The sequence below is a fragment of the Sapientia aquatica genome (assembly GCF_004358105.1).
GTDB classification, from domain to species: Bacteria; Pseudomonadota; Gammaproteobacteria; order Burkholderiales; family Burkholderiaceae_D; genus Solimicrobium; species Solimicrobium aquaticum.
Genome location: NZ_SMYL01000002.1, coordinates 789,642 through 839,783 on the forward strand (window position 1 = coordinate 789,642; position 50,142 = coordinate 839,783).

The 50,142-nt window shown below is 49.0% G+C and carries 44 protein-coding genes; 29 read left to right on the forward strand and 15 right to left on the reverse strand.

Annotated features, from left to right (window positions below; all coding sequences use genetic code 11):
• Nucleotides 1-456 precede the first annotated feature (456 nt).
• Nucleotides 457-1,476 (reverse strand): CDP-6-deoxy-delta-3,4-glucoseen reductase, encoded by a 1,020-nt coding sequence (locus tag E2I14_RS07505; protein WP_133326974.1) that lies wholly within the window; start codon nucleotides 1,474-1,476, stop codon nucleotides 457-459.
• Nucleotides 1,477-1,488: 12 nt separating this feature from the next.
• On the opposite strand from E2I14_RS07505, the gene E2I14_RS07510 reads away from it, so the two are divergent.
• The 7 genes from E2I14_RS07510 (at nucleotide 1,489) to E2I14_RS07540 (ending at nucleotide 8,646) form a co-directional block, all read left to right on the forward strand.
• Nucleotides 1,489-2,409, forward strand: coding sequence for an SDR family oxidoreductase (locus tag E2I14_RS07510; protein ID WP_133326976.1), 921 nt, complete (start codon nucleotides 1,489-1,491; stop codon nucleotides 2,407-2,409).
• Nucleotides 2,410-2,545: 136 nt separating this feature from the next.
• Nucleotides 2,546-3,307 carry a hypothetical protein gene (locus E2I14_RS07515; RefSeq protein ID WP_133326978.1) on the forward strand — a complete coding sequence of 254 codons (762 nt, stop codon included), beginning with the start codon at nucleotides 2,546-2,548 and terminating at the stop codon, nucleotides 3,305-3,307.
• A gap of 342 nt (nucleotides 3,308-3,649) precedes the next feature.
• Nucleotides 3,650-5,665 carry a heme lyase CcmF/NrfE family subunit gene (locus tag E2I14_RS07520; RefSeq protein ID WP_133326980.1) on the forward strand — a complete coding sequence of 672 codons (2,016 nt, stop codon included), beginning with the start codon at nucleotides 3,650-3,652 and terminating at the stop codon, nucleotides 5,663-5,665.
• Nucleotides 5,666-5,668: 3 nt separating this feature from the next.
• Nucleotides 5,669-6,208, forward strand: a complete 540-nt coding sequence (locus tag E2I14_RS07525) for a DsbE family thiol:disulfide interchange protein (RefSeq protein WP_133326982.1) — start codon at nucleotides 5,669-5,671, stop codon at nucleotides 6,206-6,208.
• Entirely contained in the window at nucleotides 6,201-6,668 is a 468-nt protein-coding gene (locus E2I14_RS07530) for a cytochrome c-type biogenesis protein (RefSeq protein WP_133326984.1), read from the forward strand. Before E2I14_RS07525 ends, E2I14_RS07530 begins: the two co-directional genes overlap by 8 nt.
• Nucleotides 6,665-7,927: a c-type cytochrome biogenesis protein CcmI gene (gene ccmI / locus E2I14_RS07535; RefSeq protein ID WP_133326986.1), complete on the forward strand. Its 1,263-nt coding sequence runs from the start codon at nucleotides 6,665-6,667 to the stop codon at nucleotides 7,925-7,927. Before E2I14_RS07530 ends, ccmI begins: the two co-directional genes overlap by 4 nt.
• An 83-nt stretch (nucleotides 7,928-8,010) precedes the next feature.
• Nucleotides 8,011-8,646, forward strand: a complete 636-nt coding sequence (locus E2I14_RS07540; RefSeq protein WP_133326988.1) for a tetratricopeptide repeat protein — start codon at nucleotides 8,011-8,013, stop codon at nucleotides 8,644-8,646.
• A 9-nt stretch (nucleotides 8,647-8,655) separates the two neighbouring features.
• On the opposite strand, the gene E2I14_RS07545 is transcribed toward E2I14_RS07540, so the two are convergent.
• The gene (locus E2I14_RS07545; protein ID WP_133326990.1) at nucleotides 8,656-9,546 is read right to left on the reverse strand and encodes a LysR family transcriptional regulator; all 891 of its coding nucleotides are present in this window, start codon (nucleotides 9,544-9,546) and stop codon (nucleotides 8,656-8,658) included.
• A gap of 138 nt (nucleotides 9,547-9,684) precedes the next feature.
• On the opposite strand from E2I14_RS07545, the gene E2I14_RS07550 reads away from it, so the two are divergent.
• Nucleotides 9,685-10,443, forward strand: coding sequence for an SDR family oxidoreductase (locus E2I14_RS07550; protein ID WP_133326992.1), 759 nt, complete (start codon nucleotides 9,685-9,687; stop codon nucleotides 10,441-10,443).
• A gap of 33 nt (nucleotides 10,444-10,476) precedes the next feature.
• Here E2I14_RS07550 and E2I14_RS07555 read toward each other — a convergent pair whose 3' ends face one another.
• Together E2I14_RS07555 and E2I14_RS07560 are read right to left on the reverse strand one after the other, a co-directional pair.
• Nucleotides 10,477-11,265 carry a substrate-binding periplasmic protein gene (locus E2I14_RS07555; RefSeq protein ID WP_133326994.1) on the reverse strand — a complete coding sequence of 263 codons (789 nt, stop codon included), beginning with the start codon at nucleotides 11,263-11,265 and terminating at the stop codon, nucleotides 10,477-10,479.
• 156 nt (nucleotides 11,266-11,421) lie between these two features.
• Nucleotides 11,422-11,907 (reverse strand): YajQ family cyclic di-GMP-binding protein, encoded by a 486-nt coding sequence (locus tag E2I14_RS07560; RefSeq protein WP_133326996.1) that lies wholly within the window; start codon nucleotides 11,905-11,907, stop codon nucleotides 11,422-11,424.
• Nucleotides 11,908-12,010: 103 nt separating this feature from the next.
• On the opposite strand from E2I14_RS07560, the gene murB reads away from it, so the two are divergent.
• The 5 genes from murB to E2I14_RS07585 all read left to right on the forward strand — a co-directional run bounded on the left by murB (nucleotide 12,011) and on the right by E2I14_RS07585 (nucleotide 16,496).
• Nucleotides 12,011-13,042, forward strand: coding sequence for a UDP-N-acetylmuramate dehydrogenase (gene murB / locus E2I14_RS07565; RefSeq protein WP_133326998.1), 1,032 nt, complete (start codon nucleotides 12,011-12,013; stop codon nucleotides 13,040-13,042).
• A 38-nt stretch (nucleotides 13,043-13,080) separates the two neighbouring features.
• Nucleotides 13,081-14,364 (forward strand): NAD(P)/FAD-dependent oxidoreductase, encoded by a 1,284-nt coding sequence (locus tag E2I14_RS07570; protein WP_133327000.1) that lies wholly within the window; start codon nucleotides 13,081-13,083, stop codon nucleotides 14,362-14,364.
• A gap of 137 nt (nucleotides 14,365-14,501) precedes the next feature.
• Nucleotides 14,502-15,737: a molybdopterin molybdotransferase MoeA gene (locus E2I14_RS07575; RefSeq protein ID WP_133327002.1), complete on the forward strand. Its 1,236-nt coding sequence runs from the start codon at nucleotides 14,502-14,504 to the stop codon at nucleotides 15,735-15,737.
• A gap of 14 nt (nucleotides 15,738-15,751) precedes the next feature.
• Nucleotides 15,752-16,009 carry a molybdopterin converting factor subunit 1 gene (gene moaD, locus E2I14_RS07580; protein WP_133327004.1) on the forward strand — a complete coding sequence of 86 codons (258 nt, stop codon included), beginning with the start codon at nucleotides 15,752-15,754 and terminating at the stop codon, nucleotides 16,007-16,009.
• A gap of 25 nt (nucleotides 16,010-16,034) precedes the next feature.
• Complete coding sequence (locus tag E2I14_RS07585) at nucleotides 16,035-16,496, forward strand: molybdenum cofactor biosynthesis protein MoaE (RefSeq protein ID WP_133327006.1); 462 nt, start codon at nucleotides 16,035-16,037, stop codon at nucleotides 16,494-16,496.
• A gap of 23 nt (nucleotides 16,497-16,519) precedes the next feature.
• Here the strand turns inward: E2I14_RS07585 and E2I14_RS07590 are convergent, their stop codons facing one another.
• Nucleotides 16,520-17,386: an amidohydrolase family protein gene (locus E2I14_RS07590; RefSeq protein ID WP_133327008.1), complete on the reverse strand. Its 867-nt coding sequence runs from the start codon at nucleotides 17,384-17,386 to the stop codon at nucleotides 16,520-16,522.
• Nucleotides 17,387-17,811: 425 nt separating this feature from the next.
• Nucleotides 17,812-19,137: a voltage-gated chloride channel family protein gene (locus tag E2I14_RS07595; protein WP_133327010.1), complete on the reverse strand. Its 1,326-nt coding sequence runs from the start codon at nucleotides 19,135-19,137 to the stop codon at nucleotides 17,812-17,814.
• A gap of 320 nt (nucleotides 19,138-19,457) precedes the next feature.
• On the opposite strand from E2I14_RS07595, the gene pip reads away from it, so the two are divergent.
• The gene (gene pip / locus E2I14_RS07600) at nucleotides 19,458-20,423 is read left to right on the forward strand and encodes a prolyl aminopeptidase (protein ID WP_133327012.1); all 966 of its coding nucleotides are present in this window, start codon (nucleotides 19,458-19,460) and stop codon (nucleotides 20,421-20,423) included.
• 59 nt (nucleotides 20,424-20,482) lie between these two features.
• Here the strand turns inward: pip and E2I14_RS07605 are convergent, their stop codons facing one another.
• The 4 genes from E2I14_RS07605 to E2I14_RS07620 all read right to left on the reverse strand — a co-directional run bounded on the left by E2I14_RS07605 (nucleotide 20,483) and on the right by E2I14_RS07620 (nucleotide 24,949).
• Nucleotides 20,483-22,765 carry a RelA/SpoT family protein gene (locus tag E2I14_RS07605; RefSeq protein ID WP_133327014.1) on the reverse strand — a complete coding sequence of 761 codons (2,283 nt, stop codon included), beginning with the start codon at nucleotides 22,763-22,765 and terminating at the stop codon, nucleotides 20,483-20,485.
• 191 nt (nucleotides 22,766-22,956) lie between these two features.
• Nucleotides 22,957-23,160 (reverse strand): DNA-directed RNA polymerase subunit omega, encoded by a 204-nt coding sequence (gene rpoZ / locus E2I14_RS07610; RefSeq protein WP_133327016.1) that lies wholly within the window; start codon nucleotides 23,158-23,160, stop codon nucleotides 22,957-22,959.
• A 43-nt stretch (nucleotides 23,161-23,203) separates the two neighbouring features.
• Entirely contained in the window at nucleotides 23,204-23,848 is a 645-nt protein-coding gene (gene gmk, locus E2I14_RS07615; protein ID WP_133327018.1) for a guanylate kinase, read from the reverse strand.
• Nucleotides 23,849-24,043: 195 nt separating this feature from the next.
• On the reverse strand, nucleotides 24,044-24,949 hold the full coding sequence (locus E2I14_RS07620; RefSeq protein WP_227544635.1) for a YicC/YloC family endoribonuclease: 906 nt from the start codon (nucleotides 24,947-24,949) through the stop codon (nucleotides 24,044-24,046).
• A 136-nt stretch (nucleotides 24,950-25,085) separates the two neighbouring features.
• Here E2I14_RS07620 and E2I14_RS07625 point away from each other — a divergent pair, with 136 nt between their 5' ends.
• From E2I14_RS07625 to nadC, 14 genes are all read left to right on the forward strand, one after another.
• Nucleotides 25,086-26,099: a serine/threonine protein kinase gene (locus tag E2I14_RS07625; protein ID WP_133327020.1), complete on the forward strand. Its 1,014-nt coding sequence runs from the start codon at nucleotides 25,086-25,088 to the stop codon at nucleotides 26,097-26,099.
• A 96-nt stretch (nucleotides 26,100-26,195) separates the two neighbouring features.
• The gene (locus E2I14_RS07630; RefSeq protein WP_133327022.1) at nucleotides 26,196-27,143 is read left to right on the forward strand and encodes a PP2C family protein-serine/threonine phosphatase; all 948 of its coding nucleotides are present in this window, start codon (nucleotides 26,196-26,198) and stop codon (nucleotides 27,141-27,143) included.
• 92 nt (nucleotides 27,144-27,235) lie between these two features.
• Complete coding sequence (gene rph, locus E2I14_RS07635) at nucleotides 27,236-27,970, forward strand: ribonuclease PH (RefSeq protein WP_133327024.1); 735 nt, start codon at nucleotides 27,236-27,238, stop codon at nucleotides 27,968-27,970.
• 5 nt (nucleotides 27,971-27,975) lie between these two features.
• A complete protein-coding gene (rdgB, locus tag E2I14_RS07640; protein ID WP_133327026.1) occupies nucleotides 27,976-28,578 on the forward strand; it encodes an RdgB/HAM1 family non-canonical purine NTP pyrophosphatase in 603 nt (200 codons plus the stop codon).
• Entirely contained in the window at nucleotides 28,578-29,840 is a 1,263-nt protein-coding gene (hemW, locus tag E2I14_RS07645) for a radical SAM family heme chaperone HemW (protein ID WP_406675700.1), read from the forward strand. Before rdgB ends, hemW begins: the two co-directional genes overlap by 1 nt.
• A gap of 199 nt (nucleotides 29,841-30,039) precedes the next feature.
• Complete coding sequence (locus tag E2I14_RS07650; protein WP_133327030.1) at nucleotides 30,040-31,671, forward strand: CTP synthase; 1,632 nt, start codon at nucleotides 30,040-30,042, stop codon at nucleotides 31,669-31,671.
• Nucleotides 31,668-32,519 (forward strand): 3-deoxy-8-phosphooctulonate synthase, encoded by an 852-nt coding sequence (kdsA, locus tag E2I14_RS07655; protein ID WP_133327032.1) that lies wholly within the window; start codon nucleotides 31,668-31,670, stop codon nucleotides 32,517-32,519. Before E2I14_RS07650 ends, kdsA begins: the two co-directional genes overlap by 4 nt.
• Before the next feature lie 94 nt (nucleotides 32,520-32,613).
• Nucleotides 32,614-33,897, forward strand: coding sequence for a phosphopyruvate hydratase (gene eno, locus E2I14_RS07660; RefSeq protein WP_133327034.1), 1,284 nt, complete (start codon nucleotides 32,614-32,616; stop codon nucleotides 33,895-33,897).
• A 30-nt stretch (nucleotides 33,898-33,927) separates the two neighbouring features.
• Nucleotides 33,928-34,215: a cell division protein FtsB gene (ftsB, locus tag E2I14_RS07665; protein WP_133327036.1), complete on the forward strand. Its 288-nt coding sequence runs from the start codon at nucleotides 33,928-33,930 to the stop codon at nucleotides 34,213-34,215.
• Between the two features lie 103 nt (nucleotides 34,216-34,318).
• The gene (locus E2I14_RS07670) at nucleotides 34,319-35,728 is read left to right on the forward strand and encodes a tetratricopeptide repeat protein (protein WP_133327038.1); all 1,410 of its coding nucleotides are present in this window, start codon (nucleotides 34,319-34,321) and stop codon (nucleotides 35,726-35,728) included.
• Nucleotides 35,729-35,920: 192 nt separating this feature from the next.
• Nucleotides 35,921-36,802 (forward strand): creatininase family protein, encoded by an 882-nt coding sequence (locus E2I14_RS07675; RefSeq protein WP_227544636.1) that lies wholly within the window; start codon nucleotides 35,921-35,923, stop codon nucleotides 36,800-36,802.
• 72 nt (nucleotides 36,803-36,874) lie between these two features.
• A complete protein-coding gene (locus E2I14_RS07680; RefSeq protein WP_206105593.1) occupies nucleotides 36,875-38,131 on the forward strand; it encodes a YVTN family beta-propeller repeat protein in 1,257 nt (418 codons plus the stop codon).
• A gap of 123 nt (nucleotides 38,132-38,254) precedes the next feature.
• Entirely contained in the window at nucleotides 38,255-39,388 is a 1,134-nt protein-coding gene (nadA, locus tag E2I14_RS07685) for a quinolinate synthase NadA (protein ID WP_133327042.1), read from the forward strand.
• Complete coding sequence (gene nadC / locus E2I14_RS07690) at nucleotides 39,388-40,251, forward strand: carboxylating nicotinate-nucleotide diphosphorylase (protein WP_206105594.1); 864 nt, start codon at nucleotides 39,388-39,390, stop codon at nucleotides 40,249-40,251. Before nadA ends, nadC begins: the two co-directional genes overlap by 1 nt.
• A gap of 75 nt (nucleotides 40,252-40,326) precedes the next feature.
• Here the strand turns inward: nadC and rarD are convergent, their stop codons facing one another.
• From rarD to E2I14_RS07705, 3 genes are all read right to left on the reverse strand, one after another.
• Nucleotides 40,327-41,220 (reverse strand): EamA family transporter RarD, encoded by an 894-nt coding sequence (rarD, locus tag E2I14_RS07695; RefSeq protein WP_133327046.1) that lies wholly within the window; start codon nucleotides 41,218-41,220, stop codon nucleotides 40,327-40,329.
• Between the two features lie 209 nt (nucleotides 41,221-41,429).
• A complete protein-coding gene (locus E2I14_RS19635) occupies nucleotides 41,430-41,669 on the reverse strand; it encodes a hypothetical protein (RefSeq protein ID WP_133327048.1) in 240 nt (79 codons plus the stop codon).
• A 345-nt stretch (nucleotides 41,670-42,014) separates the two neighbouring features.
• On the reverse strand, nucleotides 42,015-43,145 hold the full coding sequence (locus tag E2I14_RS07705) for a ribosomal protein uL16 3-hydroxylase (protein WP_133327051.1): 1,131 nt from the start codon (nucleotides 43,143-43,145) through the stop codon (nucleotides 42,015-42,017).
• A gap of 87 nt (nucleotides 43,146-43,232) precedes the next feature.
• Here E2I14_RS07705 and E2I14_RS07710 point away from each other — a divergent pair, with 87 nt between their 5' ends.
• Nucleotides 43,233-43,775 (forward strand): FKBP-type peptidyl-prolyl cis-trans isomerase, encoded by a 543-nt coding sequence (locus E2I14_RS07710; RefSeq protein WP_133327053.1) that lies wholly within the window; start codon nucleotides 43,233-43,235, stop codon nucleotides 43,773-43,775.
• Between the two features lie 68 nt (nucleotides 43,776-43,843).
• Here the strand turns inward: E2I14_RS07710 and mutS are convergent, their stop codons facing one another.
• Nucleotides 43,844-46,477 (reverse strand): DNA mismatch repair protein MutS, encoded by a 2,634-nt coding sequence (gene mutS / locus E2I14_RS07715; protein WP_227544638.1) that lies wholly within the window; start codon nucleotides 46,475-46,477, stop codon nucleotides 43,844-43,846.
• A 193-nt stretch (nucleotides 46,478-46,670) separates the two neighbouring features.
• A partial coding sequence (locus tag E2I14_RS07720) for a beta strand repeat-containing protein (RefSeq protein ID WP_133327055.1) occupies nucleotides 46,671-50,142 on the reverse strand: 3,472 nt, incomplete at its 5' end.

Sequence of the window (50,142 nt, forward strand, 5' to 3'; positions counted from 1 at the left end):
AGCTAGTCACCTTTTTTGTCTCGCCAAAAAAGGTAACCCAAAAAAGGCGACCACGGTATTTCGGAAACCCCGATTATTTTTCCAAAAAATGGGAAAGTAGCGAAACTCGCTGCGCTCAGACAACGCTACTTCCTGATCCATTATTTGGAAAAATAACCGGCCGAAATACAGTGGGTTAATGTCAAAAAATTCCTGTGATTACAGGATTTTGGGTTGGTTAAATTAGATAATTTTGATTTACCCACCCATCTGTCGTTGCCGACTTTTTGGGTGCCAAAATGGAGCAGAAAGTATCGCTGTTTCAGGTGCAGTGTGGGTTTCGATTGGCATGCCAATCGCGCGCTCAACGGTGTTCGCATGCAGGCGAGCACTCCTCCTCTATTGGGCCACAGGGGCAATCCCCAACTTACTACCCTTCAAATAGTCGCCGGTTCAGTAAAGACCGGCGCTATCTTCTTATGCCAAATCTGCTTCCGAAATAAACGAATCTGCATAAAACTCATCGGCTGGCAATTTAGAGAGCGCCACAAAATCACGCTTGGCTGAATCGACGACTATCGGTGCTCCGCAGGCATACACTTGGTAGCCGGATAAATCGCTTAGGTCATCCAATACCGCTTGATGCACAAAGCCGGTGCGGCCGGTCCAATTGTCTTCTGGGGTGGCGTTGGAGACGACTGGGATGTAGGTGAAGTTAGGTAGTTGCGCTGCCCAATCTAAACATAGCTGATTTAGGTACAAATCTTCTGGACGGCGGCCGCCCCAGTACAGGTTGATTGGGCGAGTGATGCCTTGTTCGATGACGTGTTCCATGATCGCTTTGATGGGGGCAAATCCGGTACCGGAGGCGAGCATGACGATCGGTTTTTCGCTACCTTCGCGCAGATAAAACGTACCTTGCGGTCCTTCGATGCGCAAAATGTCGCGTTCTTTTAGCGTTGAGAAAACTTGGTCGGTAAATAAGCCGCCCGGCATATGGCGAATGTGCAGGCTGACTTGGTCGCTGCTGTGTGCGGCGTTGGCCATGCTGTAGCTGCGGCGTTTGCCGTCGCGTAGCAAAAAGTCGATATATTGGCCAGCGCGGTAGTTGAATTTTTCGGTGGCGGGTAATTGCAAATTGATGAGCATTACATCGTGCGACAGCTTTTCAATTTTGGCGATGCGGGTTGGCAGTTTTTTGCTGGCGAATTCACCGGCTTCGATTTCACGCGCTTCGATATGGACGTCGGATTGCGGTGTGGCGCAGCAGAATAGTGAAAAACCTTGTGCTTGTTCTTCAGCAGGAAGCGTTTTTTCTTGATGTTTGCCCAGAACAGTTTGGCCAGATAGAATCCGTCCCTTGCATGCGCCGCATGCGCCGTTTTTGCAACCGTGTGGCAGTCCAACGCCAGCGCGGGTTGCGGCGGCTAAAATTGTTTCGTCGGCGCCGCAGTCAAATTGGCGTCCACTTGGGCTAACAGTTACTTGAAAAGTCATATCATCCTGCACATGAAAAAAGATAAAAATAGCAAAAAAATAGGTCTGCCACGGGTCTTAATTATTGGCTGTGGCGACGTAGGGATGCGTATTCTACCGCTTTTGGGGGCGCAATTACAGGGCAATTCCTGTCTGCCAGCTCGTGCGCAGTTCAAAGTTTTTGCGCTCACCAGCCAGCCTGAACGGTGCCAAGAATTGCGTAATGCTGGGGCGATTCCGGTGGTGGCAAATTTGGATGATCCGGCCAGTTTGGCGCGTTTGGCGGGTTTAGCTAGTCATATTATTTATTTGGCACCGCCACCTTCCGAAGGACAAAAAGACACGCGCAGCCGACATTTGGCTGCCGTGATATCGCGCCGTTGTCGCCTCGTTTATATTTCCACATCGGGCGTGTACGGTGATTGCGAAGGCGACTTTATCGACGAAACTCGCACTGTCGCGCCACGCAACGCGCGTGCGATTCGCCGCGTTGATGCCGAACAAGTTTGGCGACGTTGGGCGCGCCGTACCGGGTCAGCGCTGAGTATTTTGCGTGTCCCAGGAATTTATGCTGCCGATCGCCTGCCGATTGAACGCTTAAAAAAACGCACGCCTGCCTTGCTGCCGATTGAAGATGTGTACACCAATCACATCCATGCCGACGACTTGGCGCGCATGACGCTTAAAGCCTTATTTCATGCCAGTTCATCGCGCATTTATCACTCGTCCGACGACAGCAATTTATTGATGGGCGACTACTTCGATTTGGTCGCTGAAAAGTTCAATCTCCCCAAAGCGCCGCGCTTGCCGCGCTATGAGTTGGTCAAGCAAGTCAACCCGATGCTGCTGTCATTTATGTCGGAATCACGCCGTTTGAGTAACGAGCGTATTAAGGCTGAATTGGGTGTGCGCTTGTTATATCCATCGGTGCGGGAAGGGTTGGCGGTGATTTGATTATTCGCCGCTACTCGTTGAATATAGTTGTGTTAATTTGCTCATTTCCGCTGGCTACCAAGTTGGAAGTGGCGGCCTGCGGCGCGATTCAAACTCCATTACAATCCAGAAAAATTTTTTCTTTCTGGAGCTTCACTTGAAACCAACACTGTGTTCTATCGCCTTGCTGAGTGTTCTGTGCTCACCGGTTTGCTGCTTGGCAGCGCCAGAGGAAATACAAGTCTATATGGACGATCTCAGTGCTCCGGGTAAGTTTGGTCTGGACGTGCACAACAACTACGTCGTGTCCGGCGACTCCAATCCGGCCTATCCGGGCGCTTTGCCTGCTGCGCATCAATACCGGCTTACCCCGGAGTTTTATTACGGTTTGACCGACAATGTTGAACTCGGAATGTATGTATTAAGCGCGTTTGAAAGTGACGGCACCAGCCATATCGAAGGCGGTAAGTTCAGGATCAAGTACATCGCGCCGCATGATGCTGAAAAAGGGATGTTTTGGGGCGTTAATTTGGAAGCCGGTCGAACCAATCTGGCCGCGTCCGAGTTGCCTTGGAATGCCGAGCTAAAAGGAATTTGGGGCTTCCGAACGGGCGAGTGGACTTTTGCGCTGAATCCGAATATTGATTGGAGTTTGTCGTCCGGCGGCGGTCCTGTAACTTTGGATGTGGACGGCAAGCTCGCTTACAGCGTTAGCGAAAAAACTCAAATCGGCGTTGAGCTGTACAGCGAATTTGGCCCACTGCGCCAGCTTCAAGCCTTGAATCAAAATAGTAAAACCTTGTACGCCGCGTTGGATCACGAATTTGGCGGCATTGATTTGAATGCTGGCATTGGGCGAGGATTGACTAGCGAATCGGATAAATGGGTAATCAAGTTTATTATTGGGACCCATTTTTAACGCTGTCAGCGTTATGTTTGAAGCAAATAACGTTAGGCGAAAAGTGAGAAAAAGGAGCTTGTAGGGCTCGTTTTTTAATTTGCCGGCCGTTGTCCAACTAAGGCGCCCACAAAAAAGCGGCCCCACCGACGAAAATCAGGTCAGCAAGCGCGCATGTCACAGATTGCAACCATTTTTTTTCTTAACAGCAATTAATATCAGCTAAACTAGCGCTCAATAACAAATCGGCACGACAGGCAAAATGGCTCGGTTTGGCGCGTTCCCATTCTAAATTTTCGGCTCGAGCAACTTGCTTGTTTGGCTGGATTGGTACTGAATTCCAAATTTATCAAGGTGTGACTAATGATTCCAGAAATCGGTAATTTTTCGCTAATGTTGGCGCTGGCATTGGCGCTGTTGCAAGGGGTAATTCCTATTGCGGGTTCATTTCGCGGTAACGCGAATTGGATGGCCTTAGCCAGAACAGCGGCGGCGGGGCAATGTACTTTTGTGACGATTGCGTTTGCCTGCTTGGTCTACAGTTTTGCCAATAACGATTTTTCGGTGCTGTATGTGGCCTCGAATTCCAACTCGACGTTGCCGCTGTATTACCGCATTGCGGCGACGTGGGGCGGTCATGAAGGGTCGTTGTTGTTGTGGAGCGAAATGCTGGTGTTGTGGACGTTTGCGGTCGCGACCTTTAGCCGCGGATTGCCGCAAGTTACGGTGGCGCGCGTATTGGGTGTGATGGGTTTGATTAGCGTTGGATTTTTGTGCTTTATGTTGTTCACTTCGAATCCCTTCGAACGCATGCTGCCTGCTGCACTGGATGGTCGTGATCTCAATCCGCTATTGCAAGATTTCGGCATGATTATTCATCCGCCTATGTTGTATATGGGCTATGTCGGTTTTTCGGTGGCGTTTGCGTTTGCGATTGCTGCGCTGATGGGCGGGCAATTGGATGCGGCTTGGGCGCGCTGGTCACGTCCTTGGACTTTGGTTGCGTGGATGTTTTTGACGCTCGGTATTTTTATGGGCAGCTTTTGGGCTTACTACGAATTAGGTTGGGGCGGTTGGTGGTTTTGGGATGCGGTAGAAAACGCCTCCTTTATGCCTTGGCTGGTCGGCACGGCGTTAATCCATTCACTGGCGGTGACCGAAAAGCGCGGCAGCTTTAAAAACTGGACAGTGTTGCTGGCAATTATTGCGTTTTCTTTGTCACTACTCGGAACTTTTTTAGTCCGTTCTGGCGTGCTCACTTCGGTACATGCTTTTGCGACCGATCCGCGTCGGGGCTTGTTTATTTTGATTTTCTTGGCAATTGTCATCGGCGGCTCGTTGCTGTTGTATGCCTTCCGTGCGCCGAAAGTTGGATTGGGTGGCAGCTTTCAGTTGGTCTCGCGTGAATCGATGTTGTTGGTCAATAACGTGCTGCTCTTGGCTGCAGCGGCAGCGGTCTTTTTGGGAACACTCTATCCCTTATTTTTAGATGCGCTTAATCTGGGCAAAATTTCAGTCGGGCCGCCGTACTTTGAAGCGGTGTTCGTGCCATTGATGCTTCCAGTATTGCTGCTTATGGCGGTTGCGCCATTCATGAATTGGAAAAAAGCAGTGCTGCAAAAAGTCGCACTTCGTCTGCGTTGGGTGGCTTTGGCGGCGTTAATTTTTGCCATCATCGCAGCAATTACCTTCGCCCATTCGGTCATGGTTGTATTCGGTGTGACGATTGCTTTGTGGATCGGTTTGGCGACCTTAACGCATTTGATCGAACGCTTGAAACATGCTCCTGCGGGTACTTCGGTGTGGCGTCGAATCGCAAGCCAACCGCGCAGCTATTGGGGCATGATCATCGCGCATGCTGGTGTGGCGGTGTTTGTCGTGGGCGTGACTTTGGTGAAAGGCAATGAGACTGCCACCGATGTCAGTATGCGCGTGGGCGAATCCACTACCGCGGCCGACTATAGCTTTCACTTTACTGACCTAAAAGAAGTCAAAGGCCCTAACTATATCGCGGCGCAAGGAACCTTTGAAGTGATGCGCGACGGTAAATTGGTAACGACTTTACGTCCAGAGAAACGCTTCTTTTTAGTCCAGCAAATGCCGATGACCGAGGCGGCAATTGATCGTGGTTTTACCCGTGATTTGTATGTGTCGCTGGGCGAAGAATCTAGCCCGAATGTGTGGGTCGTGCGGGTGCAGCATAAGCCGTTTGTTAGCTGGATTTGGAGTGGCGCATTGATTATTGCGTTTGGTGGATTTTTGGCCGCCTCTGACCGTCGTTATCGTTTAGCGCGCCGCCGTTCGGATGCACCGATTTCGGGCATGAGCTCTGGTTCTGGCACTGATCTTCCGATTAATCCCATCAAAGTACCTGTGTAAATCATGAGACGTTTCTTATTGCCGTTTGGCGTATTTATCGCGTTAGTGCTGTTTTTAGGTGTGGGCTTACGACTTAATCCGAGTGAAATTCCCTCGCCATTTATTGGTAAGCCAGCGCCTAAATTTAGTCTCACCCAGCTAGGTGATCCAAGCAAAACGATTGCGCCGTCCGATATGCTCGGTCAAGTGTGGATGTTTAACGTCTGGGCATCGTGGTGTGTGTCGTGTCGCCAAGAGCATCCGGTGTTAATGGATTTTTCGCGCCAAAATGCGATTCCGATGATAGGTTTAAATTACAAAGATAGTCGTCCTGAGGGCATGGCATGGTTGGCGCAGTTTGGCAATCCTTATCAGTTGTCCGCCTTTGATGACAGTGGTCGGGTTGGAATTGATTATGGCGTTTATGGTGTGCCGGAGACATTTATCATTGATAAAAAGGGCGTAATTCGCAAGAAGTTTATCGGTCCGATCACACCAGAAATTATCTCGACTCAACTTTTGCCCTTAATTAAAGAATTAAATAGCGAGGATAAACGTGCGTAAATTATTGTTAGGCTTTTGTGCATTGTTATTGGCTTCGGTATGTGCCGCACAGTCACCTCAGAACGAAGCATTAGAAAAGCATGTAATGGCCGTCTCTGAACAATTGCGATGCCTTGTTTGTAAAAGCCAAACAATCGCTGATTCACACGCAGATTTAGCTGTTGATCTTCGTAATCAAGTTCGGGAAAAAATTCAGGCTGGAATGACGGATCAACAAATTTTTGATTATATGGTTGAGCGTTACGGTGATTTTGTGATGTATCGTCCGCCATTAAAAAGCACGACTTGGTTGCTGTGGTTTGGTCCCTTTTTGCTTCTCATTTTGGGACTAGGTTTTCTGGTGGCGAGAGTGCGACAGCCAGTCGTGGTTGAGGAGATCAGCGAGGCCGATCAGCAACGCTCACAGCAATTACTAAGCTCGAAATTAACTAGCGAATTAGATCGTAAGGAATCGTTATGACGATGTTTTTATTGGTGGCAGCATTGCTGCTGATTGCGGCGCTGCTATTTGTTATGCCGGCTTTATTAAGCGCGCCGAATACGGCAAAAACTGTTGTGCGTAACGAGTTAAATTTAGATGTCTTGCGCGATCAATTGCGCGAGCTCGATACCGATTTTGCCAATGGCATCATTGATCAAGAAAGCTATGACAATGCCCGCAAAGAATTAGAAAAGCGCGTGGCAACGGACGTGCTCGCCGACGACGCCGCGCCAAGTACCACGAGCGCTAAACCCGTCATTGCGATGGCGATTGGCTTGGTGGTGCCGATAGTGGCAATTTCGCTGTATTTCTACATGGGCAATCCATCGGGTTTAGATCCAGCGCAGGCTAAAGCAAACGCGGGACAAGCTGCCGAAATCACCCAAGAGCAAATCATTGCGATGGTGGCGACCTTGGAGCAAAAGCTGAAGGCCAATCCTAATGATGTGCAAGGTTGGGAAATGCTAGCGCGGTCTTATCATATTCAGGGGCGCTACCGCGAATCGGCTGGCGCGTATGAGCAATTGATTAAGCTCGTTCCTGATAACGCTGAAATCTTGGCCGATTACGCCGATGTGTTAGGCATGGCGCAGAACAAGAGCTTGCAAGGCGAGCCAGAAAAAATCATTGCTCGGGCCTTGCAGATCGATCCCAAAAACGTGAAGGCCTTGGCATTAGCGGGCAGCGCTGCATTTGATGAACGTGATTATCAAAACGCGGTCATGCTGTGGAAAAAAATCTTGGATGAAGTCGATCCGCAATCTGACATGGGCCGCTCAATTGCCTCGAGCATCGCTGAAGCGCAAGCGATGGCCGGCGGCGTTACCGCGCCAGCCATCGGAGCTACTCCTGCTGCGGCACCAACCCAGGCTGCCAGTGCGCCCCAGATTCTAGGTAAGGCTGTGGAGGGCGATGTCAGCATTGACCCTAGCTTCAAGAATCAGGTTGATGGCGAGACCACCGTATTTATCTTTGCTCGCGCAGAACAAGGCCCGCGCTTTCCATTGGCTGTGTTGAAAAAACAGGTAAAAGATTTGCCTTTGCATTTCAAACTCGACGACAGCATGGGCATGATGCCAAATGTCAAACTGTCTGATTTCTCATCGGTTGTGGTCGGGGCGCGGGTTTCAAGCACCGGCAGCGCCACACCTCAGGCGGGGGATTTGGAAGGAACAGGTAATCCGGTTGCACCTGGCGCTACGGGTTTAAAAATTGTAATAAATACGCGCCATCAATAAAACGGCTTTAGGCTACGCCAAGTGCACAGCTTGGCGTCAAGTCGAAAACAATTAAGTGCAACTCAACCCGAATATTGCCCATCTTGCCTTGGATTGTGGCGTTGCTTGCCGTGGCGGGAGCGATGATTGTGGTTGCGACCAAATCGACTTCCAATCCTGCCAGTGCTGAACTCAGCCTGGCACCGAATACTTCCTCCCGTGTGACCATTTCCCCTACAGTATCCGCGCCGCCCACCGCTGGAGTTGGAACCAGCGCCCCGGCTTCCAATGCGGGCGGTGATATGGCAACGGCGGTCAAACGTTTAGAAGCAAAATTAGAAAAGAATCCGCAAAACGGCGATGGCTGGTTGTTGCTAGCGCGCTCGTACAATGAATTAGGACGCCGTCAAGATGCTGCCAACGCGTTCGGCAAAGCTGCTGCTTTATTGCCAACCAGCGCCGATTTGTTGGCCGACTGGGTTGATGCTCGCGTGGTAAGTAATAATCGGAAATGGGACGATGAATCACGCGTGATTTTAAAACGCGCTTTGGCCGCAGACACCAAACACATTAAGTCGCTTGAGCTGGCCGCCAGTGAAGCCTTTGATCGTGCTGCTTATCCACAAGCGATAGAATTTTGGAAACAAGTCTTAGCGGTCGCGCCCGCCAACTCTCCCGACGCAAAGTTAGCGCAGCAGGGCATTAACGACGCTAACAGCACCTCTACCGCTAAGAAGTAATTCAACCCGCTACTCACGTACCACTTCCGCCACCCAATTCATCAGCAACTGGGTGCGCTTAGGCACATGGCGGCGATTAGCGTACAAAATTGAAGCTGGCATTGGAGCCGCGTTATAAGCGGGCAATAACTGCACCAAACGGCCTTGCGCTAACAGTTCACGCATGCCAAATTCGGGCGCTTGGATAATTCCCAATCCAGCTAGACAAGCCGCTTGATAGGCGTCGGCGTTGTTGACCGCTATCGATGCAGGTACATTTTTTTGAAATGTTTGTCCGTCCAACACGTACTCAAAATTGCTATTGCTAACTAGGAACGAGGGCGAATAATGCACCATGCGATGTGCCTCTAAATCTTCCAATGACTGCGGCATTCCGTATTGCGCGATATAGGCCGGGCTAGCGCAATTAATCAGTTTAATCGAACCTAAATAGCGCGCCACTAAATTAGAATCGGCCAGCGTCCCGACGCGAATCACGCAATCAAAACCTTCTCGAATCAAATCGACTCGCCTATCCGTGCAACTGACTTCCACTGTTAGTTTGGGATGGGCTTTTAAGAACTCAGGTAGGCGCGGAATGATCTTCATGCGCGCAATTCCTACCGGCATGTCGATGCGTAATCGACCGCTAATTTCGACTTCGCTTTGGCGAAACATGGTTTGTAGTTCTTCCATGTCGATCAACATATCTTTGCAGCGCTCGTAATACAGCAATCCGTCTGGCGTCATTTGCACGGTGCGGGTGGTGCGCTGTAGCAGGCGGGTGCCGAGATTGTTTTCCAACTGTTTAATCGTGCTCGATACGGTGGCTTTGGGTAAGCCCAAACTGTCGGCGGCTTGGGTAAAGCTGGCTAGCTCTGCCACGCGTTCAAAAATCCGCATTGCTTCGAATTGATTCATATTTTTCCCTGATGATGTTTGTGATTGTTCGTTATTGCTGAACAGTGTAATCAATTTTTAGGTCTTTGTTTGACTTAGGAAGCTCAATACACTACCGTCATCCCCAAATGGTGGGATGAACAGTTCAAAAGGAAAATCATGACGAATAAAATCGCAATCATTACTGGTGGCAGCCGTGGCTTGGGAAAAAGTGCGGCATTAAAATTAGCGCAACAAGGCGTGGATGTGGTGGTGACCTACCACAGCAAAGAAGCCGAAGCGGCATCGGTGGTGGCCGAGATCGAAGCGTTAGGGGGCAAAGCCGCCGCGCTGCAATTGGACGTCGGTGTTAGTTCCAGCTTTGATCATTTTGCCCAGCGTCTGCGCGCCGTATTAGCGCAAAAATGGCAACGCAGCAGTTTTGATTTCTTGGTCAATAATGCTGGCGTTGGTATCTACAACCCGATTGCTCAAACCACTGAAGAACAATTCGATCAACTGGTTAATATTCATCTCAAGGGTGTATTCTTTTTGACCCAAAAACTGCTGCCACTAATCGCTGATAATGGTCGCATAGTTAACGTTTCAACCGGTTTGACGCGCTTTGCTTTGCCCGGATACGCGGCCTATGCGTCGATGAAAGGCGCGATCGAAGTATTTACCAAGTACCTCGCTAAAGAACTCGGCCCACGCAAGATAGCAGTCAACGTAGTGGCTCCCGGCGCCATTGAGACCGATTTCGGCCACGGTGCGGTGCGTGATAATAAAGACTTGAACAATTTCGTCGCATCTCAAACAGCCTTGGGTCGCGTAGGCTTGCCAGACGATATTGGCGGTGTGATTGCGTCGCTGTTAAATCAAGATAGCGGTTGGATTAACGCGCAGCGCATTGAGGCTTCTGGTGGGATGTTTTTGTGATGTGTGTTGAATAAAAATTGAAGCCATTGTGCATCAGTTTGAATTCAACGGCAGTTTCTTAATGTATTCATTGAGCTTATCGAGGATTTTGTCGTCGACCGATTTGCTGCAATAAATATAGCTAGGTTCTGGTGGCGGTGAGTCGGTGAAGCGCATCATGATGAGCGCTTTGCCTTCATCGCCAAATTGCTTGATTTGATATTCTGCTTCAATCGGCGTAAAAATTGCTCCGTCCGTTGTTCCTTCTAAAATCAAGCGGACTCGCTCACGGCTTTCGGCTGGCAGTCGTTTCACGCGGGCTTTGGCGCGCGCGAGCATGGCGTCAAGCTTCTCACCGTACGAGTAGCCATTGCGCATGACCACGCTTACCAGCGGATTTTCTAGGACTTCTGACCAAGATCGGAACGAATTAATTTTCCGATTATCGGCTCGCACAACCAAAATTTTGGATTGCTTAGTGTAGATCGGCAGCGTAAATTTACCCAGTTTTTCACGTTCCGCGGTGCGATAAATTCCGACCGCACAAGAGGGGTCGATATTTCGGCCTATCCACTCAATTTGGCGCGCCCCGGGTGCTTCTGATAGGGTAAATTCGTAACCCGCCGCTTTAAAAACGTCTGCTGCCGACTTACCTTCAACCCCTAGCAATTCACCTGATTGAATATAGGTAAACGGAGCACGATTCTCGTAAAACAACGTGATCGGTTCGGCCAACGCCGTGGCCATGGTTGGGAGGGTCAAACTCACCAATAGCAGCAACGCCGCAACCGTCGATGTTGGTTGAGAGCGCTGGCAGCTAATGGGTGAGTTTGTCAATCTCATTGGTGATCTATGTAATGTAGTTTTTTAATGTGCTGCAGCCGTTGATGATAGAAACTTGTACCAATTTGTGATGCATAGATCGGGGATGTTAAATCTCACCAGTTGCTTTGCTAGCTGTTCGTATCAACAGCGACTGGCGTATTGATTGGCAACAGCTCAATCCCTAAAATTATTAAATTCCAACGGCAAATCTTTAATATCTTTTTTCAACATCGCCATCGCCGCTTGCAAATCGTCGCGCTTAGCACCAGTCACGCGCACCGCGTCGCCTTGAATGCTGGCTTGAACTTTTAATTTGCTGTCTTTGATGACGCGCACGATTTTTTTGGCGTCTTCGGTTTCGATGCCGTTTTTGATTTTGATGACTTGTTTAATCTTGTCGCCACCGATTTTTTCGATTTTGCCGTTATCCAAAAAACGCACATCGACGCCGCGTTTGCTCAGTTTGGTGAGCATTACTTCACGCAGTTGTTCTAATTGAAATTCTGCATCGGCGAATGCGGTTAATTCACGATCCTTTTGTTCGATGCGCGCGTCGGAACCTTTGAAGTCAAAACGGTTGCTGATGTCTTTGTTGGCCTGATCGATGGCGTTTTTTACTTCAACCATATTGGCTTCAGAGACGGTATCAAATGAGGGCATGTGGAATTCCTTAATGAATAGCTATCAATAAAGGCATTATTTTAACTTATCCCCTTGTAGCCGCGCCAGAATATGTGGTTTATCCAGTTTATAATTCTGCGCTATGAATTCAAATACCATTCCTTTCGATATCCAATCCAACGTTTCCTTGCAATCTAAGACCACTTTTGGGATTGATGCATCGGCATGCCAATTTGTGGACATCACTAACGTTCACCAATTAGTGCAAATTAAGCAAAATTCTGCCTTGTCGTCTTTGCCACGTTTAGTCTTGGGCGGCGGTAGTAATTTAGTATTGACCGGCGACTTTGATGGGCTAGTGCTGCACATGGCATTAGCGGGGCGCGAGTTGGTGGCGGAAGACGATCAAGCGTTTTATGTGCGCGCGGCGGCAGGTGAAGGGTGGCACGAGTTTGTCCAATGGAGTTTGTCCAAAGGGTGGGGCGGCTTAGAAAATTTATCACTCATCCCTGGCAGTGTCGGTGCGGCACCAATTCAAAATATTGGCGCCTATGGCGTTGAGATCAAAGACGTTTTTCATTCATTGAACTGGTTTGAGTTTGCTACTGAAACGGTACACACCATGTACCGACAAGACTGCCGTTTTGCTTATCGCGATAGCGTTTTTAAAAACGAATTACGTGACTTGGGCGTGATTCTCGATGTCACCTTTGCTCTGCCTAAACACTGGCAAGCCAAGCTTGGTTATGGCGATGTGGCGCAATCTTTGGCGGGGATTGAGGCACCAAGCGCGCAGCAAGTTAGCGACGCGATTTGTGCGATTCGGCAGAGTAAATTACCTGATCCAAAGGTGATCGGAAACGCGGGCAGTTTCTTTAAAAATCCCTTAGTCAGCGCCGAGTTGCGCGATTCGTTATTAGCGGCTTTTCCACAATTAGTCAGCTATCCGCAAGCCGATGGCCGTTTCAAACTCGCTGCTGGTTGGTTGATTGAACAAGCAGGCTGGAAAGGGCGTGCGTTAGGGCGCGCTGGCGTGTATGCCAAACAAGCGCTGGTGTTGGTTAATTTGGGCGGTGCAACGGGCGCCGATGTGGTTGCTTTATCGCAGGCGGTACAAGCCGATGTGTTGCACAAATTTGGCGTGCAGTTGGAGCCTGAGCCAGTATTTGTCTAGCCGACGTTTTACTCAAATCAATAATAAAAAAGGCCACTATGTTTTTGCGCGATTCTCAGCATGTTCCGAGCTACTACGCCAGCAACGTCGAGGCGCAACCTAGAGCGGCTCAAACTCACGATCTACAAACGGAAGTACTCATTATCGGCGCTGGTTTTTCGGGCTTGCATACCGGTTTGCGTTTAGCTTTAGCTGGTAAAAAAGTGACGATGATCGATGCCAGTCGCATTGCTTGGGCGGCGTCGGGTCGCAACGGTGGGATGGCAATTTTAGGCTGGTCGAGTGACATGGGACCGATCGAACAGGCCTTAGGATTGAATGACGCCAAAGTGCTGTGGGGTTTGATGCGCGAAGCAGCCAGTGAATTAAAACAGTTACCGCAGCGCTTTGGCTTTGATTGCGATTATCGCCCTGGGCATTTATGGGCTTCGGTGTTAGCGCGCCGAGTGGCTGGTCTACGTGAATGGCAAGAACACGCGGCGCAGAAATGGAATTACGATAGCCTACAACTGATCGAGAAAAAAGAGGTACCCAATTGGGTCAACAGTGGCCGTTATCAAGCCGCTTTGTACGATCCCGAGGCAGGGCACATTCATCCGTTAAAACTTGCCTTGGGTTTGGCGCGCGCGTTTGAGCAGGCGGGTGGGCAGATTTTTGAACAGACGCGAGCTGTTGCGTATCAAGAAGTTGGCAATCAACTTCACGTCACCACCGAACGCGGGCAGATCAAGTGCGATCAATTGGTGTTGGCCTGCAATTCCTATATCGATCAACTCGATGCGGGTTTAAGTCGCAAGATTCTGCCGGTGGGGACGTTCATGGTCACCACCGAAGTATTGGGCCAAGAACGCGCCAAGGCGCTCATTCCTAGCAATGCCTGTGTCACTGACAATCAATTTATTCTGGATTACTTCCGCCTCACGGCTGACCACCGTTTGCTATTTGGTGGTGGCTGCACCTATTTGGGCGGCATTCCGGCGGATATTCCGGCTGCTATGCGCCCTAACTTGGAACGTGTTTTTCCAACGTTAAAGGGCGTGAAAATCGATTACGCGTGGGGCGGTCATATCGACATCAGCATGCACCGCACGCCAGAAATTGGCTGTCGCGGCAATGTGTATTGGATGCAGGGTTATTCTGGACACGGCGTTTTACCGACTTGCGTATCTGGGCGCGTCGTGGCTGAGGCGATTTTGGGGCAGCGCGATCATTTGGCGCTGTTTATGCGTTTATCGCATCCACCGTTCCCGGGCGGCGCTATCTTGGCTCCTTGGCTCGAAGCGGCGGGTAAATGTTGGTATCGGCTGAGAGATTTTTTTTAAAAGTTAGATCAGTTATAGCCAGTATCGTGATGTAATCAGGAAACATTGTCTGAATCATTGCGGTAATATATGCAATTCATTTTTTAATAAATTAGCCGCAACCGTTCGGCTAATTCCCACTAAAACAAACAGACATCATGAAAAATTCCTCACCGTTATTGAGCGTCAATGAGGCCTTGAGCATTATGCTAGAGGCAGCAACCCACGCTCCGATGACGCATACGGCGCAACTGCCAACCTTGTTGGCCAATAACCGCATTTTGGCGAGCTCGATTTCCGCGCCGATGAATGTGCCCAGTATTGAAAATTCACAAATGGATGGTTACGCGCTCAATGCGCTCGATGCGCAAAACAGCATCGAAACCAATCAGCCCTTGCCCGTCAGTCAGCGCATCGCCGCGGGTCATCCCGGCAAACCATTGCAAGCTGGTACCGCAGCGCGCATCTTTACCGGTGCGCCTATGCCGCACGGCGCGGACTGCGTGGTAATGCAAGAGCAATGCGAGTTAATTGAAAATGCTGACGGTAAATTCATCAAGCTCAATCACTTACCCAAAGCGGGTGAATGGGTGCGTCATATTGGTGAAGATATTCGCCGTGGGAGCGTGATTTTAAAAGCAGGCACACGCTTGCGCGCGCAGGAATTAGGCTTGGCAGCATCGGTCGGTTTAGCCACCTTACCGATTAAGCGCCCATTAAAAGTGGCGATATTTTTTACCGGCGATGAATTAGCCATGCCGGGCGATCCGTTGCCACCGGGTGCTATTTACAATTCCAATCGATTTTTGATTAATTCCTTGCTAGAAAATTTGGGCTGCGAAGTGCACGATTTTGGAATTGTTCCCGATTCATTGGGCGCGACCCGCAGCACCTTAAAACAAGCCGCGTTTGAAAATGATGTAGTCATCACCTCAGGCGGTGCTTCGGTTGGGGAAGAAGATCACATCAAGCCAGCGGTGGAAGCTGAAGGTAAATTGAACATGTGGCAAATCTCGGTAAAGCCCGGCAAGCCGCTTGCCTTTGGTCAAGTCGGACGTGCATTTTTTGTTGGTTTGCCCGGCAATCCGGTATCGAGCTTTGTGACCTTTTTATTGTTTGTGCGCCCATTTTTATTGCGCTTGCAAGGCGTGGTCGATGTTGCGCCCAAAAGCTTCCAAGTGCGCGCCGACTTCACTTGGGCCAAAGCCGATAAACGCAACGAATTTTTACGCGCCAAACTAAATGCCGATGGTGGTTTGGAATTATTTCCGAGCCAAGGTTCCGCCGTTTTAAGCTCGACTGTTTGGGGCGATGGCTTGGTCGATAATCCTGCCGGACAAACGATTCAGCCCGGTGATATGGTCAAGTTCATCCCATTTTCTGAGTTAATTTAATAGTGACGTGTGCAATGAAAATCAATTTACGTTTTTTTGCCAGCTTGCGTGAGCAGTTGGGTATCTCGGATGAAATAGTGAGCGTACCAGCCGAGGTAAAAAACGTCGGTCAGGTGCGCGCATGGCTGATCGAGCGCGGTGGAATTTGGGCGGAGTCGTTAGCCCTAAGCCGTAATCTGCGCGCCGCCGTGCAGCACGAAATGTGTGACGAGACGGCGGAAATCTCAGACGGTGACGAAGTCGCTTTCTTTCCGCCAGTGACTGGCGGCTAATTCAACACTAAGGGTAGGCGGTAAGGTGAAAATAGCAATTCAAACCAATGATTTTGACGTTAGTGCTGAACTCGCTCAGTTGCGCATTCAGCACCGCGATGTTGATGCCTTGGCGAGCTTTGTAGGCACCGTACGCGAAGTGACGAAGGGCGTCAATGACGTTGAAGTCACCCAGATGGAGTTAGAGCATTACCCTGGCATGACCGAAAAATCATTGACCGTTATCGCGCAACAAGCGATCGAACGCTGGAAGCTCAAAGATGCGGTAATTATTCACCGCGTCGGCGTATTGCAAGTCACTGAGCAAATCGTGCTGGTAATCGCTGCCAGCAAACATCGCGGCGACGCCTTTGCCGCCTGCGAATTTATGATGGATTACCTAAAAACCGACGCGCCGTTTTGGAAAAAAGAAACCACGGCGACCGGCGCGCACTGGGTTGATGCGCGCTCATCGGACGTTAGTGCGCTCGATAAATGGACACGCTAATACAGTGAATTAGCTCGATCACTTTATAAATTTAAGCGGTAAAAAAGATTGGCGTTGTCGCCAAATACGGCGTCACGTTCTAATTCGTTTAAATCCTTCAACAACATTTCGCTGGCGCTCAGCCATTTCGGGTAGATCGTATCGGTGGTCAATATCGGCCAGTCACTGCCCCAGATAAGTCGGTTCGTCCCGAAATGGCGCATCAAATGATTGACATACGGACGCAAACTATCCACCGACCATCGCGGCCCCGCCTCAGTAATCAATCCAGATAACTTGCGCGCGACGTTGGGTAATTTGGCCAGAACAGCGATCTTATCGGCCCAAGGCGTCCACGTTGCGCTGGCAATCTCGGGCTTGGCACCATGATCGATGATGATGCGCAGCTTGGGATGACGTTGTGCAAAGACGTGTAAATAGTCGAGATGGCGGGTATAGACCAACGCTTCAAACACAAGATCATGCTCCAATAATTGCTCAACCGCGGCGTCAAATGGCGCTTGATGTTTGCCAGCGCTAATCCAATGATCTTGCGGCAAATCCTGCAACATCGGGCGTATCCCCCTAAATTTGGGATGTTGTGCTAAGCGCGCAATCGTCTCAGGTGCTTTACTGCTGAGCATATCAACCCAGCCAATCACTCCAGCAATCGACGCATGTTGAGTGGCTAAATCGAGTAAATATTCGGTTTCTTCAATGCTAGGCGCTGCTTGGATAACGATCGTTTTAGCGATCCCATGTCGAGCCAACAGCGGCTCTAAATCACGCGGCTGAAAGTCCTGATACAGCAATGTCATTTCCGGTTTCAGCCAACCATAATCCGATCGTTGAATCGTCCAGTAATGCTGATGCGCATCGATACGTACACTCGTTGAGGTGGTGCTATTCATTTTCTGCCTTTCAAAGCAGAAGCTCTCTGCTTTGTTGAGACCAATAACAAGCGCATGAATTGGAGCATCTTTGTATGCTGATTTTGGCGCCGTTATTGGTTACTTTGTGTTGCCAATTAACGATTTGAAGTGGGATTGAAACGGACTGAAATGCATCAACGATTGACGCGTAATTTGCGTCGTGGCCGTTGATGAGTCCTTAAAATAATACGCGCGCCAATTAAAAATAAAAGGGCAGATGTGGCTGATTTGGAGCTTTATTTTGATTAGAAAGATTTTCTAATTGGGTAGTTTACGATGTTGAGAAAAATCGCGATGGGATATTGCAAATTCAAATTTTTTTGAAAATTTTTGTGCGGAAAATTGAATCAGTTTTTTGGTGGGCTGCGTTTAACTTCACGCTGAATTTTAACAATCAGCGCAGCTTATTCTTGATTGTTTTCAGGCTGAACGTGATTGGTGCTATTTTCCAATTCCCGCTTCTTGCGATAGGCCACTAAATCGCTAAGCTTTGTGCCGTTAGGGATGTTGCGGTGTTTAGATTGTCCACCGCGTTGCGATCGATAAATACCGGTTCGGCCTGAAAATAAATAACTGATCACGCAAGCAATGGCTGAGAAAATTCCCATTGTTGGGCCAAACAATTCGATTGCCATCACCGTTGACGCCAACGGTGTATTTGCCGCCCCTGCAAAGACTGCCACAAATCCAAGTCCAGCTAGCATTGAAAAGGGGAGTTGCAGAATCGGTGCTAAGGCGTTGCCGAAAGTCGCGCCGATATAGAACAGCGGCGTGACTTCGCCGCCTTTAAATCCGGTGCCAAGTGACGTAATGGTGAAGGCCATCTTCGATAAAAAATCGTACCAAGCTACTGGATGCTGAAATGATTCCACAATCGTGGGAATGCCCAAGCCGATGTAGCGCTGCGAGCCTAACATTGCGACTGCCACGGCGACGATAGCGCCGCCGATTGTTGGCCGCAATGGCGCGTATTTGATGAATTTTTTCATCACATCCGATAAGCCGTGCGTAGCCTTAGCGAAAATCATACCGACCAATCCAAATAACACGCCTGCGATAAGGGTTGCACACAAGGTCCAAAACGTAATCGCAGGCACATCGGCAACGAAGTAATGCGTGTGATGGACGCCCCACAGTAAGCCGATTTGATCGGCCACAATGGCCGCGATAAAGCAAGGCAAAATCGCGTCATAGCGCATGCGCCCAACGGCTAAAACTTCTAATCCAAAAATTGCTCCCGCTAACGGCGTGCCAAAAACCGACGCGAATCCAGCGCTAATACCGGCCATGATTAATAAGCGGCGCTGCTTTTTAGCCAGTTTAAAAATCGCTGTGCATTGATCGGCTAAGCTTGCGCCCATCTGCACGGCGGTACCTTCACGTCCAACCGATGCGCCGAATAAATGCGAAATGACGGTGCCCATTAATACCAATGGTGCCATGCGCAAGGGAATGGTTTTTTTGGGATCGTGAATTTCATCGATGATTAAATTGTTTCCTGCTTCGACGCTTTTGCCGAAGTGCAGGTAAATCCAACCAACGGTAAAACCAGCTAGCGGTAAAAACCAAATAATGTCGGGATGGGTTTCACGCCAATTTGTGACAAGGTCCAAAGAGAATAAAAAGAAGGCTGAAGCGCTGCCAGCTAATACAGCGACGATGCAGGCTAACAATAACCATTTTGCAATGTAAGGCAGCAGGGCGAGTTGTTCTAGACGTATTTTTTTCATGTGTTAAGGCTGGGTGTAGTGACCGAATTGGTTATTGTTGTTGGCCCAGGTACCAGTTTGGCTTGTGATTGAATGTCAATGTGAATTCATAGTAGCAAGGAAAAGTCTGCTAGACAATTACCAAAAGCAACTTTACTGTAGGGCATGTGTATCAATTAGCCGCGCTTTGGTTAGCGCTGTAAGTTTGATTCATTAACTAGGCAGGCAATTGAATTCATCGTGATGGGCAGAAATCGAGATAAAATTTCGCGCATCTTGAAGTAGACTCTTAATCCGTTCGCTGCCTCAATTAACCTCACCACCTGTTCCCTGGACTTATGATGACTGACACAAAATCGCCCTTATTCCCTGAAATCCAGCCTTATCGCAGCGGTCATTTGGCCGTCGATAATGGGCATAGCTTGTATTGGGAGGAGTGCGGTAACCCTGATGGCGTGCCCGTATTATTTTTACACGGCGGTCCCGGCGCGGGTTTGTCGCCAACCCATCGGCGCTTTTTTGATCCGAGTTACTACCGCATCGTGTTATTCGATCAGCGCGGCGCGGGCAAATCAACGCCGTTGGGCGAATATCGACATAACACGACACCATTGCTAATTGACGACATCGAGGCGATTCGCGCCATGTTAGGCATTAATCAGTGGCTGATTTTTGGTGGCTCTTGGGGCTCAACGTTGGCGTTGGCTTATGGGCAAGCGCATCCTGAGAACTGCTTAGGCTTTATTTTGCGCGGCATCTTTTTGTGTACCAAGGCGGAAGTGGAATGGTTTATCGGTGGAATGAAATGGTTTTTCCCAGAAGTTCATGCTGAATTCGCCGCAGCTATTCCTGAGGACGAGCGCCATGATTTATTAGCCGCCTATACCAAACGCTTATTCTCCGATGATCCCGCCGTGTATATGCCAGCCGCGCGCAGTTGGGCTAGATACGAAGGCGGCTGCTTGTTTTTGAAACCTCAGGCCAACGCTGTCGATGAATTTGAAAAAGACGAGGTGAGCTTAGGGTTGGGGCGCTTGGAAGCGCATTACATGATGCACGGCGCGTTCATGGAAGAAGATCAGTTGATTCGTAATATCGACAAAATTCGCCACTTGCCATCCGTGATCGTGCAAGGCCGCTACGACGTTATCTGCCCGCCGAATACGGCCGCTCGTCTACATAGCGCATGGCCAGAATCTAAATTGCACATGATTTGGGATGCGGGACACGCGGCAATGGAGCCGGGGATTGCCACGGCCTTGGTGCGCGCCACTGAGCAATTTAAATTGCAGCGACGTTTCGATTAACAGTGAGTGCTGAGATGGGGCGCGGTTAGCGTGGTGTGCAACTACGAACTAAGTAAAGCTTAAACCTGACCGCGCAGGATTTTAGAGACGCCAATAATGTGGCGCACATTACGCATTAAGCGCGCTAGGTGTTTGCGGCCTTCCACCTGAATCGTGAAGCAAATTTGCGAAAGCGAATCAGAAGCGCTGCCTTCCATTTCGACATTAATAATATTGGCATCGGAATCGCCAATTTCTGCCGCAACACGAGCCAGCGCGCCGCGTTCATTGGTGGTGAAAATCGTGATTTTGCAGTCAAAGCGGCGGTTCAATTCTTTACCCCACGCCACGTCAATCCAACGTTCTGGTTCTTTTTGCAGCAAGCGTTTTCCGATTTGGCAATCGCAGGTGTGCACGACCAAACCTTGATCGCGTTTTAATTGACCAATAATTTCATCGCCCGGAATTGGCAGGCAACAAGTCGCGAGTTCAACCGAGATTCCCTCGCTGCCATAAATCACCACTGGTTCTAACTTGTTGCTAGGCAGGGTTTCGGTGAAGAGCTGTAAAAACGGAATGGAGGATGGCTCGTCTTCGATCAAATCCAAAATATGACGCGCGACCAAGGTAGACATACGCCGTCCAGCACCGATGTCGGCATACAAGTCTTCCATCGTCTTCGCTTTGGATTCAAACAACAGCTTTTCAATGATGTCATTCGGTAAATCGGCATTAAGATTCAAGAGCGCCAACGATTGCGATAATAATTGACGGCCTAATTCAGTCGATTCAGTCAGATTGGCGGTGCGCAGATAATGGCGAATCGCTGAACGTGCTTTACCCGTGCGCACGTAACTTAACCAATTTGGCGTAGGGCGCGAACTGGGTGAAGTGATAATCTCAACGATGTCACCGCTACGCAATTCAGTGCGCAAGGGCGCCGCTTCGTGGTTGATCTTAGCTGCAATGGTTTGGTCGCCAATGTCGGTGTGAATCGTGTAGGCAAAATCAAGCGCCGTCGCACCGCGCGAGAGCGCAATAATTTTTGATTTTGGTGTGAAGACGTAGACCGAATCAGGGAATAAATCGACCTTGACGTGCTCCAAAAACTCCGCCGAATCGCCAGTTTGCTTTTGAATATCGAGTAACGACTGCAACCATGCGTGAGTGCGTACTTGTAAATCCGACAGTGAGACTTCTTTGTCTTTATACAGCCAATGCGCCGCAACACCCGATTCGGCAATGTGATGCATGTCTTGCGTACGGATTTGGAATTCAACTGGCGTGCCGTAGGGGCCAACTAAGGTGGTGTGCAGTGACTGGTAGCCATTGAGCTTGGGCATGGCAATGTAGTCTTTGAACTTGCCGGGCATCGGCTTATACAAACCGTGCAAAACGCCAAGCGCGTAGTAGCTTTCATTAAAACTATTTACCACGACTCGAAAGCCATAGACGTCGAGAACTTGCGAGAACGAGAGCCGCTTTTCTTGCATCTTGCGGTAAATGCCGTACAAGGTTTTTTCTCGACCGTGCACTTCGGCTTTAATCCCCGCATTGGCCAGGGTGGTGTTGACTGCTTCTAAAATCTTGCCGACGACTTCGCGCCGATTTCCGCGCGCTGCTTTGACGGCTTTGGATAACGTGCGATGACGTAGTGGGAAAATATACGAGAAGGATAAATCTTGTAGTTCGCGGTAGATATTGTTTAAGCCAAGCCGGTGGGCAATTGGGACATACACTTCCATTGTTTCGCGGGCGATGCGGCGTTTCTTCTCTGGTAGCATGACGCCCAAGGTTCGCATGTTATGCAGGCGGTCAGCGAGTTTAACTAAGATAACTCGGACATCGCGTGCCATTGCGAGCAGCATTTTTCGGAAGTTTTCCGCTTGCGCTTCAATTTGGCTTTGAAATTCAATCTTCTCTAATTTGGATAAACCATCTACCAAGCTAGCAACTTGGGCACCAAAACGTTCGTGTAATTCTTCTTTTTTGACGTCTTGATCTTCCATCACATCGTGCAATAACGCGGCCATGATGGCTTGTGCATCGAGCTTCCAATCCGCACAAATTTCGGCTACTGCAATTGGGTGGGAAATATAAGGTTCACCGGAACGGCGCATTTGACCCAAATGCATTTGGTCCGAGAAGCGAAACGCCTCACGAATGTGGACTAAGTCCGCCGGTGTTAAGTAGGTGCTGAGTTTGTCGGTTAATTGGGTAATCGAGACGGCACCGTGTTTGGCTGGAGTTTCTAATTGATTTGCTGATTCTGTGGCCTTTGATGCGACTGACAAGCGTTTTCCCTTGGCTCGCGCTGGAGCGTCTGGTTCTGCGGGAAGGCTTTCGGATGGCGTCAGACTCATTCTTCAAAAAATTAAAAACAATACCGTTGATATAAAAATAACGAGGACACGAATTCTGTACAGATTTAGTGATAAACAGTACGGTCAAGTATAAAACAAACGTAAAATTTTCGGACAACGAAACCGTGACGATAAAGCTACCGTCACGGTTTGAGAATAGCTACTTCAAGTGAATAGACTTAAGCAGTGTATTAGAGCGGGACTTTTTTCAACATTTCGATACCAACTTTGCCTTCAGCGATTTCACGCAGAGCGATTACGGTTGGTTTGTCTTTGGAATCGATTTTTGGTGTGTGACCTTGCAATAACTGGCGCGCACGATAGGTTGCACATAACGTTAATTGAAAGCGATTCGGAATGTTTTTTAATGCGTCTTCGATGGTAATACGGGCCATGTTAATTTCCTAAAATTGCAATTGATGTAAATGAGTGAGGCGCTTAGCTGAGGTTGGCGTGGATGCCAAATTGCGCAAATAAATCGGAATTGCGCGCTGCTTGCTGATTGAAACGGCTTCGTGTTGCTGTGATTATGGCAATTAATTCAGATAAAGCGGTCTCAAAGTCCTGATTAATAATAACATATTCGAACTCAGGAGCGTGTGCAATTTCCCCTCCGGCGGCCAATAATCGCTTGGTAATGACCTGTTCGCTATCTTGACCGCGTTTTTTAAGGCGCTGCTCAAGTGCTTCAATTGATGGTGGCAATATAAAAATACCAACGGCGTGGGGGAATTGTTTTTTGACTTGTTGGGTTCCTTGCCAGTCGATTTCGAGCAGCATGTCAGTGCCCGCTTGCATAAACTGGTTGATCAAAACACGCGATGTGCCGTAATAATTTCCATGCACTTCGGCGTACTCGAGAAATTCACCATTGTCTTTTTTGGCTAAGAAGTCTTCAACGCTGGTGAAGTGATATTCGCGTCCATCGACTTCGCCCGGCCTTGGCGCGCGGGTGGTGTAGGAAATTGAGAGGCGCAAATCAGGCTCTTTGGCCAACAGGGCGTTGACCAAAGTGGATTTGCCAGCACCCGAGGGAGCGGCGACCATAAACAAACTGCCTGCGTGCGGATTTAATTGCGACATGACTTTCCTTAATGCTTCAACAATATTTGCTGTTATTGGTGATTGTTAACAATGATTACTAGTGATTATTATGTGCTGGCGGCACAAAAAACAAGTCCGCGATGTTAGCGGACTTGAAGTTGTATTACAAACTCAAGCTCCAAACAAGAAAAGATGCAGTTGTGCTTTTCAATTCTAGTTAGCGAACTTTGAGACTTATTCTAAGTTTTGCACCTGCTCGCGCATTTGCTCAATCAGCAGTTTTAATTCCATTGCTGCATCAGCGAGTTCTTTTAACGCTGCCTTAGAGCCTAGGGTATTGGCTTCACGATTAAGCTCTTGCATCATAAAATCCAAGCGTTTCCCGACTTGGCCGCCTTTATTGAGAATATGGCGCGTTTCGGTTAAATGCCCGGATAAGCGGGTAAGTTCTTCCGCGATATCAATCCGAATACCGTACAAAGCGACTTCTTGGCGAATTCGGTCCATGACTTCTTCGCGCGAAATCGTTGGAACGTTATTGTTATTCGTTAAGCCCAGCGCTTCTTGCAAGCGATTAACCGATTTTTGTTGAAATTGCGCAATAAGTTGAGGGACAATAGGGCTAATTTTTTCAACAATCGCTTCCATTTCGGTGATTTTGTTGATCAATACGGCTTGTAGAGCGCTGCCTTCCCGCTCGCGGCTGACGATGAATGCATCCAAAGTGGCTTTCATGCAATCGAGCGCATGGCTGGATAAATCGTCGTCGGAAACGGTGTTTTCTTCGATCACGCCCGGCCAACGCAAGATTTCATGGGTTGAAAGAGGGCCGCTATTGGGAAATTGCTGTTGAATCTCTTGTTGAAATTGGGCAAGTTGACTCAAAACCAAAGGGTTCATCGCTTTATTGTTTTGCTGCTGTTCTTTGCGTGCAAAACTGAAACGACATTCGACTTTGCCTCGGGTAATGCGTGTTATTATTGCTTCTCGGAATGATGGTTCAAAAGCACGAAAATCATCGTTCATGCGAAATTGCAGGTCAAGGAAACGCGAGTTAACGCTCTTAATTTCAACTGTCATGCTGCCTGCGTCAGTGTCGCGGCTGGTGACAGCATAACCTGTCATGCTATAAATACTCACGGATTACCTCTTAGTGGGAATGGTTCAATCAACGTCGACTTACAAGTATACTAGCTGCTGCAATAAGATGGTCATAGCTAAGTAAATAATAAATTGGCCGATAACAGAGACTCAGAAGTTAATAAAACAGGACGATATGGCTGCACAAAATAATGCTCCACTGCCCGATGGGCTTGAAATCGCTGGATATCGCATTGTAAAGAAAATTGCGTCTGGCGGGTTTAGTATCGTCTATTTAGCGTCCGATGAAGATGGCACTCCTGTTGCGATCAAAGAATATTTGCCGAGCTCGCTGGTGTTGCGTCAGTTAGGCGAATTGACTCCTGCTATTTCTCCTGAAAATTTACCTATTTATCGAATTGGCTTGAAATGTTTCTTTGAGGAAGGTCGTGCCTTAGCGCGTATTTCTCATCCTAACGTGGTGAGCGTGTTGAATTTTTTCCGCGCCAATGACACCGTGTACATGGTGATGGCGTATGAATCGGGTTGTTCGTTGCAGGAGCATATTTTACGCCGACGCGATAAGCCAGAGCGCCCGATTGTCACTGAACGTTTTATTCGGAAAATGTTTAGCCAAGTCCTAAATGGCCTGCGTGAAGTGCATACCAACAAGTTGCTGCACTTAGATTTAAAGCCCGCCAATATTTATTTGCGTTTAGATGGCACACCAATATTGTTGGACTTCGGTGCCGCTCGTCAGACGCTGCGTACCGATTTGCCTAAGCTTTACCCAATGTATACACCGGGTTTTGCCGCGCCAGAGTTGTATGAGAAAAACGCTAGTCTTGGCCCTTGGACAGATATTTATAGTATCGGCGCGGCCATGTTTGCTTGTATGGCCGGAGCGCCGCCGCAACCGTCAGATCAGCGCAAAGTGAGCGACAAGATGGAGCGCCATTATCGTAAATTGGATGAATCGTACTCGCCCGAAATTATCGATGTGGTGCGCTGGTGCTTGAAAATGGATCCGTTAGAACGTCCGCCTAGTGTCTTCGCCTTGCAAAAAGCGCTCATGCTCAAAGTCGAAGAAAAGAAAGAGCCGACAGCGCTAGATAAACTAAAACTGTTTTGGGATAAGTTGTTGGACATGATCAATAAACCCAAGCAGCAAGAATTGGATAGCAAGACGATTTCAGAAAACACGTTGTAGATCGCGAATTACTTGCAGCAATTGCCAAGACGTTTTTGAACCTTTAAAAATAATACCTAGTCGCTGCCAACAGCCACCATCAACGGGACAACACTAATGCGTTTTTCGGTATATCAAGAAAGCCATATTGGAGGGCGCAAAGTAAACCAAGATCGGATGGGTTACTGCTTTACGCGTGACTCCTTGCTGTTGCTGCTTGCCGATGGCATGGGCGGCCATATCATGGGCGAAATGGCAGCCACGATTGCGATACAAACCATAGGCAATTTATTTCAACAGCAAGCCAAGCCGTGCATTGGTCGCCCAGAACGATTCCTAGAAGAGAGCTTTCTAGCGGCGCACAAAGAAATTCACCGTTTTAAAATCGTCAATAATTTACCGGATACGCCACGCACGACGATTGTTGCCTGTTTGATCCAGCACGACACCGCCTTTTGGGCGCACTGTGGCGATTCGCGTTTATATTGGATGCGTAATGGGCAGTTATTATTGCGCACCCGCGATCACTCTCGGCTTGAAACACTGATCGCTCAAGGCATGGTTGATGTCTCGCAACGTGATTCGCATCCTGATCGCAATAAGCTTTTCAACTGCTTAGGCGCGCCTAATTCCCCGATTGTTGAAATGTCGCGGCGCGTTAATTTGCAGGCGGGCGATGTAATCATGTTATGTTCGGATGGCTTATGGTCAGTTTTGCCTGAGCATGTGCTGATTCAACATTTGCACGAGCGCACGATCGTTCGCGCGGTGCCAGATTTACTTAACCGCGCCGCCGCCATTGCTGGTAAATCGGCCGACAATCTCACGGCTTTGGCCATGATGTGGGAAGGTGGCGACGATAATCCATCCACAATTAGTACCAACACCTTGCCAATTGGTGCGGTCACGACCACGATACACTCAACCATATTGGATAAAGAAGCCGCGAGCGTGAATAACGGCGATGAGGCGGTTGATGGTTTTGACGAGTCAGATATTGAGAAAGCGATTGAAGAAATTCGCAACGCTATTCAGAAGTCTTCGCGTGTTGGGTTGAAAGGTTAAGCTTTAAGTCGTGCCAAGCTGTGAAACTAGCTATACAGAGCGGCCAGAGCGGCGTCACACACTACACGCATTTATATTTGTTAGGAATACCTATGATTCATTTGCAGCGTCCAAGTAAGCGTAACAATAACGCGCTTCGTCCGGTAGTCATTAGCCGTCATTTTACTAAGCACGCGGAAGGCTCCGTGTTAGTTGAATTTGGCGATACCAAAGTCATCTGCACCGCCAGTATTGAAGATAAAGTCCCAGGCTTTTTAAAAGGGCGCGGACAAGGTTGGTTGACGGCGGAATACGGCATGTTGCCGCGCTCGACCAATACCCGCATGGATCGTGAAGCAGCTCGCGGCAAACAAAGTGGGCGCACCCAAGAGATTCAACGTTTAATTGGTCGCTCGTTGCGCGCTGCGTTTGATTTAGAAGCATTTGGCGAGCGCACTTTGCATTTGGATTGCGATGTGATTCAAGCCGACGGCGGAACGCGCACCGCGGCGATTACCGGTTCTATGGTTGCTGCTTACGATGCGTTTGCGCTGCTTGTTAAGCAAGATAAATTACTCAATATCCCGCTCAAGCAATTTATCGCGGCAATTTCGGTCGGCGTCTATCAAGGCGTGCCAGTGTTAGATTTGGATTACGTAGAGGATTCGGATTGTGATACGGATATGAATGTGGTGATGACAGAAAGTGGCCATTTCATTGAAGTCCAAGGAACTGCCGAAGGTGCGGCATTTGATCGCGCCACCATGAATAAATTACTCGATTTGGCGCACGATGGAATCGTCGATTTGATCGCACTGCAAAAACAAGTATTGGGCTTGAAATCGTAATCGCCATGACAAGTAATTTAACGAAGTTAGTTTTAGCGTCGGGCAATGCGGGAAAACTCAAGGAGCTGAGCGCGATGTTGGCGCCTTTGGGGATTGAAGTTGTTCCGCAAACGCAATTTGGCGTGACCGATGCCGAGGAGCCGTTTTTTACTTTTGTGGAAAATGCCTTGACCAAAGCGCGCCATGCCGCGCGACAAACCGGTTTGCCTGCTTTGGCCGATGATTCCGGTTTGTGTGTGAATGCCTTAGGCGGCGCGCCGGGTGTATTGTCGGCGCGATATGCTGGCGAGCCAAAGTCCGATCAACGTAACAACCAAAAGTTGGTTAAAGCGCTGGCCGATGTGGCCGATAAATCTGCCTACTATTACAGCGTTTGTGTCTTGGTTAGACATGCCGATGACCCGCAACCGATTATTGTCGATGGCAGTTGGTTTGGTGAAATCAGTAGCGCGCCGCGCGGGGAATTTGGTTTTGGTTATGATCCGCATTTCTGGTTGCCGCACTTAGGCAAAACAGCCGCGGAATTGCAGCCTGCCGAAAAGAATAAATTATCGCATCGTGGAAAAGCGATGCGCTTATTGTTAGAAAAGCTGTCCGAAGCAACATGATTATTCCGATTAAACCGATTTCCGGTTTACCTAGTTCGACCTCCTCATCACCTAAGCCCACAACTGCTGCCCTGAATGCCAATGTCGCGCAGCAATTTTTGCAGCCTGGCAGTTTTAATTTGCCGGTCATGCCACCGCTGTCGTTGTACATCCATATTCCTTGGTGCGTCAAAAAATGTCCGTATTGCGATTTCAATTCGCATGAAGCGAAAAATGGCTTTCCAGAAGAAGACTATTTAGCCGCTTTGCGCTTAGATTTGGAACGCGCCTTGCCGGCCATTTGGGGACGCAAGATTTACACGATCTTCATAGGCGGCGGAACGCCGAGTTTGTTGTCCGCGGCGGGTTTGGATCGGTTGTTATCGGACGTTCGTACCTTGTTACCTTTGGATGGTGGGGTAGAAATTACCATGGAAGCCAATCCGGGTACCTTTGAGGCAGAAAAATTTCGCTCTTATCGGGCGAGCGGTGTGAATCGCTTGTCGATTGGAATCCAAAGCTTTAATAGCCAGCATTTACAAGCGTTGGGACGCATTCACGATGGCGACGAAGCGCGCCGGGCGATTGAAATCGCGCAAACGCATTTTGATAATTTCAATCTGGATTTGATGTACGCGCTCCCAAGCCAAACGTTGGATGAAGCGCGCTTAGATATTCAGACTGCGATTGCCAGTGGCGCGCCGCATCTTAGTTTGTACCACCTAACGCTAGAGCCAAATACGTTGTTTGCTAAGTATCCGCCTGCCTTGCCCGACGACGATGCGAGCGCCGAGATGCAGGATGAAATTACCGCGTTAATGAGTGGCGCTGGTTTTCAAAATTACGAAGTGTCGGCCTACGCGCAGCCGAAACGACAAGCGCGTCATAACCTCAATTATTGGCAGTTTGGTGACTATCTTGGCATTGGTGCGGGCGCGCATTCTAAATTGTCGTTCCCGCATCGGGTGGTGCGAGAAATGCGCTACAAAAATCCCAAAGCCTACATGCAAGCGGTAGCGGAAGGGCGCGAAATTCAAGAGTCCTCGGAAATTGGTAAAGACGATATGGCGTTTGAATTCATGCTGAACAGTCTGCGGCTGCGCGATGGTTTTCCGGTCAATTTATTTGCCGAGCGCACAGGACTGAGTTTGAGCGCCATTGAACAGTCATTGCAAGCGGCTGAACAAAAAGGGCTACTCTATCGCGATCATCTCAACATTCGCCCGACTGACTTGGGGCGGCGATTTTTAAACGATCTGCAAGAAATGTTTTTGAAAAGTTAATTATTCTTTGCAAGAGAAATGGTAAATGTTCAATCTTTGTCATTAGCGTTAGCAAGTTCGATCAAGCGCGACAAGTCAATTGGGTAGAAACAATTATTGTTAGCGTAATTTAAAACTTTCTTAATCTAAGGGCTTTTGGGAAGATCAGCCTTGGTGTATAATTTGAATTTCCCGCTCGTGCTGCACAGCACTCTCTGCAATGACTAAGTTTGTATTCGTAACAGGTGGGGTCGTATCCTCCCTCGGCAAAGGCATAGCCGCCGCCTCTCTCGCAGCGATTCTCGAATCGCGCGGTCTCAAAGTCACCATGTTAAAGCTAGATCCCTACATCAATGTGGATCCTGGCACCATGAGTCCATTCCAACACGGTGAAGTCTTCGTCACCGACGATGGCGCGGAAACCGATCTTGATCTCGGTCACTACGAACGCTTCATTACTACCCGCATGAAAAAAGTGAATAACTTCACTACCGGGCAGATTTATGAATCCGTGATCCGCAAGGAACGTCGTGGCGAATATTTAGGCAAAACCGTGCAGGTTATTCCGCACATCACCAACGAAATCCAAGATTACATCCGTCGTGGCGCCGAAGGTTATGACGTCGCTTTGGTTGAAATCGGTGGCACGGTTGGTGATATTGAATCGTTGCCGTTCTTGGAAGCAGCCCGTCAACTCAGTTTGCGTTCTCCCAAAAATACCGTCGCTTTTGTGCATTTAACATTAGTGCCGTATTTGGTTTCCGCTGGCGAACTCAAAACCAAACCAACGCAACACAGCGTACAAAAATTGCGTGAAATCGGTATTTCACCTGATGCATTGCTATGCCGCGCTGATCGCCCAATTCCTAAAGACGAATGCGAAAAAATCTCGTTGTTCTCTAACGTGCATTCCGAAGGCGTGATTTCCTTGTGGGACGCGGACACGATTTATAAAGTCCCGCAAATGCTGCACGATCAAGGTTTGGACGATTTGATTTGTGAGCGCTTAGCCTTGCATCCAAAACCAGCCGATTTGACGATGTGGAGCAACTTGATCCATGCGCTGCAAAATCCTAAACATGAAATCACCATCGGTATGGTAGGTAAATACGTTGATCTAACTGAGTCCTACAAATCATTGACCGAAGCATTGCGCCACGCTGGTATTCATACAGACAGCCGCGTCAATATTGAGTACGTGGATTCGGAAGAAATCGAGAAAAACGGCACGCAAGCATTAGAAAAATTTGACGGTATTTTAGTCCCAGGCGGTTTCGGTAAGCGCGGTGTGGAAGGTAAGATCAACGCCGCTCGCTATGCTCGGGAACATAAAGTGCCTTACCTCGGTATTTGCTTAGGTATGCAAGTTGCGCTGATCGAATACGCCCGCAATATGGCTGGTTTGAAAAACGCGAACTCAACTGAATTCGATTTGGAAACAGATCAACCAGTTGTTGCGTTAATCAATGAATGGCAAAACCACGACGGCAAAGTTGAAACCCGTGACGCCAATTCCGATTTGGGCGGTACGATGCGTTTAGGCGCACAAACGTGCGACGTAAAAGCCCAAACCTTGGCCTCTGAAATCTACGGCCCACAAGTGACCGAGCGTCATCGTCATCGTTATGAAGCCAATAATCATTATCTTGAGCGCGTAGAGCAAGCTGGTTTAGTCGTGTCAGCTCGCACGCCAACCGAAGATTTGTGCGAAATCATGGAATTGCCACGCTCTGTCCACCCTTGGTACATGGGCGTGCAATATCACCCAGAATTCAAATCAACTCCGCGTGATGGGCATCCATTGTTCATCTCCTACGTAAAAGCTATTTTGGCTAACAAGGAAGCAAAATGAAACTGTGTGGATTTGAAGCAGGCTTAGATCAACCGTTCTTCCTCATCGCGGGCACCTGCGTGATTGAGTCGCGTCAAATGGCGATGGATACGGCTGGCTATTTAAAAGAAATCACGAGCGAATTAGGTATTCCATTTATCTATAAATCGTCATTTGATAAAGCCAATCGTTCGTCCGGTAGCTCTTTCCGTGGCTTGGGTATGGAAAAGGGCTTAGAAATTTTGGCCGATGTTAAACGTGAATTGAATGTGCCGGTCTTGACCGACGTACATTCGATTGATGAAATCGCGGAGGTTGCGGCGGTGGTCGATGTGCTGCAAACGCCAGCATTTTTGTGCCGCCAAACTGATTTTATCGAAGCCTGCGCGGTTTCTGGTAAGCCAGTGAATTTCAAAAAAGGCCAGTTTTTGGCTCCACACGACATGCAACACGTGATCAATAAAGCGCGTGCAGCGGCGTTAGCCAAAGGTTTGCCCGATCAATTTATGGCATGCGAACGCGGTGCCAGCTTTGGTTATAACAACTTGGTATCCGACATGCGTTCGTTAGCAATCATGCGCGAAACCGGTTGCCCAGTCGTGTTTGATGCAACCCACTCGGTGCAATTACCGGGCGGACAAGGAACAACCTCCGGCGGTCAACGTGAATTCGTGCCAGTGTTGGCGCGTGCTGCGGTGGCGGTTGGAATTGCCGGGATATTTATGGAAACTCATCCCAACCCAGCGGAAGCAAAATCCGATGGGCCAAATGCGGTGCCACTAGCGCGCATGAAGGAATTGCTGACGACATTAACTACCATTGATCGAGTCGTAAAAGGACAGGCTTTTTTAGAGTCCAACTTTAGCTAATTCGGCTGCATTTAAAAAATACCAAACTCCTCTAGTTTGGTATTTTTTTGCGATACGAATTTACAATAAATTAATTCATTACTAGGAGCTATACATGAGTGCAATCGTTGACATCATCGGACGTGAAATTATGGATTCACGCGGCAACCCAACCGTCGAATGCGATGTGTTATTAGAGTCTGGCGTGATGGGCCGCGCCGCCGTTCCCTCTGGTGCATCCACTGGTTCGCGCGAAGCGATTGAATTGCGCGATGGCGACAAGGCGCGTTTCATGGGCAAGGGCGTCTTAAAAGCCTGCGAAAACATCAACACCGAAATCGCCGAAGCGATCATGGGTTTGGATGCCAACGAACAAGCATTTTTGGATCGCACCTTAATCGATCTAGACGGCACTGAAAACAAAGGTCGTTTGGGCGCGAACGCGATGTTGGCCGTGTCGATGGCAGTCGCTAAAGCAGCAGCCGAAGAAGCCGGTTTGCCGCTGTACCGTTATTTCGGTGGTTCAGGCGCGATGCAATTGCCAGTGCCTATGATGAACGTAATCAACGGCGGCGCGCATGCGGACAACAATTTGGATATTCAAGAATTTATGATTATCCCAGTTGGCGCTCCAAGCTTTAAAGAAGCGATTCGTTACGGCGCAGAAGTGTTCCACCACCTGAAAAAGATTTTGCACGACAAAGGTTTGACCACCGCAGTTGGTGACGAAGGCGGTTTCGCGCCATCCGTTGCAAATCACGAAGAAGCGATTAAATTGATTATCCAAGCGATTGAATCCGCTGGTTACACACCGGGCACGCAAATCGCCTTAGGTTTGGATTGCGCTGCGAGCGAGTTCTACAAAGACGGTAAATACCATTTGTCGGGCGAAGGCTTGGTGCTGTCCGCGGCTGATTTCACTAATTTGTTGGCAACTTGGTGCGATAAATACCCAATTATTTCGATCGAAGATGCGATGGCCGAAGGCGACTGGGACGGTTGGGCAACATTGACCAATGCATTGGGCAAAAAAGTGCAGTTGGTGGGTGATGATTTATTCGTGACCAATACCAAGATTCTGAAAGAAGGTATTCAAAAAAATATCGCTAACTCGATCTTGATCAAGATTAATCAAATTGGCACGTTGACGGAAACTTTTGCTGCGATTGAAATGGCCAAACGCGCTGGTTACACTGCGGTGATTTCGCATCGTTCTGGCGAAACCGAAGACAGCACCATCGCTGACATCGCGGTTGGTATGAATGCCTTGCAGATCAAAACTGGCTCCATGTCACGTTCTGACCGTATGGCAAAATACAACCAATTGTTGCGTATTGAAGAAGATTTGGGCGATATCGCTAGCTACCCTGGCCGTGATGCGTTTTATAATTTGAAGTAATTTTTCCACCTTAAGCCCGCAACCACATCTATGCGCTTTATCGCCATTGTTCTTGCCTCCTTGCTAGTACTCATCCAGTATCCACTCTGGCTGGGTAAAGGAGGTTGGTTGCGGGTTTGGGATATGCAGCGCCAAGTCGATGTGGCGCACGCTAAAGTCCAAGAACTCAAAGAGCGCAATACCAAATTGGCTTCAGAGGTAAATGACTTAAAAGAAGGTACCGACGCCGTTGAAGAACGCGCTCGCTTTGAACTTGGTATGCTCAAAAAGGGCGAAGTCTTTATCCAAGTGCTCGACCAGTCCAAAACAAAGCAATGAGTTGACCATAAAAAGTCGCTAAATCAGACGCTTTAATCTCAGTAGTTTCATCTTAAGATTGCAATTTATCGCCTTAGATTGCAACTTTGTTCTATTCCACTTCATGACTACGCTAGTCACAGCAGAGCAGCTTTTTTACGAGGGAAATCGTCTCAGGGAGGCTGGCGACTTTTCGGCGGCTGAACAGCACTTTCGTCAGGCCTTGGGGCTCAATCCGCGATTTGCTGAGGCTTGGGCTAATCTGGGCAATATTCAATCGATCCAGAACAAGTTTTCTGACGCGGAAGCAAGTCTGCGGCGCGCCATTGTGCTTCGAGCGAGCCTAGAGGAAGCGCCATTAATGCTGGGCGTGCTATTAATGAATCAAAAGCGTTTTGTCGAAGCGGAGCATGTTTATCGCGAATACTTACGGCTGGCCCCAAACTCTGCGCTAGCGTGGTCCAATTTGGGTGTTTTACTTGCCTGTCAAAAACGCGAAGCAGAAGCTGAGCAATGTTATCGCCATGCGCTTAGTTTGGATGCTAATTTCAAGAAAGCTAGTTTCAATTTAAGCTATATATTGCTGCGCCAAGAACGCTGGGAAGAGGGCTGGCGATGCTTGGAAGATCGCTGGCAATACGAGCAACTCGACAGCCATTTTGAATGCCCGCGCTGGAAGGGTGAATCGTTAAGCGGAAAATCATTGATGATCGCGTTTGAGGCAGGGCACGGCGACATGATTTTTTATGTGCGTTATGTGCCGCTGCTAAAACAGCTGGGCGCAAGGCGGATTTCCTTAATTTGCCACCCCGGCTTAACGCGGTTATTCAAAACGCTAGCTGGTGTCGATGAGTTGTTTTCGTTTAACGATGTGGTGCCGAAGTCGGCGTGGGATTACTGGTCGCCGCCCATGAGTTTGCCGTATTTTTGCCAAACCAGACCGGACACTATCCCTGCGCCGATTCCTTATTTGGCCGCTGAGCCTGCCAAGGTGGACTTTTGGCAGGCGCGCTTAACGCAGTTATCGCCCGAATTACCTGCTAATGGTTTAAAAGTCGGTATCGTCTGGCGCGGCAGTGCGTTGTTTGAAAATGATGCTGATCGCTCAATTGATTCGCTTGAGGTTTTGCGGCCACTAACCCAAGTACCAAATATCCAGTTGATTAGCCTGCAAAAAGGCGCAGGGGAGGGCGAAGCATCGCAACCGCCAGCCGGATTCGATCTGCTGGCCTTGGGCGGTGAATTACAGGATTTTTCAGATACCGCCGCACTGATTGCTTGTCTGGATTTGGTGATTAGCGTTGATACGGCAGTGGCACATTTGACTGGCGCCTTAGGCAAACCCTGTTGGGTATTATTGCCGGATTATCGGGCCGATTGGCGTTGGCATAGTGATCGCGCCGATTCGCCTTGGTATCCGCAGCGGATGCGTTTATATCGGCAATCAGCGGCTGGCAATTGGTCGGCGGTTCTCGATCAGGTTGCTAGCGATTTAAGCGAACTAACGCTTGATCCTATCCCGCCACTCCATTGAATCTTTCAATGTCTTTTTGGTGCTCTAACCGGTCAGCGATAGCAATTGTTAAATCATTTCAATGTCGCGCTGAGTTGAGCCCGAATTCTTTCAACAATTGATGTAAATCAGTGATTATTGATGTGTAAATTCCACCGCAATATTCCCTAAAAATTGCTGGGGTGAGATAATGGCGTTTTTGTAATTCGGCTAATGGAATCCATTTTGCGCTCTATGTTGAAATACCATTTAGTGAAATTGCCTAAATTGGGGCAAGCGTTGTTGGCTATATTAGCTTTTGCAGTGGCAGCTTCCACGTGGGCGGCGGATCTTAAGTCGGATGCTAGTTCAGTGCAGTTGGAGAATTTAACCAGCACTGAAGTGCGCGATCTAATCGCTTCCGGCACGACAACCATAATAATTCCGATTGGCGGAACAGAACAAACTGGCCCGTATGTCGCCTTGGGGAAGCACAATTTTCGCGCTCAAGTATTGTCCGAACAAATCGCGCAGCAATTAGGGAAAACCTTAGTTGCTCCCGTAATCGCCTACGTGCCCGAAGGCTCGATCAATCCACCGGTGGCGCACATGCGCTTTGCGGGAACAATTTCAATTCCAGACGCGGCATTCGAAGCACTATTAGAAGGCGCAGCGCGCAGCTTTAAGCAACATGGATTCACCAACATCGTGCTGCTGGGTGATCATGGTGGCTACAAAAAAAATCTGGAGCATGTCGCGCAAAAAATGAATCAGGAATGGACTAAAAATCCTGCAAACAATCCCCATGCCAAAGTGATCGCATTAGCCGATTACTACAAATTGAGCTCGGCGGGATTTGATGCAATTTTAAAAAAGCGCGGATTTAGCGATGCTGAAATCGGCACGCACGCTGGTTTGGCCGATACTGCGCTGACGCTGGCGATTGATAAGAATTTAGTACGCAGCGAGGCCATGGTAAAAAATCCTAAGCCCAGCGAGCGCGATGGGGTGTATGGCGACCCAAGAAAGGCCAATGCTGAGTTGGGGCAATTAGGTCGTCAGCTAATTGTTGATGGTTCCGTTGCTGCGATACGCGCTGCGATTGCCGCACCTTAATGTCATCGATCAACGTAGTAATTTTGTTTTAAACAAATACGCATGACCAATTTTATTTATAAAGAACTTCACATGAAAAAACTTTCCTTGTTTGGTGTTTCCCTGTTGGTGACTGCTGCTATTTTTGCGGCCCCACAAGCAAATTCACCGACCGCATCGAACACAGCGCCGAAAGCGATTGCAACTGTGCCGGGCATGCCAGCCGTGGTGAATTCTCTCAATCTCTACAGCGAAACTGGCGCGAACATGTTTAATCCGGTCGTTAAGGATGATTTGCAACGTGTGTATGTGCCCAACTTGCGCTCCAATAGTGTGACAGTCATTGATCCGGTAACCGCCAAAGTTATTGATAAATTTAAAGTGGGTTACTCCCCACAACATATCGTTCCTTCTTGGGATTTGCGTACCTTGTGGGTCGCGAATAACGCTGAACGCCGTAATGATGGCAGCTTAACGCCGATTGATCCACGCACTGGCAAACCGGGTAAAGCACTTCCAGTTGACGATCCATACAACTTGTATTTCTCGCCAGATGGCAAGTCCGCCATTGTGGTTGCCGAAGCGATGCATCGTTTAGATTTCCGTGATCCGCAAACCATGCAGATGCAATATTCAATCGATGTGCCGCAATGCGAAGGGATTAACCACGCTGATTTTTCCATCGATGGTAAGTTCGCAATCTTTACCTGCGAATTCGAAGGCAGCATCGCCAAAATCGACTTAGTTAATCGTAATGTAATTGGTTATTTAAAATTATCGATGCCGAGCACACGCTTTAAAGCTGTCCCGACTTCGACTGGGGCAGTCAATCCGGCCGACACTGAAATTTGCAGCTCCAAGAAAGGTATGCCGCAAGATATCCGCAGCTCGCCAGATGGCAAACGCTTTTATGTGGCTGATATGGAAGCCGATGGTGTGCATGTGATTGATGGCGATTCATTCACCAAGGTCGGATTCATTCCTACCGGTGTGGCTGCACACGGTATTTATCCAAGCCGCGACGGTAAGCAGTTCTATGTCGCCAATCGCGGTTCGCACAAAATTCATGGCGGACGACGCGGTAAAGGCAGCGTGACCGTCATCGATTTTGCGAGTGAAAAAATCGTTGCGCAGTGGCCTATTCCAGGCGGTGGTAGCCCCGACATGGGTAACGTCAGCGCTGACGGCAAGCAGCTATGGTTGTCTGGTCGCTTCGACGATGAAGTCTATAAAATTGATACCAGCAATGGCGCGGTCACCAAAATCGCTGTTGGCTTGGAGCCGCATGGATTGACAGTGTGGCCGCAACCGGGGCGTTATTCGTTGGGACATACTGGCAATCTGCGCTAATCGCCATTTCCTGATATCGTACGCAGCCGGTTACGACTGTTTGTAATGCTAATTCCCGCTTAGGCGGGAATTTCGCATTTTAGGTAACGAATAATTGTTTAATTTTTAAATGTAGAGAATGCTATGCAAGCCACCAAAGTCATTGAATTTGAACGTCCGCAAATGGACATCGGTTCAAGCTGCACCAGCCAAGCGTGGGCGCGTGTGCCCGATGCGCCTTCGCTGGACGAAAAAATCGCTCTCAAAGAAAAAATTCGCCGCTTGCTCAAAGAGCAGCAAGCCGTTTTGGTTGCACATTATTACGTCGATGCGGAGTTGCAAGAATTAGCCGAAGAAACCGGCGGTTGCGTTTCTGATTCACTCGAAATGGCGCGCTTTGGCCGCGATCATGGCGCGCAAACTTTAGTTGTCGCAGGCGTGAAATTTATGGGTGAAACCGCCAAAATTTTAAGCCCCGAAAAACGCATCTTAATGCCCGATTTAGAAGCAACTTGCTCGCTCGATTTAGGTTGTCCGGCTGACGAATTTGCAGCGTTTTGTGATCAACATCCTGATCGCACGGTGGTCGTGTATGCCAACACCAGCGCCGCGGTAAAAGCTCGTGCTGATTGGATGGTGACGTCCTCGATTGGTCTCGACATCGTGGCCCACTTGCATGCGCAAGGTAAAAAGATCCTCTGGGCACCAGATAAGCATTTAGGCTCGTATATCCAACAGCAAACCGGCGCCGATATGTTGTTGTGGCAGGGTTCCTGTTTGGTGCACGATGAATTTAAAGGCATTGAATTAGACTTGCTGCGCGCTGAACATCCTGATGCGAAAATTTTGGTGCACCCTGAATCTCCCGCAGCAGTCGTGGCGTTGGCAGACGTGGTCGGCTCCACTTCGCAATTAATCAACGCGGTGAAGACGCTGCCCGCAACCAAATTTATCGTCGCCACCGATAACGGTATTCTGTACAAAATGCAGCAAGCAGCACCAGAAAAAACCTTGATCGTTGCGCCAACCGCAGGCAACAGCGCGACCTGCAAGAGCTGCGCGCATTGCCCATGGATGGCGATGAACGGTTTGCGAAATTTAGCAGCAGTCTTAGAGACGGGCAGCAATGAAGTGCAAGTGGATGCCAATATCGGTGTGGCTGCCAAAACCTGTATTGATCGCATGTTGAAATTCGCTGCGGACAAAAAAGCCAATGTGCACCCAAGCAGCGATTTGGCGGCTGAGCAAAAGTTATTTCAAGGAATCGGACCTGCATAATGAAATTAGTTAATCACTACGCGCCATTTGATGCGGCGTTATTGTCGGCGTTTGAATTGTCTATTTACAGCGCCTTAGCCGAAGACGTGGGCGCCGGCGATTTGACGGGCTTATTGGTGCCAGAAGCCGAATGGGTAAAAGCACGGGTGATCGTGCGCGAGCAAGCGGTGTTGTGCGGCGCAAACTGGTTTGAAGAAGTCATGCTGCGCTGTGATTCGCTGATGGAAATCCATTGGCATTATGCAGAAGGCGATCTCATGCAAGCCGATAGTTTGGTGTGCGAAATCCACGGCCCTGCGCGAGCATTGCTTACTGCCGAGCGCAGCGCGTTGAATTTCCTGCAGTTGCTCTCCGGCGTTGCGACTAAAACGCGCCGCTACGTTGATCTAGTTAAAGGCTGCAAGGCCGCGATTTTGGACACGCGAAAAACAATCCCCGGTTTGCGCTTGGCGCAGAAATATGCGGTGCGTGTCGGTGGCGGACAGAATCAACGTTTGGCCTTGTACGACGGAATTCTAATTAAAGAAAATCACATCGCCGCTGCCGGTGGCATTACACCAGCCTTGCAAGCCGCAAGGGCACTCGAAGCGGGAGTTACTATTCAGATCGAAGTGGAAAGTATCGCTGAATTGCAAGAAGCGTTAGCTGCGGGAGCGGAATCAATTTTGTTAGATAACTTTGATTTGGACATGATGCGCGCTGCTGTACAACTCAGCGCAGGCAAGGCGGTGTTGGAAGCTTCTGGTGGAATTAACGACCGCACGGTTCGTGCCATTGCAGAAACAGGCGTTGATCGGATTTCGATAGGCAGCTTGACTAAGGATGTGGCGGCAATCGATTTTTCATTGCGAGTTGTTGACTAGTTTTCTCACGTATTTTGCAGCTCAAAAACCTAAGCGGCTGGTGCGCTTAGGTTTTTTTTGGGCTGCTTTTCTAACTTAAACAGCGGCAGCGCGTTGATGGTACATGCGCCATAGTCCTTCCGCTGAATACAAAATCAAGGCACTCCAAATAATAATGAAGCCGATCAAACGGGCTCCGTTAAACGATTCTTGGTACAACCAAACACCCAGCAGTAATTGAATGCTCGGCGCAATGTACTGCAACAGCCCCAAGGTTGACATGGGAATCACGCGCGCGCCAGCGGCAAACAGTAATAGCGGAATTGCCGTAATGGGACCTGCTGCCATTAATAACCAGGGAGTCGCCTCACCCGCGCCTAGGGTCGTGACAAAGGCATTTTGTCCGACGAAATAGAGGTAAATTACGTAGATAAAAACCAGCGGAAATAAGATCAAGGTTTCTAGCGTCAACCCTTCGAGCGCACCCAAGGATGCAGTTTTGCGCAGCAAACCATAAACCCCAAACGAAAAAGCTAACGCTAGACTAATCCAAGGCATGTGCCCACTTTGTAAGGCTAGCCAAGCTACGCCGACAGCGGCAATGGCAATGGCGATCCACTGCAGTGCTCGCAGGCGTTCTTTTAGCAGAATGAAGCCGAGCAGGACGTTGACGATGGGATTGATGAAATAACCAAGGCTAGCATCCACCACGCGGCCATTGTTGACTGCCCAAATATAGATGAACCAGTTGCACGATAACAGCAACGCGCTGGCGACAAAGCCTAGCAACACTTTCGGTTGTTTGATTACGTTCGGTAACCAATTCCACTGCGCGCGGAACGCCAAAATGATGAGCAAAAACGGGGTCGCCCAAAGGATGCGATTGGCGAGAATTTCCATCGGCATGACATTGGCGATAGATTTGAAGTAAAGCGGAAACAAGCCCCAAAGAAGATAGGAGCTGCCCGCCATGAGAATGCCTTTGCGCATGGATGTTTTAAATGAAAATAGTTAACAGGAAAAATGAGAGCGCGAGTGTATCGCAATCAGCCATTGTTTGCTGACGGGCGTTAAATCGTGAATGGGATGGTTACTTGTGGGGCAAAAGAGTGGAGCGAGGATCAAGCAAAGAACAATAAAACAATGAAGTGGGAATAAAAAAAGCCGACCCGAAGGTCGGCTTTTTTATAAGTAACGAATTACTTAGATGCAGCTGGAGCAGCAGCAGCTGGTGCAGAAGCAGCAGCGTCAGCAGCAGGAGCAGCAGCTGGTGCAGAAGCAGCAGCGTCAGCAGCAGGAGCAGCAGCTGGAGCTGATGCAGCAGCTGGAGCAGCTACTTCAGCAGCTGGTGCTGGTGCAGCAGGAGCAGCTTCTTCTTTTTTGCCGCATGCAGCTAAAGCGATTGCTAACAGGGAAACTAATAAAAGTGATTTTTTCATTTGTGAACTTTCAGTATATAAAGATCAATAAAAGGCAGATCGAAATTTGCGATGAATAATTACCGGTAATTATCGCTCAATAGGCTTTTTCGGTGATTTAACTTGTCGAGACAAGGCAAAACCATCGAAAGTTTCCTAGGCACATATTATAATGATTTTTTTATGAATGTGACAGGATTCTGTGTTGTTTTTCGCATATTTTGCATAAAAAATCCAAATTTTCGGTTCTAAATCGGCTGTTTAACAAATTTCCCGATAGAAATTGTTATAAATCTCAATTATTGAAAGTTAGCCAGTTTCGACTTTTTCCCAAAAACCATGTTTGGTTGTTCGCAAATAGAATAACTATATATTTTTTGATAAGTTAATCCAGCCATCTTCATACCAAAGACACAAGGTTTCTTGCATGTCGACGGATGCCTTGCCTAATTCAATTCCCGCCAATGCGCGGTGGTCAGCCAACTTGCTCAGCAATGCTTTGTCGGCGCCAGTAACGCCAAACGATTCGCCGTTGACAAAAATGTTGGAGCCGCGATAGAGCATGCGTGTTTTTAATGCTAATTCGATACCCTGTTTTTTAGCTGCCGCTAAAAACTTAATGGGAGTGAGCGGTTTTTTGGGTTGATCAAAAAACACGGAATGTTTTGGTGTCGATAAATATTCACCCATGAATACGGTGATGTCTTCTTGAGTGAAATCTACTTTGCGTAATTCCTGCGCCACTGTCTCGAGCATTTCTTTACTAAGTTCAGCAGGATGCTTGCTCGGTTTTAAGTCGGGATCGGCGTAACGCCCGGGCAGGTCGATCGAATCGGACATGAATTGCAAAAAGGCCTCGCCGAGTTCTTGAAAAGCTGGTGCGCGAAAGCCGATCGAATAGGTCATGCATTCGCCAACAGCCACGCCATCGTGGGCGTAATGCGGCGGAAGGTATAGCATATCGCCTGGCTCTAAAATGAATTCTTGCTCGGATTTGAATTTGCTCAAAATTTTGAGCGGCATGCCATCAATCAAATCAAGATTTTTTTGCGCGCTGATTTGCCAACGACGTCGTCCGTGCGCCTGCAATAAAAATACATCGTAAGAATCAAAATGCGGACCAACTCCGCCGCCATCGCTGGCTAGGCTAATCATTAAATCATCAAGTCGTGCGTCTGGCAAAAAGTTGAATTGACGCAGAATCGCATCGGCCGCGGGATGATGCAAATTGACGCCTTGTACGAGCAAGGTCCATTCTTTCTTTTTTAGGTCGGGTAATTCTTCAAACGGCCCATTTTTCAATTGCCATTGTTGTTTGAAGTGCGTCACTAAGCGCGATTCGACGTCTTCGGATGCTGCTAATTTTGCTAGCTCCGCTGCTTTGATGGGAGCATTAAATTGCGGGATTGCCTGACGAATTAGCAATGGTTTTTTATGCCAATATTCGTTGAGGAATTCGGTGGGCGTGATATCGCCGAGTAGGGTAAGTTTTTTCATGCCCGTATTATATGTTTGCGCCAAGCACTTGACTAGTTAGGTATAATCAGCGGCTATTATAAAAAGGTTAGCTTGAAAGGAAGCACTATGAAAATCGGCAAAAATACGGTGGTAACAGTCGAATACTCGCTCTCAGATGCGCAAGGCAATGTGATCGAGGAAGGCAATGAGCCGATGATTTATTTGCATGGTGGGTACGAAAATACCTTGCCAAAAATTGAAGAAGCGCTGGATGGTCAAGAGTTGGGTTATAAGACGGAAATCCAATTAGAGCCGGAAGACGCTTTCGGCGAATACGATGCCGAACTGGTGAAAGTCGAGCCGCGGAATCGTTTGCCTAGTCCGTTGGAAGTCGGAATGCAGTTTGAAGGCGTGCCTGATTCTGAAGACGAAAGCGAAGACGAATTAATCTTCACCGTGACCGATATCGCTGACGATAAAGTTGTGTTGGATGGTAATCATCCTTTGGCTGGTATCGCATTGCGTTTTAGTTTGCATGTGACCGAAGTGCGCGCTGCGACCGAAGATGAAATCAAGCATGAGCATGTGCATGACAGTTATGGTCATCACGAAGAGGACGACGATGATGATGGCATGGACGGCGAATACCGCACACACATCATCCATTAATTGCTGAGTGACATAATAAAAAAACCGCAAATATTTGCGGTTTTTTTTACGCCTGATTCAATTTCGGTTTAGGTACTTTGAGCCAGCTTTTTCAGCTTATACAGTGCATCCAACGCCTCGCGCGGACTCAGCGAGTCTGGGTCAATTTCATCTAATGCTGTATGCAAAGGATGTTCAGTCTCGTCGATAACTGCTTCGGTTCTTGCGCTGGCAAACAAATCGAATTGTGGCGTGCTTTGAATCGAATGTGCTTCGAGTTCGGCCAAATGTTTGCGTGCGGCGCGAATGACTTGGTTGGGAATGCCCGCCAATTGTGCGACTTGCAAGCCATAACTCTGCGAGGCCGGCCCATCTTGAACGGCGTGTAAAAACACGATGGTTTCTTGATGTTCAACCGCCGACAAATGCACGTTATGCGCGGTGGAATGTGTGTCGGGTAATTGGGTTAATTCAAAATAATGCGTAGCAAATAAGGTGAAGCTATTTGTTTGTGTGATCAGTTGCTTGGCAATGGCCCAGGCAAGCGCGAGTCCGTCAAAAGTCGACGTGCCGCGTCCGACTTCGTCCATTAAGACCAAAGATTTTTCAGTGGCCGCATTTAAAATTGCCGCCGATTCGGTCATCTCGACCATAAAGGTTGAGCGCCCGCCGGCCAAATCGTCAGCCGCGCCAATGCGGGTGAAAATTCTATCGATTGGGCCGATAGTTGCGGATGCCGCGGGCACGTAACTGCCAACATAGGCCAGCAACGTGATCAATGCCACTTGGCGCATATAGGTGGATTTACCGCCCATGTTCGGACCGGTGATTAAGAGTAATTTGCGCTCGGTGTTTAATTGACAATCGTTGGCGATAAATTTTTCAATTTGGTTTTCAACGACTGGATGGCGACCTTGTTCTATCGACAGAATCGGTTCTGCGACCAAGTGTGGCGCGCACCATTGGTGGCGTGTGGCGTGCTCCGTTAAGGCGACTAAACAATCTAGTTGCGCCAAGGCTTGGGCGATGGTTTGCAACACTTGAATGTGCGGCGTGAGCTGCTGTAGAACTTGTTCGTATAAATATTTTTCACGCACTAAGGCGCGTTCTTGCGCGGATAAAGCTTTGTCTTCGAAGGCTTTTAATTCTGGTGTGATGTAGCGCTCAGCGTTTTTTAAGGTTTGGCGACGGCGATAGCGTTCGGGGACTTTATCGGTTTGTCCGTTGGTGACTTCAATATAAAAACCGTGCACGCGGTTATATTCCACGCGCAAATTAGCGATGCCGGTTTCGGCTCGCTCGCGGGTTTCTAAGTCGATTAAGAATTGTCCGGCGTTTTCGGAGAGATTACGCAATTCATCGAGTTCGGCATCAAATCCGGCAGCAATCACGCCGCCGTCGCGAATCATGGTGGCTGGCTCTGCCATGATCGCGCTTTGTACCAATTCCAAGCAGTCGATCGGTGTCGCTAAAGCGTGATGCAATTGCGTCAGTAACGGCGTCGCAGGTTGGCATTGTTCCAGCACGGCGCGCACCGTTGGTAGCTGTTGCAAGCCGTCGCGCAACCCGGCCAAGTCGCGTGGTCTGGCGGACGCCAAGGCGATGCGGGTGGTAATGCGCTCGATGTCGGCAATATTGCCCAAGCTGCTTAATAACGCGGCGCAGGCATCGGATTGGCCCAAGCTATGAATGGCGTGGTGGCGCGATCTGGCTTGTTCTTGCGCCCGACTTGGGTGATGCAACCAATGGCGCAATAAGCGCGAGCCCATGCTGGTACGGCAATGATCGAGTAGCGAAAATAAGGTCGGTGATTCTTGCCCGCGTATGGTTTCGGTCAATTCCAGATTGCGCCGCGTGACGGCGTCCAATCCGATAAATTCATCGACTGTCTCGAGCGTTAAGCTATTAATGTGGCGAAGGTTTTTTCCTTGCGTGGCTTGGGTATAGCGCAGCAATGCACCAGCGGCGGTGATGGCGGTAGTAGCGTGTTCGGCGCCGAAGCCGCTTAAGCTGGCCACCCCGAGTTGTTCTTGCAATGATTTTTTAGCTTGCGCTAAATCGAAATGCCAAGCGGGCAGGGCAGTAATTTTGCTTGATAAGCTCGCTAATAGTGCGCTTACTTCGGGCTGGTTAATGTCTTCGGTGTAGAGAATCTCAGCGGCGGCGATGCGCTCGCATTCTTGCAATAATTGGTGGCTGAATTCTTTTTCAGTGCTGTCGATTTCTAGCAGTTTTAATGCGCCGCTGGAGAGCGATAACCACGCAAAACCGATCGAGTATTGCTTCTTGGTGGACGCTACAGAAATCGCTAATAAGGGGCGCTCCGATTTAGCTGGCAATAAGTCCGATTCGGTCAATGTGCCGGGTGTAATCACGCGCATTACTTTGCGCTCGACTGGGCCTTTGCTGGTTGCTGGATCGCCGATTTGTTCGCATATCGCGATCGATTCGCCGAGCTTGATTAATTTGGCTAAATAGCCATCGACTGAGTGGTACGGTACTCCGGCCATTTTGATGGCGTTGCCGCCGGACGAACCGCGTTGGGTCAAGGTGATGCCGATTAGTCGCGCTGCTTTTTCGGCGTCATCAAAAAATAATTCGTAGAAATCGCCCATGCGGTAAAACACCAGCGTGTCTGGGTAATCGGCTTTGATGCGCAGATACTGCTGCATCATGGGAGTGTGTTGGTTTTGTGCGGATTGTTTCTTGTCTTCAACAGCCATGATTGGTTCGATTTCGCATTTATTTTTAGTGGGTGTGATTTTATGGGAAATTGAAGGCGGCAGGGCTGACTTTTTCGTCGGAATAGTCAGTTAATTAAGTTTTGATGAGAAAAATGAAACGCCATCCAATTGAGGTTTAGTTCAATTGGATGGCGTCTCTGGTGCAACAAGCGCTTAGATTCGCTAGTAAAAATTAATGCACGATTAATTTATTGTTAGCGATCAACGTAGCGATGATTTGCGCGTCCGTTTGCAAGGCACCTGCACTGTGCAACAAATCGGTGTTAGTTAGGGCGATTTGCAAGGTGTCATTGCTGCTGGCATTGCCGCCGCCGTTGGTGTTGACATGCACGGTAGTGGTAATCACGCCAGAGCTGTTGGTGGTTTCGGTGAAATGCAAATAGTTGGTCAGATTGGCTGATGTCGCGTTGGCTGGCAAAATGTCGGCCAAATTCAATACGTCGCCGCCGTTACCAGCCGCATTGGCATTAAAGCCTGAAATCGTGTCAACATGCGCCGCGCCGGTGCTGCCATTGGCACCCAAATTAAAGACAAACGTGTCGCCGCCCACTAACTGCGTCAATGAATTGCTTGCGCCTGAATTGATTTCGGTTGTATTGCCCGTGTACGAAGTCACGCCGTGGCTGTCGGTGATAGTGGCCGATAACGTGACGACTGGAGTCGTTGTGCTATTGGCTAAGGTCAACGGCAATACACCTCCACTGTAGCTGTGAACTACGCCGCTGCTATCGACCATTTGACCACTGCTGTTTTCGTGCAAGACCAAGTTGGTGCCGTCGCTGCCGGTGACGGTGAGCGTGTTACTGGCCGATGCGGCCAGCAACGCTTGATTAGCCTGACTGAGCGTTATCGTGGCGTGCTGCGGATCGAGGATCGTCACTGTTGGCGTAGCGATCGTATCTTGGACGGCCGAGGCGACGTTGGATGTGGCAGTGGTATTGCCATAAGCATCGGTTGTGGTCGCACTGACAGAAATACTGTTGCCGTTACCCGGAGCCAATTCGTTGAGGGTGATGACACCGCCTTGGTAACTGTAGCTGTTGCCCGATCCATCAATCAACGCGCCTGAACTATTTAAATGCAAATTCAGCGTTTGCGATGTGCCTGCATCGAGCACATTAATGTGGGCATATCCGCCCGCAGTGAGGTTGGCTTGCTCGGTGGCGTTTAAGGTGATGCTGGCGCTAACCGTGCTGCTTCCGTTCAATTCAGCCGAACTAATGTAGCCGTCGTGATTGCTGTCGGTCGCGATTTGCACCACCGGTGCTGCTGGCGCTGCGGTAATGTTTTCTACGATTGTGGATGTCGACGTCGATGATACATGGCCATATTGATCGGTGAAGGTTGAACTGATTACCGCACTATTCGTATTACCCGGATTGGCGATGCTTAAGGTTACCGTGCCGTTGCTATAGGTTGCTCCTACGTTGGCTGTCGTTCCGGTAATTGCTCCGTTAGATGCCACTGTTAACGTCGTTGTGACGCCACCTTCTAATACGGAAATCGTTGCGCTTCCGCCAGCGCTGAGCAGCGTTGGGTTGAGTGCTACGGTGGTTGCAAAATGACCTGCCGTTGTCTCCGCCGCGACTTCTTGTGTGTTTAAGAAACCGTCGTGATTGGTGTCCCCAGTGATGGTGATAACTGGGCCGCTTGATGCAGTTGAGGACGAATAACCATAGGCATCAATGACGTTGGCGCTCACGGTGACATTGGCCCCGCTGCTGGTGCTGACTGGTAAATAAATTACGCCGTTGACGTAGGTATAGATTAAGCCGCTTGTATCAACCATTTGGCCGCTGCTGTTTTCGTGCAAGGTCAAGTTGGTGACGGTTCCGGTTGTGCCATTGGTGAGCGCAACGTGAACTGTGGCCGCGCTGTTGGATTGCAGCAGCGTTTGATCGGCAGCATCCAAGGTGATCGCGCCAGTGACTTGGCCAGGTTGATTGGCTGACAGAATCGCCAACGGCGTTGCCAACGTTGGGACGATGGTGCTATTGGCAGGGATGTTGGCCGTGTTAATGGTGGCGATATCCGCTTGGAACGAGGTCGCACCACCTTGATCCCAATAGACGATCTGGATAGTGTGCAAGTTACCGGCAGTTGCTGGCGCGGTAAAGTAGAAATAGTCCGCTTTACCGGCTTGGTTAGCGGGTACGGTTGACACTACCTTGCCGTCGATGAAAATCTGATAGCCATCGTCCGCGAAAATCTTCAACGCATATTGTTGGCCAGAGGACAGCGTCGGCAAGGAGATGATGCCTTGCATCGTAATAATCGCCTGACCAGCGTTCCCAAATGAAGTGTAGGCGGAGGTGGTTTGGAAATTGGTGGCGTAAGGACCAGAGTTGCCGCTAGTAATATCCAACCATTTAGCGAGATTGCCCAGCGTACCTAAATTGTTCGTAATAATTTCATTGCCAGTGGTAGGCGACGTGCTCGCGAACGTTCCAAAACCATAATTGATTTGGGTTGCGACAAAGCTTGCGCTAGGTACCACCGACGAAATGACCGTTGGGAACGTCGTTGTGGATGGCGGCGTGGTTCCTGAACTGGTGATTACTTTGCCTGTTTCAAGGTAAGAATCTACTTCGTTAAGCGCGGTGATGCCGCTTGGTGGTGTTTGAATAGCTGCCTGGTTCGTTGCGAAATAGCTGCTAGCCAAACCGTTGGCTAAAATCGTCGCTGTTGGCGCATCCGGCAGAGTAATTGTCTCGGTCGCAGTCGCCGTGCCAGCCTGAGAAACATGTCCAACCGCATCCGTTACCGTGGACGAAATCGACAATGAATTCCCCGATCCAGGCGCTGCTTCGGTCAATGTAATTACGCCACCAGAATAGCTGTAGTTGTTGCCCAGCGAATCAACTAATGAGCCATTCGATAAATGCAAATTGAGGTTTTGCTGAGTTCCCGCATCGTTGACGTTGATTTGCACACTGCCACCACCGATTAAGGTATTTTGTTGCGCGGAAGTTAAGGTGACTGTCGCTGAAACCGTTGTTGCCCCATGGAGGTAAGCATTGTTCAGCGCATAGTTGCCAGCGATGCTCACTGTTGGTGCTGGCGCGGTGGTAACTATTGGCGTGTATTCCGCTGCTGAAGCGCTCACTGTTGCTGACGTTAAGCCAGTCACATCACTTTCTGCCACCGAGACAGTAAGGCTGTTGCCATTGCCCGGTGCCGCTTCGGTTAAGGTAATCACGCCGCCTGAATAGGTGTACGAGTTGCCTGACGCATCGACCAAAGCGCCGGAAGAATTCAAATGCAGAACCAGATTTTGTGTAGCTCCTGCATCATTAACCGCAATTTGAACCGTACCGCCACTGATCAATGCCGCTTGTCCGGCAGAATCTAACGTGACCTGCGCGTTGACCGTTGCGCCGGTGGTTGAAGCGCTTAATTCACCATTGACCGCACCAACAATTGTGACCGTTGGTGCGGATGTGATTGGTGTGTATTCGGTTGCGGATGCGGTGCTGGTGGCTGATACCGCACCGGTGACATCGTGCTCAACTGCTGTGATGGTTAATGTTTGACCATTGCCCGGTAAAGCTTCGGACAGAGAAATAACGCCGGTGGCGCTGTTGTAAGTGTAGGTGTTGGTGCCATCGGTCAAATGACCTTGGGCATCCAATTTCAAGGTGACA

What these genes read in the sequence shown, in the direction of transcription:
- E2I14_RS07710 (WP_133327053.1), top strand. Translation starts at nt 43,233, where the DNA reads ATGAAAATCGGCAAAAATACGGTGGTAACAGTCGAATACTCGCTCTCA.
- E2I14_RS07675 (WP_227544636.1), top strand. Translation starts at nt 35,921, where the DNA reads ATGGAATCCATTTTGCGCTCTATGTTGAAATACCATTTAGTGAAATTG.
- E2I14_RS07560 (WP_133326996.1), bottom strand. Translation starts at nt 11,907, where the DNA reads ATGCCCTCATTTGATACCGTCTCTGAAGCCAATATGGTTGAAGTAAAA.
- rdgB (WP_133327026.1), top strand. Translation starts at nt 27,976, where the DNA reads ATGACAAGTAATTTAACGAAGTTAGTTTTAGCGTCGGGCAATGCGGGA.
- pip (WP_133327012.1), top strand. Translation starts at nt 19,458, where the DNA reads ATGACTGACACAAAATCGCCCTTATTCCCTGAAATCCAGCCTTATCGC.
- ftsB (WP_133327036.1), top strand. Translation starts at nt 33,928, where the DNA reads ATGCGCTTTATCGCCATTGTTCTTGCCTCCTTGCTAGTACTCATCCAG.
- E2I14_RS07570 (WP_133327000.1), top strand. Translation starts at nt 13,081, where the DNA reads ATGTTTTTGCGCGATTCTCAGCATGTTCCGAGCTACTACGCCAGCAAC.
- E2I14_RS07545 (WP_133326990.1), bottom strand. Translation starts at nt 9,546, where the DNA reads ATGAATCAATTCGAAGCAATGCGGATTTTTGAACGCGTGGCAGAGCTA.
- E2I14_RS07705 (WP_133327051.1), bottom strand. Translation starts at nt 43,145, where the DNA reads ATGAAAAAACTTACCCTACTCGGCGATATCACGCCCACCGAATTCCTC.
- kdsA (WP_133327032.1), top strand. Translation starts at nt 31,668, where the DNA reads ATGAAACTGTGTGGATTTGAAGCAGGCTTAGATCAACCGTTCTTCCTC.
- rarD (WP_133327046.1), bottom strand. Translation starts at nt 41,220, where the DNA reads ATGCGCAAAGGCATTCTCATGGCGGGCAGCTCCTATCTTCTTTGGGGC.
- mutS (WP_227544638.1), bottom strand. Translation starts at nt 46,477, where the DNA reads ATGGCTGTTGAAGACAAGAAACAATCCGCACAAAACCAACACACTCCC.
- E2I14_RS07575 (WP_133327002.1), top strand. Translation starts at nt 14,502, where the DNA reads ATGAAAAATTCCTCACCGTTATTGAGCGTCAATGAGGCCTTGAGCATT.
- E2I14_RS07590 (WP_133327008.1), bottom strand. Translation starts at nt 17,386, where the DNA reads ATGAATAGCACCACCTCAACGAGTGTACGTATCGATGCGCATCAGCAT.
- E2I14_RS07605 (WP_133327014.1), bottom strand. Translation starts at nt 22,765, where the DNA reads ATGAGTCTGACGCCATCCGAAAGCCTTCCCGCAGAACCAGACGCTCCA.
- E2I14_RS07505 (WP_133326974.1), bottom strand. Translation starts at nt 1,476, where the DNA reads ATGACTTTTCAAGTAACTGTTAGCCCAAGTGGACGCCAATTTGACTGC.
- rph (WP_133327024.1), top strand. Translation starts at nt 27,236, where the DNA reads ATGATTCATTTGCAGCGTCCAAGTAAGCGTAACAATAACGCGCTTCGT.
- E2I14_RS07510 (WP_133326976.1), top strand. Translation starts at nt 1,489, where the DNA reads ATGAAAAAAGATAAAAATAGCAAAAAAATAGGTCTGCCACGGGTCTTA.
- E2I14_RS07625 (WP_133327020.1), top strand. Translation starts at nt 25,086, where the DNA reads ATGGCTGCACAAAATAATGCTCCACTGCCCGATGGGCTTGAAATCGCT.
- ccmI (WP_133326986.1), top strand. Translation starts at nt 6,665, where the DNA reads ATGACGATGTTTTTATTGGTGGCAGCATTGCTGCTGATTGCGGCGCTG.
- E2I14_RS19635 (WP_133327048.1), bottom strand. Translation starts at nt 41,669, where the DNA reads ATGAAAAAATCACTTTTATTAGTTTCCCTGTTAGCAATCGCTTTAGCT.
- moaD (WP_133327004.1), top strand. Translation starts at nt 15,752, where the DNA reads ATGAAAATCAATTTACGTTTTTTTGCCAGCTTGCGTGAGCAGTTGGGT.
- murB (WP_133326998.1), top strand. Translation starts at nt 12,011, where the DNA reads ATGAATTCAAATACCATTCCTTTCGATATCCAATCCAACGTTTCCTTG.
- E2I14_RS07555 (WP_133326994.1), bottom strand. Translation starts at nt 11,265, where the DNA reads ATGAGATTGACAAACTCACCCATTAGCTGCCAGCGCTCTCAACCAACA.
- E2I14_RS07680 (WP_206105593.1), top strand. Translation starts at nt 36,875, where the DNA reads ATGAAAAAACTTTCCTTGTTTGGTGTTTCCCTGTTGGTGACTGCTGCT.
- gmk (WP_133327018.1), bottom strand. Translation starts at nt 23,848, where the DNA reads ATGTCGCAATTAAATCCGCACGCAGGCAGTTTGTTTATGGTCGCCGCT.
- E2I14_RS07520 (WP_133326980.1), top strand. Translation starts at nt 3,650, where the DNA reads ATGATTCCAGAAATCGGTAATTTTTCGCTAATGTTGGCGCTGGCATTG.
- nadC (WP_206105594.1), top strand. Translation starts at nt 39,388, where the DNA reads ATGAAATTAGTTAATCACTACGCGCCATTTGATGCGGCGTTATTGTCG.
- E2I14_RS07595 (WP_133327010.1), bottom strand. Translation starts at nt 19,137, where the DNA reads ATGAAAAAAATACGTCTAGAACAACTCGCCCTGCTGCCTTACATTGCA.
- E2I14_RS07670 (WP_133327038.1), top strand. Translation starts at nt 34,319, where the DNA reads ATGACTACGCTAGTCACAGCAGAGCAGCTTTTTTACGAGGGAAATCGT.
- E2I14_RS07650 (WP_133327030.1), top strand. Translation starts at nt 30,040, where the DNA reads ATGACTAAGTTTGTATTCGTAACAGGTGGGGTCGTATCCTCCCTCGGC.
- E2I14_RS07630 (WP_133327022.1), top strand. Translation starts at nt 26,196, where the DNA reads ATGCGTTTTTCGGTATATCAAGAAAGCCATATTGGAGGGCGCAAAGTA.
- eno (WP_133327034.1), top strand. Translation starts at nt 32,614, where the DNA reads ATGAGTGCAATCGTTGACATCATCGGACGTGAAATTATGGATTCACGC.
- rpoZ (WP_133327016.1), bottom strand. Translation starts at nt 23,160, where the DNA reads ATGGCCCGTATTACCATCGAAGACGCATTAAAAAACATTCCGAATCGC.
- E2I14_RS07525 (WP_133326982.1), top strand. Translation starts at nt 5,669, where the DNA reads ATGAGACGTTTCTTATTGCCGTTTGGCGTATTTATCGCGTTAGTGCTG.
- E2I14_RS07550 (WP_133326992.1), top strand. Translation starts at nt 9,685, where the DNA reads ATGACGAATAAAATCGCAATCATTACTGGTGGCAGCCGTGGCTTGGGA.
- nadA (WP_133327042.1), top strand. Translation starts at nt 38,255, where the DNA reads ATGCAAGCCACCAAAGTCATTGAATTTGAACGTCCGCAAATGGACATC.